Source organism: Streptomyces omiyaensis, assembly GCF_014650895.1.
GTDB classification, from domain to species: Bacteria; Actinomycetota; Actinomycetes; order Streptomycetales; family Streptomycetaceae; genus Streptomyces; species Streptomyces omiyaensis.
In genome coordinates, this window is the sequence record NZ_BMVV01000003.1 from 1 (window position 1) to 56,819 (window position 56,819).

At 74.7% G+C, this 56,819-nt stretch carries 50 protein-coding genes and 1 pseudogene (1 of these 51 running past the window's edge); 36 read left to right on the forward strand and 15 right to left on the reverse strand.

Annotated features, from left to right (window positions below; translation table 11 throughout):
- Nucleotides 1-18: 18 nt before the first annotated feature.
- The 4 genes from IE287_RS05610 to IE287_RS05625 all read right to left on the reverse strand — a co-directional run bounded on the left by IE287_RS05610 (nt 19) and on the right by IE287_RS05625 (nt 1,959).
- A complete protein-coding gene (locus tag IE287_RS05610; protein ID WP_189848215.1) occupies nt 19-294 on the reverse strand; it encodes a hypothetical protein in 276 nt (91 codons plus the stop codon).
- A 259-nt stretch (nt 295-553) separates the two neighbouring features.
- Nucleotides 554-781, reverse strand: coding sequence for a DUF3107 domain-containing protein (locus IE287_RS05615; protein ID WP_189847783.1), 228 nt, complete (start codon nt 779-781; stop codon nt 554-556).
- 136 nt (nt 782-917) lie between these two features.
- Nucleotides 918-1,577: a TetR/AcrR family transcriptional regulator gene (locus IE287_RS05620; RefSeq protein WP_189847784.1), complete on the reverse strand. Its 660-nt coding sequence runs from the start codon at nt 1,575-1,577 to the stop codon at nt 918-920.
- A 148-nt stretch (nt 1,578-1,725) separates the two neighbouring features.
- Nucleotides 1,726-1,959 (reverse strand): Rv3202a family protein, encoded by a 234-nt coding sequence (locus tag IE287_RS05625; RefSeq protein ID WP_189847785.1) that lies wholly within the window; start codon nt 1,957-1,959, stop codon nt 1,726-1,728.
- 187 nt (nt 1,960-2,146) lie between these two features.
- On the opposite strand from IE287_RS05625, the gene IE287_RS05630 reads away from it, so the two are divergent.
- The 12 genes from IE287_RS05630 to moeZ all read left to right on the forward strand — a co-directional run bounded on the left by IE287_RS05630 (nt 2,147) and on the right by moeZ (nt 16,962).
- Nucleotides 2,147-3,127, forward strand: coding sequence for an alpha/beta fold hydrolase (locus tag IE287_RS05630; RefSeq protein WP_189847786.1), 981 nt, complete (start codon nt 2,147-2,149; stop codon nt 3,125-3,127).
- Nucleotides 3,128-3,170: 43 nt separating this feature from the next.
- Nucleotides 3,171-4,568 carry a DUF3152 domain-containing protein gene (locus IE287_RS05635; protein WP_229883302.1) on the forward strand — a complete coding sequence of 466 codons (1,398 nt, stop codon included), beginning with the start codon at nt 3,171-3,173 and terminating at the stop codon, nt 4,566-4,568.
- Nucleotides 4,569-4,655: 87 nt separating this feature from the next.
- Complete coding sequence (locus IE287_RS39390) at nt 4,656-4,751, forward strand: Ms4533A family Cys-rich leader peptide (RefSeq protein ID WP_373307811.1); 96 nt, start codon at nt 4,656-4,658, stop codon at nt 4,749-4,751.
- 174 nt (nt 4,752-4,925) lie between these two features.
- A complete protein-coding gene (locus IE287_RS05640; protein WP_189847788.1) occupies nt 4,926-6,656 on the forward strand; it encodes an ABC transporter substrate-binding protein in 1,731 nt (576 codons plus the stop codon).
- A complete protein-coding gene (locus IE287_RS05645; RefSeq protein WP_189847789.1) occupies nt 6,653-7,630 on the forward strand; it encodes an ABC transporter permease in 978 nt (325 codons plus the stop codon). The genes IE287_RS05640 and IE287_RS05645 overlap by 4 nt, the downstream gene beginning before the upstream one ends.
- Nucleotides 7,627-8,616, forward strand: a complete 990-nt coding sequence (locus IE287_RS05650) for an ABC transporter permease (protein ID WP_189847790.1) — start codon at nt 7,627-7,629, stop codon at nt 8,614-8,616. The genes IE287_RS05645 and IE287_RS05650 overlap by 4 nt, the downstream gene beginning before the upstream one ends.
- On the forward strand, nt 8,613-10,295 hold the full coding sequence (locus tag IE287_RS05655; RefSeq protein ID WP_229883303.1) for a dipeptide ABC transporter ATP-binding protein: 1,683 nt from the start codon (nt 8,613-8,615) through the stop codon (nt 10,293-10,295). The genes IE287_RS05650 and IE287_RS05655 overlap by 4 nt, the downstream gene beginning before the upstream one ends.
- Before the next feature lie 232 nt (nt 10,296-10,527).
- Nucleotides 10,528-12,189, forward strand: a complete 1,662-nt coding sequence (locus tag IE287_RS05660; RefSeq protein ID WP_189848217.1) for a glycosyltransferase — start codon at nt 10,528-10,530, stop codon at nt 12,187-12,189.
- Between the two features lie 13 nt (nt 12,190-12,202).
- Entirely contained in the window at nt 12,203-13,882 is a 1,680-nt protein-coding gene (locus IE287_RS38325) for a hypothetical protein (protein ID WP_229883346.1), read from the forward strand.
- A 129-nt stretch (nt 13,883-14,011) separates the two neighbouring features.
- Entirely contained in the window at nt 14,012-14,983 is a 972-nt protein-coding gene (locus tag IE287_RS05670; protein WP_189847791.1) for an NAD-dependent epimerase/dehydratase family protein, read from the forward strand.
- Nucleotides 14,971-15,720, forward strand: a complete 750-nt coding sequence (locus tag IE287_RS05675; protein ID WP_189847792.1) for a spherulation-specific family 4 protein — start codon at nt 14,971-14,973, stop codon at nt 15,718-15,720. Before IE287_RS05670 ends, IE287_RS05675 begins: the two co-directional genes overlap by 13 nt.
- A gap of 63 nt (nt 15,721-15,783) precedes the next feature.
- Entirely contained in the window at nt 15,784-16,962 is a 1,179-nt protein-coding gene (moeZ, locus tag IE287_RS05680; RefSeq protein ID WP_189847793.1) for an adenylyltransferase/sulfurtransferase MoeZ, read from the forward strand.
- Nucleotides 16,963-17,033: 71 nt separating this feature from the next.
- Here moeZ and IE287_RS05685 read toward each other — a convergent pair whose 3' ends face one another.
- The 3 genes from IE287_RS05685 to IE287_RS05695 form a co-directional block, all read right to left on the reverse strand.
- The gene (locus tag IE287_RS05685) at nt 17,034-18,572 is read right to left on the reverse strand and encodes an alpha/beta hydrolase (protein WP_189847794.1); all 1,539 of its coding nucleotides are present in this window, start codon (nt 18,570-18,572) and stop codon (nt 17,034-17,036) included.
- A 199-nt stretch (nt 18,573-18,771) separates the two neighbouring features.
- Nucleotides 18,772-20,355, reverse strand: a complete 1,584-nt coding sequence (locus tag IE287_RS05690) for an alpha/beta hydrolase (RefSeq protein ID WP_189847795.1) — start codon at nt 20,353-20,355, stop codon at nt 18,772-18,774.
- A 236-nt stretch (nt 20,356-20,591) separates the two neighbouring features.
- Nucleotides 20,592-21,077, reverse strand: coding sequence for a MarR family transcriptional regulator (locus IE287_RS05695; protein WP_189847796.1), 486 nt, complete (start codon nt 21,075-21,077; stop codon nt 20,592-20,594).
- Between the two features lie 105 nt (nt 21,078-21,182).
- Here IE287_RS05695 and IE287_RS05700 point away from each other — a divergent pair, with 105 nt between their 5' ends.
- Complete coding sequence (locus IE287_RS05700) at nt 21,183-21,557, forward strand: HGxxPAAW family protein (RefSeq protein ID WP_189847797.1); 375 nt, start codon at nt 21,183-21,185, stop codon at nt 21,555-21,557.
- A gap of 316 nt (nt 21,558-21,873) precedes the next feature.
- On the opposite strand, the pseudogene IE287_RS38330 reads toward IE287_RS05700, so the two are convergent.
- Nucleotides 21,874-22,503 (reverse strand): annotated as a pseudogene (locus IE287_RS38330) (nitrate reductase subunit alpha); the annotation flags it as partial.
- A gap of 187 nt (nt 22,504-22,690) precedes the next feature.
- Here IE287_RS38330 and IE287_RS39060 point away from each other — a divergent pair.
- Together IE287_RS39060 and IE287_RS05710 are read left to right on the forward strand one after the other, a co-directional pair.
- On the forward strand, nt 22,691-22,972 hold the full coding sequence (locus tag IE287_RS39060) for a hypothetical protein (protein WP_268254968.1): 282 nt from the start codon (nt 22,691-22,693) through the stop codon (nt 22,970-22,972).
- Entirely contained in the window at nt 22,870-23,373 is a 504-nt protein-coding gene (locus IE287_RS05710; protein ID WP_268254969.1) for a YwiC-like family protein, read from the forward strand. The genes IE287_RS39060 and IE287_RS05710 overlap by 103 nt, the downstream gene beginning before the upstream one ends.
- Before the next feature lie 25 nt (nt 23,374-23,398).
- Here the strand turns inward: IE287_RS05710 and IE287_RS05715 are convergent, their stop codons facing one another.
- Nucleotides 23,399-26,044, reverse strand: coding sequence for a lysylphosphatidylglycerol synthase transmembrane domain-containing protein (locus IE287_RS05715; protein ID WP_189847799.1), 2,646 nt, complete (start codon nt 26,042-26,044; stop codon nt 23,399-23,401).
- A gap of 147 nt (nt 26,045-26,191) precedes the next feature.
- On the opposite strand from IE287_RS05715, the gene IE287_RS05720 reads away from it, so the two are divergent.
- From IE287_RS05720 to nudC, 7 genes are all read left to right on the forward strand, one after another.
- Nucleotides 26,192-26,614 (forward strand): MGMT family protein, encoded by a 423-nt coding sequence (locus IE287_RS05720; protein WP_373307812.1) that lies wholly within the window; start codon nt 26,192-26,194, stop codon nt 26,612-26,614.
- A 326-nt stretch (nt 26,615-26,940) separates the two neighbouring features.
- Nucleotides 26,941-30,492: an ATP-dependent helicase gene (locus IE287_RS05725; RefSeq protein WP_189847801.1), complete on the forward strand. Its 3,552-nt coding sequence runs from the start codon at nt 26,941-26,943 to the stop codon at nt 30,490-30,492.
- Between the two features lie 197 nt (nt 30,493-30,689).
- Nucleotides 30,690-31,454, forward strand: coding sequence for a LolA-like protein (locus IE287_RS05730; RefSeq protein ID WP_189847802.1), 765 nt, complete (start codon nt 30,690-30,692; stop codon nt 31,452-31,454).
- An 84-nt stretch (nt 31,455-31,538) separates the two neighbouring features.
- Complete coding sequence (locus tag IE287_RS05735) at nt 31,539-32,339, forward strand: hypothetical protein (protein WP_189847803.1); 801 nt, start codon at nt 31,539-31,541, stop codon at nt 32,337-32,339.
- Nucleotides 32,340-32,397: 58 nt separating this feature from the next.
- A complete protein-coding gene (locus IE287_RS05740) occupies nt 32,398-35,727 on the forward strand; it encodes an ATP-dependent helicase (protein ID WP_189847804.1) in 3,330 nt (1,109 codons plus the stop codon).
- Between the two features lie 10 nt (nt 35,728-35,737).
- Complete coding sequence (locus tag IE287_RS05745; protein WP_189847805.1) at nt 35,738-37,180, forward strand: dipeptidase; 1,443 nt, start codon at nt 35,738-35,740, stop codon at nt 37,178-37,180.
- A gap of 28 nt (nt 37,181-37,208) precedes the next feature.
- Nucleotides 37,209-38,156, forward strand: coding sequence for an NAD(+) diphosphatase (gene nudC / locus IE287_RS05750; protein ID WP_189847806.1), 948 nt, complete (start codon nt 37,209-37,211; stop codon nt 38,154-38,156).
- Nucleotides 38,157-38,224: 68 nt separating this feature from the next.
- Here the strand turns inward: nudC and IE287_RS05755 are convergent, their stop codons facing one another.
- Complete coding sequence (locus tag IE287_RS05755; RefSeq protein WP_189847807.1) at nt 38,225-38,467, reverse strand: mycoredoxin; 243 nt, start codon at nt 38,465-38,467, stop codon at nt 38,225-38,227.
- Between the two features lie 197 nt (nt 38,468-38,664).
- Between IE287_RS05755 and IE287_RS05760 the strand changes: the two genes are divergently transcribed.
- The 5 genes from IE287_RS05760 to IE287_RS05780 all read left to right on the forward strand — a co-directional run bounded on the left by IE287_RS05760 (nt 38,665) and on the right by IE287_RS05780 (nt 42,538).
- Entirely contained in the window at nt 38,665-40,869 is a 2,205-nt protein-coding gene (locus IE287_RS05760) for an ATP-dependent DNA helicase UvrD2 (protein WP_189847808.1), read from the forward strand.
- A 172-nt stretch (nt 40,870-41,041) separates the two neighbouring features.
- Nucleotides 41,042-41,362: a hypothetical protein gene (locus IE287_RS05765; RefSeq protein WP_229883304.1), complete on the forward strand. Its 321-nt coding sequence runs from the start codon at nt 41,042-41,044 to the stop codon at nt 41,360-41,362.
- A gap of 170 nt (nt 41,363-41,532) precedes the next feature.
- Nucleotides 41,533-41,901: a WhiB family transcriptional regulator gene (locus IE287_RS05770; RefSeq protein WP_189847809.1), complete on the forward strand. Its 369-nt coding sequence runs from the start codon at nt 41,533-41,535 to the stop codon at nt 41,899-41,901.
- Nucleotides 41,898-42,257: a putative WhiB-interacting protein gene (locus IE287_RS05775; RefSeq protein WP_189847810.1), complete on the forward strand. Its 360-nt coding sequence runs from the start codon at nt 41,898-41,900 to the stop codon at nt 42,255-42,257. Before IE287_RS05770 ends, IE287_RS05775 begins: the two co-directional genes overlap by 4 nt.
- A gap of 98 nt (nt 42,258-42,355) precedes the next feature.
- The gene (locus tag IE287_RS05780) at nt 42,356-42,538 is read left to right on the forward strand and encodes a hypothetical protein (protein WP_189847811.1); all 183 of its coding nucleotides are present in this window, start codon (nt 42,356-42,358) and stop codon (nt 42,536-42,538) included.
- 36 nt (nt 42,539-42,574) lie between these two features.
- Here the strand turns inward: IE287_RS05780 and IE287_RS05785 are convergent, their stop codons facing one another.
- Nucleotides 42,575-43,918 (reverse strand): ABC1 kinase family protein, encoded by a 1,344-nt coding sequence (locus IE287_RS05785; protein ID WP_189847812.1) that lies wholly within the window; start codon nt 43,916-43,918, stop codon nt 42,575-42,577.
- The gene (locus IE287_RS05790) at nt 43,911-45,119 is read right to left on the reverse strand and encodes a TOMM precursor leader peptide-binding protein (RefSeq protein WP_189847813.1); all 1,209 of its coding nucleotides are present in this window, start codon (nt 45,117-45,119) and stop codon (nt 43,911-43,913) included. The genes IE287_RS05785 and IE287_RS05790 overlap by 8 nt, the downstream gene beginning before the upstream one ends.
- 128 nt (nt 45,120-45,247) lie before the next feature.
- Between IE287_RS05790 and IE287_RS05795 the strand changes: the two genes are divergently transcribed.
- The 4 genes from IE287_RS05795 to IE287_RS05810 all read left to right on the forward strand — a co-directional run bounded on the left by IE287_RS05795 (nt 45,248) and on the right by IE287_RS05810 (nt 49,055).
- Nucleotides 45,248-45,823, forward strand: a complete 576-nt coding sequence (locus IE287_RS05795; RefSeq protein WP_189847814.1) for a M48 metallopeptidase family protein — start codon at nt 45,248-45,250, stop codon at nt 45,821-45,823.
- A gap of 112 nt (nt 45,824-45,935) precedes the next feature.
- Entirely contained in the window at nt 45,936-47,585 is a 1,650-nt protein-coding gene (locus IE287_RS05800) for a TerD family protein (protein ID WP_189847815.1), read from the forward strand.
- 14 nt (nt 47,586-47,599) lie between these two features.
- A complete protein-coding gene (locus IE287_RS05805) occupies nt 47,600-48,280 on the forward strand; it encodes an AIM24 family protein (RefSeq protein WP_189847816.1) in 681 nt (226 codons plus the stop codon).
- A gap of 19 nt (nt 48,281-48,299) precedes the next feature.
- A complete protein-coding gene (locus IE287_RS05810) occupies nt 48,300-49,055 on the forward strand; it encodes an AIM24 family protein (protein WP_189847817.1) in 756 nt (251 codons plus the stop codon).
- 78 nt (nt 49,056-49,133) lie between these two features.
- On the opposite strand, the gene IE287_RS05815 is transcribed toward IE287_RS05810, so the two are convergent.
- Entirely contained in the window at nt 49,134-49,655 is a 522-nt protein-coding gene (locus IE287_RS05815) for an NUDIX hydrolase (protein WP_189847818.1), read from the reverse strand.
- The gene (locus IE287_RS05820; RefSeq protein ID WP_189847819.1) at nt 49,652-51,106 is read right to left on the reverse strand and encodes a zinc-dependent metalloprotease; all 1,455 of its coding nucleotides are present in this window, start codon (nt 51,104-51,106) and stop codon (nt 49,652-49,654) included. The genes IE287_RS05815 and IE287_RS05820 overlap by 4 nt, the downstream gene beginning before the upstream one ends.
- Before the next feature lie 190 nt (nt 51,107-51,296).
- Here IE287_RS05820 and IE287_RS05825 point away from each other — a divergent pair, with 190 nt between their 5' ends.
- From IE287_RS05825 to IE287_RS05840, 4 genes are all read left to right on the forward strand, one after another.
- Nucleotides 51,297-52,406 carry an SDR family oxidoreductase gene (locus IE287_RS05825; protein ID WP_189847820.1) on the forward strand — a complete coding sequence of 370 codons (1,110 nt, stop codon included), beginning with the start codon at nt 51,297-51,299 and terminating at the stop codon, nt 52,404-52,406.
- Between the two features lie 80 nt (nt 52,407-52,486).
- Complete coding sequence (locus IE287_RS05830; RefSeq protein WP_189847821.1) at nt 52,487-52,948, forward strand: molybdenum cofactor biosynthesis protein MoaE; 462 nt, start codon at nt 52,487-52,489, stop codon at nt 52,946-52,948.
- Nucleotides 52,949-53,256: 308 nt separating this feature from the next.
- Nucleotides 53,257-53,472: a hypothetical protein gene (locus IE287_RS05835; protein ID WP_189847822.1), complete on the forward strand. Its 216-nt coding sequence runs from the start codon at nt 53,257-53,259 to the stop codon at nt 53,470-53,472.
- 84 nt (nt 53,473-53,556) lie between these two features.
- The gene (locus IE287_RS05840; protein ID WP_189847823.1) at nt 53,557-54,645 is read left to right on the forward strand and encodes a YlbL family protein; all 1,089 of its coding nucleotides are present in this window, start codon (nt 53,557-53,559) and stop codon (nt 54,643-54,645) included.
- 34 nt (nt 54,646-54,679) lie between these two features.
- On the opposite strand, the gene IE287_RS05845 is transcribed toward IE287_RS05840, so the two are convergent.
- Nucleotides 54,680-55,219, reverse strand: coding sequence for a PPA1309 family protein (locus IE287_RS05845; protein ID WP_189847824.1), 540 nt, complete (start codon nt 55,217-55,219; stop codon nt 54,680-54,682).
- A 135-nt stretch (nt 55,220-55,354) separates the two neighbouring features.
- On the opposite strand from IE287_RS05845, the gene IE287_RS05850 reads away from it, so the two are divergent.
- Nucleotides 55,355-56,819: the 5' portion of a UPF0182 family membrane protein gene (locus IE287_RS05850; RefSeq protein ID WP_189847825.1), read on the forward strand. Its footprint extends 1,442 nt past the window's final position; 1,465 of the gene's 2,907 nt are visible here — the first part of the coding sequence; the start codon lies at nt 55,355-55,357; its stop codon lies off the right edge, out of view.

Sequence of the window (56,819 nt, forward strand, 5' to 3'; positions counted from 1 at the left end):
CCGCGTGCGGTGCGGCGGTCAGTACGCCGCGGGGGACGACCGGCGCAGCCGCCGGGCGGCCGGCCGGACGAGCAGCGAGAGCAGCACCGCCGCCACCGCGACGGCCCCGACGAGGGTGGCGAGGAAGTGGCCGGGGCCGAGCGCCCCGTGGGTGACGAGCGCCCCGAAGACCGCGCCGAGCGCGCCGGTGACGAGCACGGTCGTCCGGGCGGGCAGACGGGCGGGCATGCGGAGGGAGGCGGCCCAGGCCAGGGCGAGTCCGAGCAGGGCGGAGCCGAGGACTTCCAGGAACACGGTGGTCACCTCGCGAGGGGTGCGGGGCGGGTGGTGCGGTCAAGCCCCCTCTACCCCGGGCCGCCGGAACGCAATCCTCCCCGCGCTCCCGCGCGTTGCCCCCTCCACGCGGTCCGCGCGGCCGGAGGGCGCGCCGCCGGAGCCCCGCCGCCGGCCCCGCGAGGACACCCGGACGGCGGAACGCGCGGACGGGCCCGGACGCGGGAGGAGGCCCGGAGGGACGGGTGTCCCTCCGGGCCTCCTCCACGGGAACCGGGGCTCAGAGCGTGCCGAAGCCCACCCGGCGCACGGCGGTCTCGCCGAGCTCCACGTACGCGATCTTGTCCGACGGGATCAGGACCCGGCGGCCCTTCTCGTCCTCGAGGCTGAGCAGCGGTGCCTTGCCGGACAGCGCGTCGGCGACGGCGCGCTCCACGTCCTCGGCGGACTGCCCGCTCTCCAGAACGATCTCCCGGGGTGCGTACTGCACGCCGATCTTGACCTCCACGGCTATGTCCCTCCGAACGGTCAGCCATGCGCGATGAACCCGCGCCGTACGCTGCACACATTAGCCCGGTGAGGGGACCCGCACCGGTCAGCCGCCGCACGCCAGGAGCGAACAGGAACCGGGAACAGGGCGCCGGTCAGTGCCCTTCGGCGCTCAGCTGGCCCTCCACCGCGTGCAGCGGGAAGCCGGCGATGCCGCGCCAGGCGAGCGAGGTGAGCAGCGAGACGGCCGTGTCGCGGGGGATCGGGGACTCGCTGGAGAGCCAGTAGCGGGCGACGACCTGCGAGACGCCGCCGAGGCCCACCGCGAGGAGCATCGACTCGTCCGTGGACAGCCCGGTGTCCTCGGCGATGACCTCGGAGATCGCCTCGGCGCACTGGAGGCTCACCCGGTCGACCCGCTCGCGCACGGCCGGCTCGTTGGTGAGGTCGGACTCGAAGACGAGCCGGAAGGCGCCGCCCTCGTCCTCGACGTACGCGAAGTAGGCGTCCATGGTGGCCGCCACGCGGAGCTTGTTGTCGGAGGTGGAGGCCAGTGCCGTACGCACCGCGTGCAGCAGCGACTCGCAGTGCTGGTCGAGCAGGGCCAGGTAGAGCTCCAGCTTGCCGGGGAAGTGCTGGTAGAGCACCGGCTTGCTGACGCCGGCCCGCTCGGCGATGTCGTCCATGGCCGCGGAGTGGTACCCCTGGGCGACGAAGACCTCCTGGGCCGCGCCGAGCAGCTGGTTCCGCCGGGCACGGCGCGGCAGCCGCGTACCGCGAGGGCGTGCTGCCTCTGTCTGCTCGATGGCGCTCACGCGGCCTCCCAAGAATTCGATCCATGTGCGCTGTCAGCGCCGCGCCGCCATCGTACTTTTGGGTAACCCGGCTGTGCGCGGTGCGGACGCAGAATTTCACGGACCGGACGCCGAGGTCGACAGGCGATTCAAGATTAAACCGAACAAATCAGCGGTAGTCGTCTTCGTCGAGCGTGACGACACGCGCCTGTTCGGAGGCATCGCCCTCGTCGGCCGCCTCGTGGTCGATATCGCCGATCGGCTCGTCCTCACTCGGCCGCAGTTCCGTGTGCTGCTCGGCCGCGTCGGCCTCCGGGACTTCCTCGTCGAGCACCGCGTTCCTCTCCTCGGGCTCCCCGGCTTCCTCGGGGAACGTGTCCGGCTCGGACGGATCGACAGTCATGCGCTTCCTTCCCGTCCTGCCCCGCGCGTGGGCGGGAGCCCGCGTGGATGGCCCTCCCTTCGAGCGTAGGAGCACCCGGGTCCCCCCGCACCCGAGCCGCCCCCCGGGCGGGGCCGGGCCGGGCGCCACGCGGCCTGTGACCGCACCCACACGCGAGCCCGCGTGATCGTCTCGTAATATTGCGGCCATGTCCTCGACCGAGCTGCCGGAAACCCGGACCGCCGACACCGCTCCGCCGGCGCCCGGTCCGCGCACCGTCCGGGTCGCCGACGGCGAGGAGCTCCGCTCCGTCGCCCTGCCCGGACTCTCCCTCACCGTGCGCTCCCGGCCCGGCGGCCGCCCCGGCCTGCCGCCCGCGCTGTACGTGCACGGCCTCGGCGGTTCCTCGCAGAACTGGTCCGCCCTGATGCCGCTCCTCGCCGACCTCGTCGACGGCGAGGCCGTCGACCTGCCCGGCTTCGGCGACTCCCCGCCGCCCGACGACGGCAACTACTCGGTCACCGGGCACGCCCGGGCCGTCATCCGGCTGCTCGACGCCTCGGGGCGCGGCCCGGTCCACCTCTTCGGCAACTCGCTGGGCGGCGCCGTCGCCACCCGGGTCGCCGCGGTCCGGCCCGACCTGGTCCGCACGCTGACCCTCGTCTCGCCGGCCCTGCCCGAGCTGCGCGCCCAGCGCACCGCCCTGCCGACCGCGCTGCTCGCCGTGCCCGGCGTCGCCGGGCTCTTCGCCCGCCTCTCCCGGGACTGGACCGCCGAACAGCGCGTCCGGGGCGTCCTCTCGCTCTGTTACGGGGATCCCGGACTGGTCACCGACGAGGGCCTCCGGCACGCGGTCGAGGAGATGGAGCGCCGACTGGAACTCCCTTATTTCTGGGACGCCATGGCACGCTCCTCGCGCGGCATCGTCGACGCCTATACGCTCGGCGGTCAGCACGGCCTGTGGCGGCAGGCGGAGCGGGTGCTCGCGCCGACCCTGCTCGTCTACGGGGGCCGCGACAAGCTCGTCTCGTACCGGATGGCCCGCAGGGCCGCCGCCGCCTTCCGGGGCTCGCGGCTGCTGAGCCTGCCCGACGCCGGCCACGTGGCGATGATGGAGTACCCCGAGACGATCGCCGCGGCCGCGCGGGAACTGATCGCGGAACACGACGCGCGGCACGACGGGAGCTGAACCCGGGGTGGGACGACATAGTCGCAAGGGGCCGACGCCCGCGGTGGGCGACACCGGGCGCCCCCCGGTGGCGGACGGCGCGCGCGCGGCCGCGGCCGACACCGGGCGCACGCCCGTCGTGGACGCCGGCGCGGGCACCGGCCGCCGCCGTCGCACCCCCGACGCCTCCGGCGGGCGGGGCGCCCCGTACGGCGCCCCCCGCGGTCCCGGCGCCTTCCCGGGCCGGGGCGCCCCGGCGCAGGGGGCTCCCGGGTACGGGGCCCCGGCCGCCCAGGGGGCCCCGGCCCACGGCGGTCCGGCGCACGGATCCCAGGGGTACGGGTCCCAGGGGCGCGGACCCCAGGAGTACGGCACGCCCGCGCACGGCGTCCCCGGTCACGGCGGCGGGGCGTTCGACACGCCCGCGCACGGCGTGCCGCACACGCCGGCCCACGGGATCCCGGTGCGCGGGGGCCATCCCGCGCACGAGGAGGGCGGACGCCCGGCGCCGGAGCGGTACGGCGCCGCCACCGGGGGCGCGAGGACGGTCCCCGGGCCCCGGCGGACCGCCGCCGCGCCGCCCGCCGGGCCCGACGCGCCGACGGCCGGCGCCGGCGGCGAGGACGCCGTCCCGGGCCGGGGCGGCAAGGGCAAGGCGCTGACCGGCGTCGCGGCCGCCGCCGTCACCACCTGTCTCGCGATCGTCGTCGCCGGCCAGGTCGCCGACCGCGGGGACGGGGCCCCGGCCGCCCGCGCCGCCCAGGAACCCGCCGAGCGCGTCACGGAGGACTCCGCCTCGCGGTCCGACGAGCGGGCCGCCCCCTCGCGCCCTTCCGCCGTACCGACCCGTCAGGCGGCGCCCACGTACGAGCAGTTGATGACCCATCAGTTCCCGATCGACCCGAAGCTCGCCGGCTCCGGCGAGTTCGAGGCGGTGGCCGGGCTCGACAAGGCGCCCGGCGCGGGGCGGAAGTACCGCTACCGGGTGGACGTCGAGAAGGGACTCGGCCTCGACGCCCGACTCTTCGCGCGGGCCGTCCAGCAGACCCTCAACGACAAGCGCAGCTGGGCCGGTCGGGGGGCGATGACCTTCGAGCGGATCTCCAGCGGGGAGCCCGACTTCGTCATCACCCTCGCGAGTCCGGTCACCACCGGCAAGTGGTGCGCCAAGTCGGGGCTGGACACCACCATCGACAACGTCTCCTGCGACTCGGCCTCCACCGAGCGGGTGATGATCAACGCCTTCCGCTGGGCGCAGGGTTCGGAGACCTTCGGCCCGAAGGCCATGCACGCCTACCGGCAGATGCTCATCAACCACGAGGTCGGACACCGGCTCGGCCACAATCACGTGTCCTGCCGCACCCCCGGCGCGCTGGCGCCGGTGATGCAGCAGCAGACGAAGTCCCTGGAGATCGACGGGATCGCCTGCCGCCCCAACCCCTGGGTCCATCCGGGGAGTTGAGCCCGACTGTCCGCATCCCGAGACGGGCGTCTCGGGAATTCGTTCGGTACGTTGACATCGTTCAGGCGTTCGTAGATATTTCTCGGCATGTCGCACCGTCACGCCGCCTCCGATCGCGCCGCCCTTGAGCTGGCGCTCTTCGGCGTGACCGGACACACCGTCGCCGACATTCTCTGTCGCTGACGCCTCCCGGCGCATTCCTGCCCGGGATCCGTCATCCGGGCATGCGTCGGCGACCTTTTCCCCTTTTCCCGGCCGTGCCCGCATTCCCGCAGGCGCGCGCCCTTCCCGTGCATTCCTCGCGTCTGCGGAATTCCCTTTTCCCTTACCGCAGTCCACGCGAGAGGTCCCTTTCCCATGCGTCCTTCGTCCGCTCTTTCGCGCCGCCTGGCCGTGGCCGCCACCGGTCTCGTCCTGACCACGGGCGTCGCCGCCTGCGCCGGACCCCAGGGGGCGGGGGACGAGGCCGGCTCCGGCACCGGCGCCGACGCGGCGCCCCGGAAGGGCGGCACCCTCACCGTCCTCAACTCCGAGGCCCAGAGCGACTTCGACCCCGCCCGCCTCTACACCTCCGGCGGCGGCAACGTCCCCTCCCTCGTCTTCCGGACCCTCACCACCCGCAACCGCGAGGCCGGCGCCGCCGGCACCGAGGTCGTCCCCGACCTCGCCACCGACACCGGGCGCCCCAACAAGGACGCCACCGAGTGGACGTACACCCTCAAGGACGGGCTGAAGTTCGAGGACGGCACCCCGATCACCAGCGCCGACGTCAAGTACGGCATCGAGCGCTCCTTCGCCGCCGAGCTCTCCGGCGGCGCCCCCTACCTGCGCGACTGGCTCATCGGCGGCGACACCTACCAGGGCCCCTACAAGGACCCGAAGGGCCTCGCCTCGATCGTCACCCCCGACCCGAAGACCATCGTCTTCAAGCTGAGGAAGCCCGAGGGCGAGTTCCCCTTCGTCGCCACCCAGACGCAGTTCGCCCCCGTCCCCAAGGCCAAGGACGCCGGCGCCGCGTACGAGGAGCACCCGGTCTCCTCGGGGCCGTACAAGGTCGTCGAGAACGAGAACGACGGCGAGCGGCTGGTCCTGGAGCGCAACGAGCACTGGGACCCGAAGACCGACGACGAGCGCAAGGCCTACCCCGACCGGATCGACGTCCGCTCCGGCCTCGACGAGGCCGTCGTCAACCAGCGGCTCGCCACCTCCGCCGGCGCCGACTCCGCCGCCGTCACCACCGACACCAACCTCGGCCCCGCCGAACTCGCCCAGATCGGCTCCGACAAGGAGCTCGCCGCCCGCGTCGGCACCGGACGCTTCGGCTTCACCAACTACATCGCCTTCAACCCGAAGGTGAAGCCCTTCGACAACCCGAAGGTCCGCCAGGCGATCTCCCACGCCGTCAACCGCACCAGCGTCGTCAACGCCGCCGGCGGCTCCGCCCTCGCCGAAGCCGCCACCACCTTCCTCCCCGAGAAGGAGGCCTTCGGCCACCAGCCCTACGACCACTTCCCGGCCGGGAAGACCGGCGACCCGGAGAAGGCGAAGCAGCTCCTGAAGGAGGCCGGCTTCCCGGACGGCCTCAAGGTCACCCTGCTCCACTCCACCGCCCAGAACCGCGCCACCAGCCCCGAGATCGCCACCGCCGTCCAGGAGGCCCTCGCCAAGGCCGGCATCACCGTCGAGCTCGACGGCCAGGAGCCCAACTCCTTCAACGAGAAGCGCTGGAGCGTCAAGGACGCCCCCGGCTTCTTCCTCTCCCGCTGGGGCGCCGACTGGCCCGCCGGCAGCGCCTTCCTCGCCCCGATCTTCGACGGGCGCCAGATCGTCGCCAACGGCTCCAACTACAACCACGCGCAGCTGGACGACCCGGCGGTCAACCGGGAGATCGACGAGATCAACAAGCTGACCGACCTCAAGGCCGCCGCGCCCCGCTGGGGCGCCCTCGACCGGAAGATCGGCGAGCAGGCCCTCGACGTCCCCCTCTTCCACCCCGTCTACAAGCGGCTCGTCGGCAAGGACGTCAAGAACGTCGTCATCAGCGACTGGACCGGCGTCCTCGACATCTCCCAGGTCGCCGTCAGGTGACCGCGGTGACCGACGCGCCGGCGCCCGTGGCGGGCACCCCCGCCACGGGCGCCGCCCGGCAGGTGTGGCGACGGCTCCGCACCCGCCCGGCCGCCCTCGTCTCCGCCGCCGTCCTGCTCCTCCTGATCGTCCTCGCCGCCGCCGCGCCGCTCCTCGCCGCGCTGACGGGCCAGGACCCGTACGCGTACCACGACGAGCTCGTCGACTCCGCCCGCGGCGGCGTCCCCCACGGCGCCTTCGGCGGCGCGAGCGCCGACCACTGGCTCGGCGTCGAACCCGGCACCGGCCGCGACCTCTTCGTCCGCCTCCTGTACGGCGCCCGGATCTCGCTCCTCGTCGCCGTCGGCGCCACCGCCCTCCAGATCCTCATCGGCCTCGTCGTCGGCCTCGCCGCCGGCCTCGGCAACCGCTGGGTCGACGGGCTCCTCGGCCGCGTCACCGACGTCCTCGTCGCCCTGCCGATGCTCGTCCTCGCCGTCGCGCTGACCGCCGTCGTCCCCCGCGACTTCCCCCGCCCCCTGCTGCTGATCCTCGTCATCGGCCTGCTCGGCTGGGCCGGCACCTCCCGGATCGTCCGCGCCCAGACCCTCGTCCTGAAGAACCTCGACCACGTCTCCGCCGCCCGGCTCGCCGGCTCCGGCCGCCGGCGCACCGCCCGCCGCGAACTCCTCCCCGCGCTCGCCGCCCCCGTCCTCACCTACGCGGCGATCCTCGTCCCCACCAACATCGTCGTCGAGGCCTCCCTCTCCTTCCTCGGCGTGGGCGTCACCCCGCCCACCCCCTCCTGGGGGCAGATGCTCTCCACCGCCCAGACCTGGTTCCGCGCCGACCCCGCCTACGTCCTGCTGCCCGCCGGCTCCCTCTTCGTCACCGTGCTCGCCTCCACCGTCCTCGGCGACGCGGTCCGCACCGCCCTCGACCCGCGCGAGGCGAGCCGGCTGCGCGTCGGCACCGCCAAGGAGACCGCCCGATGACCCGCTACCTGCTGCGCCGCCTCGCCGGCGCCGCACTCGTCCTCCTCGCGCTCTCCGTCCTCGTGTACGCGCTCTTCTACGTCGTCCCCGGCGACCCCGCGCGGCTCGCCTGCGGCGAACGCTGCAACCCGGCGCAGATCGCCCAGGTCCGCGCCCGGCTCGGCCTGGAGGACGGCGTCCTCACCCAGTACCTGCACTTCCTCCAGGGCGTCGTCGCCGGCCGCTCCCACTCCACCGGCACCGCGCTCGTCCCCTGCGACGCGCCCTGCCTCGGGCTCTCGTACCAGACCGGCCAGCAGGTCACGGCGCTCATCCTGGAGCGGCTCCCGGCCACCGCCTCCCTCGCCCTCGGCGCCCTCGTGGTCTGGCTCCTCGTCGGCGTCGGCACCGGCCTCCTCTCCGCGCTCCGCCGCGGCGGACCCACCGAGCGGATCCTCACCGTCCTCACCCTCGCCGGCACCGGCACCCCCGTCTTCGTCCTCGGCCTGCTCCTCCTCATGGCCGTCTGCGCCCACCTCCAGTGGCTGCCCTTCCCCACCTACGTGCCGCTCGGCGAGGACCCCGAGCAGTGGGCCTGGAACATGCTGCTGCCCTGGCTCACCCTCGGCCTCTTCGAGTCCGCCAAGTACGCGCGGCTCACCCGCAGTTCCGTGCTGGAGACGCTCGCCGACGACCACATCCGCACCTTCCGCGCCTACGGCGCCGCCGAGCGGACCCTGGTCACCCGGCACGCCCTGCGCGGCGCCGTCCCGCCGGTCGTCGCGGTCAGCGCCGTCGACCTCGGCTCCATGTTCGGCGGCGCCGTCCTCACCGAGTCCCTCTTCGGCATCCCCGGCCTCGGCCGCACCCTCATCGACGGCGTCCGCCAGGTCGACCTGCCCGTGGTCGTCGGCGTCACCCTCGTCATGGGCGCCTTCGTCGTGCTCGCCGGAGTCCTCGCCGACCTGCTGCACGCCGCCGCCGACCGAAGGGTGGTCCTGACGTGACCCCGACCGCCGACCCGCGGACCACCGGCCACGCCCCCGCCGGCCGGCCGCTCGTGGAAGTCCGCGACCTCACCGTCGAGTTCGACACCGCCGACGGGACCGTACGCGCCGTCGACCGGCTCTCCCTCACCCTGGACGCCGGCCGTGCCCTCGCCCTCGTCGGCGAGTCCGGCAGCGGCAAGTCCACCGTCGCCGCCGCCCTCCTCGGCCTCCACCGCGGCACCGGCGCCCGCGTCACCGGCACCGTCCTCGTCGACGGCACCGACCCCGCCGCCGCCCCGCCCGCCGTCCTCCGAAGGCTCCGCGGCGGCCTCGCCGCCATGGTCTTCCAGGACCCCCTCTCCGCCCTCGACCCCTACCTCGCCATCGGCGACCAGATCGCCGAGGTCCACCGGCTCCACCACCCGGTCTCCCGCCGGGCCGCCCGCGCCCGCGCCGTCGAGGTCCTCGACCGCGTCGGCATCCCCGACGCCGCCCGCCGCGCACGCTCCCGCCCGCACGAGTTCAGCGGCGGCATGCGCCAGCGGGCCCTGCTCGCCATGGCCCTCGCCTGCGACCCCCGGGTCGTCGTCGCCGACGAACCCACCACCGCCCTCGACGTCACCGTCCAGGCCCAGATCCTCGACCTCCTCCACGAGCTCCGCCACGAGACCGGCACCGCCCTCCTCCTCGTCACCCACGACGTCGGCGTCGCCGCCGAGAGCGCCGACGAGGTCCTCGTCATGCGCGGCGGACGCGAGGTCGAACGCGGCCCCGTCGGGCGGGTGCTCGCCGCCCCCGCCGCCCCCTACACCCGGCGGCTCCTCGACGCGGTGCCCCGGCTCGACGGACCGGTGCGGCCCCCCGCCCCGCCGGAGGGCGAGCCGCTCCTCGAAGCCGTCGGCCTGCGAAAGGAGTTCGGGCGCGGCCGGAGCGCCGTGACCGCCGTGACCGACGCCTCCCTCACCCTCCGCGCCGGAGAGACCCTCGGGCTCGTCGGCGAGTCCGGCAGCGGCAAGACCACCCTCGGCCGGATGCTCGTCCGCCTCCTCGACCCCACCGGCGGCGAACTCCGCTACCGGGGAGAGGAGATAGGCCGACTGGACGAACGCCGGCTCCGCCCCTTCCGGCGCGAGCTCCAGCTCGTCTTCCAGGACCCGGCCTCCTCCCTCAACCCCCGCCGCACCATCGGGGACTCCATCGCCGAGTTCGTCCCCCGGGGGACCGGCGGGGCCGGGACCCGCGCCCGCGTCCGCGACCTCCTCGACCGGGTCGGACTCGACCCCGACCGGCTCGACGCCTACCCGCACGAGTTCAGCGGCGGCCAGCGCCAGCGCGTCGGCATCGCCCGCGCGCTCGCCGCCGAACCCCGCGTCATCGTCTGCGACGAGCCCGTCTCCGCCCTCGACGTCACCACCCAGGCCCAGGTCACCGCCCTGCTCTGCGACCTCCAGGCCGAACTCGGCCTCGGCCTCGTCTTCATCGCCCACGACCTCGCCGTCGTCCGCCGGGTCAGCGACCGCGTCGCCGTCATGCGCGCCGGCCGGATCGTCGAGCAGGGCACCGTGGCCGAGGTCTACGACACCCCCGCCGACCCCTACACGCGCAGCCTCCTCGCCGCCGTCCCCGCACTCGACCCGGTCCTCGCCGCGGAGCGCCGGGCCCGCCGCGCGCGCCACCCCGAACTCGCCGGAATCTGACCCTCCGTGACGTCCGGGGCGCGTATCGCCACCGAACGCGACCGGACGGGGAAAGTTACGTGCATTCACCCCTTCCGGTGGTGCGACGGACAACCGTCCGTCGCGCCACCGCTCCCTGCGCTTACGTTCTACCCGCTGCGGAATTCCCGCTCGGGGACGCCCGTCGAGGGGCGGCAGCGCGCGCCACCGGCGGGACCGGTGGGCGCCGTCAAGGGACCGGGGGTGTGTGCTCGTGCGGATCGGACTGCTCACCGAGGGTGGCACCCCGTGCGCCGTCGGTGACACCGGGGCCTGGTGGCAGCGGCTCGTCCGCGGCCTCGCCTCCCACGACTTCGACCTGTACGCCGTCGGCGGCCCCCTCCCCACCGCCCCGCTGCCCCCCAACACCCGGCCCGTCCCCGCCGCCGGCGAGGGCGCCCCGCCCGCCGGACCCCCCGAGCGGACCCGCCGCCGCGCCTACGGGCGCCGCGACCGCCGCCGCTTCGCCGAGGCCTTCCACGCCCTCGCCACCGGCCTCACCGCCGAGGACGCCCCCGGCCCCGGGCAGGACGACCCGGCACACGCCTTCGCCACCGGCCTCGGTGCCCTCGCCGACCTCGCCCGCGACAGCGGCGGACTCCCCGGCGCGCTCCGCTCCGACGACGCCGTCCGCCTCCTGGAGGCCGCCTCCCGCGCCCCCGGCGCCCGCCGCGCCGCCGCCGCGGCCGCCCTCCGCGACCACCTCGCCTTCGCCGACCGCCTGGAGCGGGCCCTGCGCCCCCTCTCCCTCGACTGGTACGACGAGGGCGCCCTCGGCTCCGCCGACCTCTGCCACGCCACCGCGGGCGGGCCCGTCGCCCTCCCCGGCCTCCTGGCCAAACGCTTCTTCGGCACCCCCCTCCTCGTCACCGAGTACGGCGTCGGCCTCCGCGCCCACTACCTCGACCGGCCCGCCGCGGACGCCGCCGGGCACTCCACCGCCCTGCGCACCCTGCTCGCCGCCCTCCACGGACGCCTCGCCGGAGAGACGTACCGCCAGGCCGCCCTCCTCACCCCGGGCAACGCCCACGCCCGCCGCTGGCAGGAGAGGCTCGGCGCCGACCGGGACCGGGTCCGCACCGTCCACCCCGGCATGCCCGCCGAGCGCTTCGCCGAGGTCGGCGAGGACGAGGAGGGCGGAGAGCCCGGCACCCTCGTCTGGATCGGACGCGTCGAACCCGCCAAGGACCTGGTCGCCCTCCTCCACGCCTTCGCCGACCTCCGCGCCCGCCGTCCCGACACCCGGCTCCGGATCGTCTCCGTCCCGGCCGACGGCGCCGGGCCCGAACGGGGCGCCGACCACTGCGCCTACCTCGCCCAGTGCGCCGCGCTCGCCGCCCAGCTCTTCCCCGACGAGGCCCCGGGGGCCCACGCCGTCGGCGAGAACCCCGTCTCCTTCGAGGAGCTCGGCGGCCCCGAGGCCCCCACCCTGGAGGACGTCTACGCCTCGGCCGCCGTCGTCGTCCTCTCCAGCACCGTCGAGGGCTTCCCCGCCAGCCTCGTCGAGGCCATGTTCTGCGCCCGCGCCACCGTCTCCACCGACGTCGGCGCGGTCGTCGAGATCATCGGCGGCACCGGGCTCGTCGTGCCGCCGCGCAACCCCCGGGCGCTCGCCGACGCCTGCCTCGCCCTGCTGCGCGACCCCGGGCGCCGGCACCGGCTCGGCGCCGCGGCCCGCGCCCGCGCGCTCGAACTCTTCACCGTCGACCAGAACCTCGCCGCGTTCCGCGGCATCTACCTGGAACTCCTCTCCCACGCGCCCGCACGCCACCGGGCCGGGTCCGACGTGCCCTTCGCCCACCCCGCCGAGGCGCACCTCCCCGGCAGCTGGGCGCCGAAGGCCGTCGCCGCGGGCACAGGAGCCCCCGATGCCTGAAGGAGGCACCCCCATGCGCGGCCCCGCCGCCCCGACGAGCCCCGGAGCCTGGGACGCCCGCTCCGAAGCCCTCCTCGGCGCCCCCGCGGTGGACGCGGAGCCCACGCCCCCCGCCATAGCCCCGGGGCCCGCCGGTGCGCTTCCCGCCCTCGGCCTCCCCGCGGACCCCGGCACCGCCACCCCCGTCCCCGGCGCGTCCGCCCTGGACGACCTCCTCTCCGCCTTCGGCCCGCCGCGCCACCCCGCCGCGGACCCCGGGCCCCCGCACGCCCCCGAGCCGGAGTCCGCCCACCCGGACGACCCGGACGACCAGGAGGACCAGGAGCCCCGCGCCGACGAGCCCGAGGCCGGACCCGCGGTCGAGGCCGTGTCCGAGGCCGGGTCCGTGTCCGGGTCCGAGGCCGAACTCGCGGGCGCGGTCGAGGCCGCGCCCGTCCCCGACACCTCCGGATCCCGCCCCGGTACGCCCCCGGACGCGTCCGGCGCCGAGGAGCCCGTCACCCCCGGCGCACCGGCCGCCGGCGGCGAGCCCGCGCGGGAAGCCGCGCCCGTCCCCGTCGCCCCGCCGGCGCCCCCGTCCCTCCCCGGCGGTGCCGTCGCGCCCGGACCCGGGGCCGCGTGGGGCGAGGCGCCCGGCGGGGGAGGGGCGGCGGACGCCGGACGGCCGGCGCGGCGCGGCGGGGACCCCGTCAAGGTGCTCATGCACCGGCACCGGGAGCTGTGCGCCCGGGCCGTCGACCCCCTGGAGATCGCCGCCGGGCTCGAAGCGCAGGGGTTCACCGACCGGACCGCCGCCCGCTACCGGCACCGGGACGTCTTCTCGCTCGCCGAGGAGCTGTACGCGCGCGTGCCCCGCGGCCACCTGGAACCCGCGCCGGCCGAGGACGCCCCCGCGCCCCGCGCCCCGTGGGCGCTCGCCTCGCTCGCCCCCGGCGCCGCCGCCGCCCTCCTGGTGCCCGCCCTGCTCCACCTCGACGGCACCGCCCGGCTCGCCGCCGGGACCGCCGGGGCGCTCGCGCTGGCCGGGGCGCTCGTCCTCGCCGTCCGGCGCGGGCCGCTGCGCGCCCCCGCCCCCGCGCCCGCCGCCCGGCTCTGGACCCTGTGGCTCCTCGCCTACGCCGTCGCCGGCGACGGACTCCTGGAGCAGGTGCTCGCCGGCGGACCCGACGGCGCCTGGACGCTGGACCCCGCCCCCCTCCTCGGGCTCGCGCTCGCCGTCGCGCCCGCCGCCTGGTGCGCCCACCTCTTCGCCGGCCGGGCCCGCCGCCGCATCGCCGCCGGCCGCGGCCTCGCCGACTTCGCGGCCGCCACGCGCGCGTGGCTCCTCGCCGCCGTCCTCCTCCACCTCGCCGCCCTCGCCGCGCTGCTCGCGCTCACCGGCCTCACCGCCGGCGCGCTCGCCCTCGGCGCCCTGCTCCTCCTCGCCCGGCTGCTCACCGTCCACGGACATCCCGAGACGGCCGCCGCCGCCCTCGCCGCCGCCTGCGCCGCCGAAGCCCTCGGCCTCGCCGGCGTGCTGGCCGCCCGGCTCCCGCTCCCCGGCTTCGACGCGCTCGCCGTCCCCGTACGGACCGCCGTCGACGCCTGGGGCCCCGGCGCCCTCCCCGCGCTCGTCTGCGGCGCCGCCGCGCTCGGCCTGCTGGCCCACGCGACCGGTTCCCTCGCCCGGGCCTCGGCCCACAGCGCCCCCTGACCCGGGGACTCCCGCGGAGCCGACGCCGCGGGCGCCCCGCCCACGACCCTCATCACCACCCCCAAGGAGAACGAAGACCATGACCCCTCACTCCCCAGCACCGGCCGGTCGGCACGAAGGGGCCGCACGATGAGGGTGCTACTGCTCGGAGCCAACGGCTTCATCGGCCGCTTCGTCGCCGACCGGCTGCTCGCCGACCCGGCGGTCCACCTCACCGCCCTCGGCCGCGGCGACGACGCCGACGTCCGCTTCGACCTCGCCACCGGCAGCCCGGGCGCGCTCACCCGCTTCCTGGACGCCGTCCACCCCGGCGTGGTCGTCAACTGCGCGGGCGCCACCCGCGGCGGCGCCCGCGACCTGACCCGGCACAACACCGTCGCCGTCGCCACCGTCTGCGAGGCCCTGCGCCGCAGCGGCTGCGGCGCCCGGCTCGTCCAGGTCGGCTGCGCCTCCGAGTACGGCCCCAGCCAGCCCGGCTCCTCCACCGCGGAGGACGCCGTGCCGCGCCCGGGAGGCCCGTACGGCGTCTCCAAGCTCGCCGCCACCGAACTCGTCCTCGGCTCCGGCCTCGACGCGGTCGTCCTGCGGGTCTTCTCCCCGGTCGGCCCCGGCACCCCCGCCGGCTCCCCGCTCGGCCGGCTCGCCGAGGCGATGCGCCGGGCCATGCAGGCCGGGGACGGCGAGCTCAAGCTCAGCGGCCTCGGCGTGCAGCGGGACTTCGTGGACGTCCGGGACGTGGCCCGGGCCGTGCACGCCGCCTCCCTCTCCGCCGCCCAGGGCGTCGTCAACATCGGTACGGGACGGGCCGTCCGGCTCCGGGACGCCGCCGCCGTCCTCGCCCGGGTCGCCGGCTACGCGGGCAACCTCCACGAGGTCGACGGCCCGCACGGCGTCCCGCAGCGGCCCGTCATCGGCGCCCCGCGCTCCGAGGCGACCATCGCCGAACAGCTGGCCTCCGCCCCCTTCCCGTACCCCGACGGCTGCGGTCCCTGGCAGCAGGCCGACGTCCGCACCGCCCGCGACCGGCTCGGCTGGCGCCCCCGGATCAACCTGGAGGAGTCGCTCGCCGACATCTGGATGGAGGCGGCGTGTCGCATCTGACCGCCACCGGGGCGGTGCGGGCGCTCGGGGTGGGCGCCCCCGGCTACGCCCACCCGCTGCTCGCCCCGGTCGAGTGGGCCGAGCTGACCCGCCCCGGGACGCCCGTGCACTGGGCGGTGCTCAACGTCTCCGACGGCCCCGGCAGCCGCCCCGACCCGCACTGCCTGGAGACCGCGGGCCGGCTGCGGCACGCCGGCGTGCGGGTGCTCGGACACCTGGACCTGGCGCACGGCTCGCGCCCCTTCGGCGAGCTGGTCTCGCAGGCGCAGCGGTACCTCGACTGGTACCGGGTCGGCGGCTTCTACCTGGACCGCTGCCCCGCCGACCGGGCGGACCTGCCCGCCGTGAGGAGGGTCACCACCACCCTGTCGGCGCTCCTCGGCGGCGACGCCCACCTCGTCCTGGGCCAGGGCCGCCACCCGTACCCCGGCTACGCGGAGGCCGCGGACCAGCTGGTGACCTTCTCCGGCGCCTGGGTGGACTACCGCTGGTCGCAGGTGGCCGAGTGGACGGCGGAGTACCCGGAGGGGAAGTTCGCCCACCTCGTGCACGGGGTGCCGCGCACCCACCTGGACGAGGCGCTGCGGATCGCCCGGTGGCAGGGCGCGGGCACGATCTTCTTCACGGACCGCACCGGAGGGACCGGCGGAGCCCCGGGACAGAACGCGCCATTTCACTCGCTGCCCGGCTACTGGGACGAAATCGTCTCGCGTATCGGACCGGGTGTCTCGGAATGAGGAGGGGCGTGGCAGTGTTACGGGGAGAACAACCGTACTGACATACCGACAACCGGAGTCCCCGTGTCGCTGCCACCCCTGGTCGAGCCGGCCGCCGAGCTCACCGTAGACGAGGTCCGCAGGTACTCCCGCCACCTGATCATCCCGGACGTCGGGATGGACGGGCAGAAGCGGCTGAAGAACGCCAAGGTGCTGGCCGTCGGCGCCGGTGGCCTCGGCTCGCCGGCGCTGATGTACCTGGCCGCCGCCGGCGTGGGCACGCTCGGCATCGTGGAGTTCGACGAGGTCGACGAGTCGAACCTCCAGCGCCAGATCATCCACAGCCAGGCCGACATCGGCCGCTCCAAGGCCGAGTCGGCGCGCGACAGCGTGCTCGGCATCAACCCGTACGTGAACGTGATCCTTCACGAGGAGCGGCTGGAAGCCGACAACGTGATGGAGATCTTCGGCCAGTACGACCTGATCGTCGACGGCACCGACAACTTCGCCACCCGCTACCTGGTGAACGACGCCTGCGTGCTGCTGAACAAGCCGTACGTCTGGGGTTCGATCTACCGCTTCGACGGCCAGGCGTCGGTCTTCTGGTCCGAGCACGGCCCCTGCTACCGCTGCCTCTACCCGGAGCCCCCGCCGCCGGGCATGGTCCCCTCCTGCGCCGAGGGCGGCGTCCTGGGCGTGCTCTGCGCCTCCATCGGCTCCATCCAGGTCACCGAGGCCATCAAGGTCCTCGCCGGCGTCGGCGAGCCCCTCGTCGGCCGTCTGATGATCTACGACGCCCTGGAGATGCAGTACCGCCAGGTCAAGGTCCGCAAGGACCCGAACTGCGCGGTCTGCGGCGAGAACCCGACCGTCACCGAGCTCATCGACTACGAGGCCTTCTGCGGCGTCGTGTCCGAGGAGGCCCAGGAGGCGGCGCTCGGCTCCACGATCACTCCGAAGCAGCTCAAGGAGTGGATCGACGAGGGCGAGAACATCGACATCATCGACGTCCGCGAGCCGAACGAGTACGAGATCGTCTCCATCCCCGGCGCCCGCCTGATCCCGAAGAACGAGTTCCTGATGGGCACCGCCCTCCAGGACCTCCCGCAGGACAAGCGGATCGTCCTGCACTGCAAGACGGGTGTCCGCAGTGCGGAAGTCCTCGCCGTGCTCAAGTCCGCGGGCTTCGCGGACGCGGTGCACGTCGGCGGCGGCGTGATCGGCTGGGTCCACCAGATCGAGCCCGAGAAGCCGGTGTACTAGTCCCCCGCGCCGGACGGTGCGTGCCGAAGGCCCCGGACCGGGTGACGGTCCGGGGCCTTCGCGCGTCCCCGCTACCCGCAGGTCGTGCCGTACGCGGGCACCTTCCCGTCCAGCAGGTAGGCGTCGACCGTCCGCGTCACGCACGCCGAGGTGCCGTACGCGCCGTGCCCCTCGCCCTTGTTGGTGACCAGGATCCCGACCCCCTCGCCGAGCTCCCGCGCCATCCGCTCCGCGCCCTCGTACGGGGTCGCCGGGTCGCCCGTCGTGCCCACGACCAGCACCGGGGCCGCGCCCGGGGCGGCCGCCGCCGGGGTCTTCGCCTCGCCCTCCACCGGCCAGCCGGCGCACCAGCCGGCCGTGTCCCAGGCGAGGAAGGCGCCGAAGACGGGGGAGAGGCGGCGGAACTCCGGCACCAGCGCCCTGGCCTGCGCGGCGGTCGGGCGCTCGCTGGAGTCGGCGCAGGAGATCGCCCGCTGGGAGTGCGACTGGGTGGCGTAGTGGCCCTGCTCGTCCCGGTCGTTGTAGGAGTCCGCGAGCCGCAGCAGCGGGCCGCCGTCGCCGGCCCCGGCCGCCTCCAGGGCCTCGGTGAGCAGCGGCCAGCTCGACTCCGAGTAGAGCGTCACCGCGATGCCGGTGATCGCCAGGCCCTCGGTGAGGCGCCGGTCGCCGACCTCCAGCGGCCGCCGGTCCAGCGCGGCGAGGAGCGTGGTGATCCGGGCGGTGCCGGCCGCCGGGGTCCGTCCGGTGCTCCTCGTGTAGTTGTCCAGGGCCCGCTGGAAGCCGACCGTCTGGTGCCGGGCGTGGCCGGCGGTGCCCGAGGTCGGGTCGACGACCGCGTCCAGGACGAGCCGGCCGACGTTCCGGGGGAAGAGGTGGGCGTAGGTGCCGCCGAGCTGGGTGCCGTACGAGATGCCGAAGTAGTGCAGCTTCTCGTCGCCGAGCACCTGCCGGATCAGGTCCAGGTCGCGGGCGGTGGCCGAGGTGGTGGTGTGGGGGATCACCGCGCCGGACCGGCGGGCGCAGCCGGCGCCGAACTCCGCCGCGTCCTTCAGGTAGGCGGCCTCCTCGGCGGGCGTGTCGGGGGTGGAGTCGACGCGGGCCTCGGCGGCGGCCTGCTCGGCGTCGGTGCGGCAGACCACCCCGGAGCTGCGGCCCACCCCGCGCGGGTCGAAGCCGACCAGGTCGTACCGCTCGCCCAGCGACCCGTACTCCCCGGAGAGCCGGGGCAGGATGTCGACCCCGGAGGCGCCCGGTCCGCCGAAGTTGAAGAGCAGCGAGCCGATCCGTCCCTTCCGGGCGGTCGCCTCCTTGCGGATCAGCGCGACGGGCAGGGTGGCGCCCGAGGGCTCCGCGTGGTCCAGCGGCACCTTCACGGTGGCGCAGCGCCACTCGTCGCCGATCCCGTCCCCCTCGCAGCGCTTCCAGTCGGGCCGCTGCCCGGTGAGGGCGGCGGGGAGCCCGGCGGCGGGGGAGGGCTCGGCGCCGGGGGCGGGCGTGGCCGGGGAGGACGGGCCGGGGGCGGGGGAGGCGGCCGGGGAGCCCGTCTCCGTACAGCCGGTGACCAGCAGTCCGCCGACGGCGAGGGCCGTCAGGTGCCGGCGTATGCGCATGGGAAACCCCCCGGGATCGAGACCGGCTCGTCATCCTAGGGGGCCCGGTCGCGGGGCCCGTCACGGCCCGGTCGGGGTGCCCGCCGAGGCCCGGTCGGCTACCCGTCGAGGGCCCTGGCCGCGGTGTCCGTCGAGGCCCGGTCGCGGGGTCCACCGAGGGCCGGTCGGCGTGCCCGTCGAGGCCCGGCCGCGGGGTCCGTCAGCCGTCCTTGCAGACGGTGCCGGAGGCCGGCACCCTGCCGTCGAGGAGGTAGCCGTCGACCGCCTTCTTCACGCAGGCGCTGCCGCTGTTGTAGGCGCCGTGGCCCTCTCCCTCGTACGTCAGCTCCACGCCGACGCCCTTGCCGAGGGCCTGCACCATCGCGCGGGCGCCCTCGTAGGGGGTCGCCGGGTCGCCGGTGTTGCCGACCACCAGGATCGGCGCCGAGCCCGGCGCGGAGACGTCCGGGTGGTCCCAGGTGCCCGGCACCGGCCACTGCGAGCAGCTCGACAGCGCCCAGCCCATGAAGTCGCCGAAGACCGGGGAGGCCTCGCGGAACTGCGGCAGCCGCTCCTTGGCCTGCCCGAGGGTGTAGCGCTCCTTGAAGTCGACGCAGTTGATGGCGGCGTTGGCGGCCTGGATGTTGCTGTAGCTGCCGTTCTCGTTGCGTCCGTTCATCGAGTCGGAGAGGGCGAGGAGGAGGGCGCCGTCGCCGCCGTCGGCGGCCTCCAGGCCCTGCTCCAGGTAAGGCCAGAACTCCTTCGAGTACAGGGCCTGGGCGATGCCGTTGGTGGCCTGGGTCTGCGTCAGCTTCCGGCTGCCGATGCCGGCGATCGGCTTCTCGTCGAGGGAGTCGAGGAGGTCGGTGACGCCCTGCTCGACCTCGGCGACCGTCGCGCCGGGCAGCGTGCACTCGTCGCCCCGGTCCACGCAGTCCTGCGCGAAGTTGTCCAGCGCCAGCTGGAAGCCCTTCGCCTGGCCCAGCGCGCCCTCCTCGACGCCCGCGTCCGGGTCGACGACCGCGTCGAAGACGGCCCGTCCCACCCGCTCGGGGAAGAGGTGGGCGTAGACGCCGCCGAGCTCGGTGCCGTACGAGATGCCGAAGTAGTGCAGCTCGTCGTCGCCGAGGACCTGGCGCAGCAGGTCCATGTCCCGGGCCGCGTTCTCCGTGCCGACGTGCGGCAGGACCGGGCCGGCGTCCCGCTCGCAGCCCGCCGCGTACTTCTTCTGCGCGTCGGACAGCGTCCGCTCCTCCGCCAGGTCGTCCGGGGTGAAGTCCAGCGCGTAGTAGGCGTCCAGCTCCTCGTCCGTGGCGCACTCGACCGGCTCGCTGCGGCCGACGCCGCGCGGGTCGAAGGAGACCAGGTCGTAGCGGGAGCGGAGGCTCTCGTAGTCGGCGGCGAACCCCGGCAGGGCGGTGACTCCGGAGCCGCCCGGGCCGCCGAAGTTGAAGACGAGGGAGCCGATGCGGCGGGCGCCGTCCTCGGCCCGTGCCCGGATCAGCGCCAGTTCGATGGTCTCGCCCTCCGGCTGCGACCAGTCCAGCGGGGTCCGGAGGAAGGCGCACTCCCACGCGGTGCCGCCCGGCAGCGGCGTGGGGGCCGATCCGCCGCCCTCGGCGGCGGACGGGGGCGGGCAGGTGTCCCAGGCGAGCCGCTGCTCCGTCAGCGCCGAGAGACCGCCGGTGCCGCTGGGGCGGGCGGTCGCGGAGTCCCCGCCGGAGTCGTCCGAGCAGCCGGCCAGGCACAGGACGGCGGAGGCGGTGAGCAGAGCGGCGGCACGCTGAGCGGCGGAGATCGGCATACCCCCATGCTCGGCCCCACCCCCCGCACCCGCCCGCGACGCACCCCCAAGCGGGTGTCCGGGACCGTCCGGCGGTACGCGTCCGCCCGGGACCGTCCGGCGGTACGCGTCCGCCCGGGACCGTTCGGCGGTACGCGTCCGCCCGGGACCGTTCGGCGGTACGCGTCCGCCCGGGACCGTCCGGCGGTACGCGTCCGCCCGGGGCGGGGCGGCCGGCCGCCCCGCCCGGTCCCCGTCTAGGGGGTGTCGGTGCGGGCGCGCAGGGCGTCGAGGTGGGCGCGGGCCGCTTCGGCGGCGTGGGTGAACCAGTCCGCGATCACGGCGGTCTCCTCGGGGGTGTAGCGGGCGAAGAGCTCCCCGAGGCGGTCGTAGAAGGGCTGGTACAGCTCCGTCAGGCGGACGGCCGCGGCCGGGTCGGCGACCACGCGGACCCGGCGGCGGTCGCCGGGGTCGGGGACGCGGCGGGCGTACCCGGCCCGCTCCAGGCGGTTGAGCACGCCCGTCACCGCGCCGGTGGTGAGGTCGGCCCGCTCGGCGAGGTCGCCCGCGGAGAGCGGTTCCGCGCCGGCTCCGAGCACATGGCCCAGGCAGGTCAGGTCGGTCACGTTCAGGCCGAGGGCCTGGGCCACCTCCTGCTGCCCGATCAGGCCGAGCGCCACGTAGGTGTCCATGCGCGAGATCGCCTCGGCGGCGGTGGCCGGCGGCCGGCTCTTGCCCTGCACCCGGATACTCCTTAGCATCTAAGATACTTAGCTCGTGAGGTAAAAGATCTCGTGCGAGCCTCCTCGTCCTCATCCTGCCTGCCTCCACACCCCCAGGGAGCGTCCATGAGTGTCCACGGCGACGTCGACCTCGGCCACACGGTGGCCGGCTGGACCGGAACCGCACTCGCCGCCCTCGGCTGCACCGCCCTCGGCGCCGCCGTCTGCCTCGTCTCGGCACCGCTCGCGGGGCTCGGGGCCGCCCTCCTCGCCGCCGCCGCCCTCGCCACCTGGCTGCTGCACCTCGCCGGCTGGGGCAAGCCGAGCGGCCCCCGCCCCGCCGCCGCGCGCGACTGGCGGGTCCGCGACGCGGCCGCGGCCGCCGGTCACCCCGACTGCCTCGGCTGCCGCCTGGCGGGCCGCGGGACCCCGGCCGCACCTCCGTCCCCCGCCCGCACGGCGGACGGCGCCCCGAAGGGCCCCGTGCCCGCCCGCGCCTGACGCGACGGAGCCTCCCGTGACCGGCCCCCCCCGGGTCCGGGGAGCCTCCGTCCCGTCCTCGGGCCCCGTCCTCGGGCCCCGTCCTCGGGCCCGGCCCTCAGGCCCCGCCCGCCGGGAGGAGCCCGGTGCCGCCGGCCGCGCCGCGCACCACCGCGCGCGCCGGACGCGCGGGCCCGCTCCCGCAGCGTCGCGAGCAGCGAGCCGCCGCGCCCGGCGAGCGCGGCCACCGGCCCCAGCGCGGAGCGCGGCGAGAGCCGGTCGACCTCGCCCGCGTACACCCCGCCGAGGAGCGGCTCGACGAGCCGGTCGACGGCCTCCCGGCCGCGTGCGGGGCCATCGGCATCGCCGGGATCGGGGAGAGACCGGCGACCCGGTCGGGGCCGTGCTCCTCGATGGTGTGGACGTGCGCGGCGGCGGCGATCCCCATCGCCTCCTCCCGACTCGCCCGCACCAGGCCGCCCTTGCCCCGGGCCTGCTGGTGGGCGCGGCGGCGCGCCGGATCGCGCTGGATGTCCGCCCGGGCGGGCACCGGGTCCTTCGGACGCCTCTTCGCCCCCCGGTACATCGCGAGGGGGGTGCCCCGGACCAGGGGGTGGCGGACCCGCGTGGGGGAGTGGCTGTACCAGGAGAAGGAGGCGCCCCGGGGGCAGCCGAGCGGCTCGTACCCGGGCCGGTCGGGGCCGACGGAGGGATGGTCGGTGGCCTGGGTCTCCCAGGTGGTGACCCCGTCCTTGGCGTAGACCTTCCACCGGCAGGAGCCGGTGCAGTTCACGCCGTGGGTGGAGTGCACGACCTTGTCGTGGCTCCAGCGGTCCCGGTAGGACGACTCGCCCTCGCGACCGCCGGTGCGGTGCGCCGTCCGCAGGTCCTCGGAGACCTCGGAACGGGAGAAGAACCTTCCCGCTCGGAGGAGAACCTCGGCGGCGTCCGGCTGCTCCCGCTGCACGTCAGGCTCCTTCGCGCCGATGCGTTCGGCAGCCTGAGCCCAGGACGGGCGAAGCGGGCGAAAGGGAGGGGCATTGGTCCCACGAGGGGGTGACCAAATCCCGCATTCGTCCCGGGGGCCGGTGTGTGACGCCGACCGGGTGAGCACTCTCCGACGGTGGATCCCGAACCAGCACGGGGCCTGGGCCATGCTCGCCGTGCCCTCTCTCGCGGGGGTCCTCGTCGGCTCCCCGTCCTGGCTCCCCACTCCCCCTCTTCCTCGCGCGGTCGCTCGGCCACTGCGCCGTCTTCCCCACGGAGCAGCGGATACGGCTCCGGCACGCCTCCCGCACCCCCCCGGGCCGCCGCGCGCCACCGGCGCCCCGCGCTGGTCTTCACCGCCGCCGCGCTCACCCTCGGCCCGCCCCTCCTGCTCGCCGCCCCGTGGCCGGCGCTCGCCGCCGCGGCGGCGGCGCCATTCCTCGCGGTGAACGTCCTCCACGCCCGCCGCAACCGGGAACGGGCCCTGGCCAACGGGCTGGTGGCCGTCGTCCCGGCCCGCGGGATGCTGCTCGTCGCCCCGCGCGCGCCCGCCGGGGGCCTCGCCCCCGCGCTCGCCTGCCTGCTCTCCTCCGCCGGCACCGTCCCGTACGTGAAGACCATGATCCGCGAGCGGAACTCGGAGGCGTACCGCCGGGGTTCGGTCGCCTACCGCGCCGCGGCGCTGGCGGCGGCGGCCCTCCTGGACCCGTGGCTCGCCGCCCCCTTCGCCCTCCGCCTCGCCCGCGCGGCCGTGCTGCCCGGGCGCGGGCTGAGGGTCCCGGTCGTCGGCGCGGTCGAGGTCGGCTGCTCCCTGCCGCTGCTCGGCTTCCTGACGGGCGTGTACGGCTGAGGGCGGCCACCCGTGCGGGGCCGGACTACAGCGCCTCCCGCCGGGTGAGCCAGTTGAAGCAGATCCAGCCCGGCAGGACCGGCAGCCACAGGGTCATCAGCCGGTAGAGGAGGACCGCCGGGGTGGCGACCTCGATCGGCAGGCCCACCGCGAGGAGGCCGCCGATGAGCGCGCCCTCGACCGCGCCGACGCCACCGGGCGTGGGGGCCGCCGAGCCGAGCGCGTTGCCCGCGAGGAAGACCACGGCCACGCTCGCGTAGCTGATCGTCGCCTCGCCGTGCGCGAAGGCGCGGATCGAGGCGTCCAGGCAGAGGACGAACGCCCCCGTCAGCAGCAGCATGCCGCCGATGCCGGTCACCAGCTTCATCGGCCGCTGGAGCACGTCCAGCATGCGCGGCACCACCCCCGCGAAGAGGGAGCGCAGCCGGGTGGCGACGAACTTCCGCATGAACGGGATCGCCGTCATCACCAGGACCAGCACCGCCACCGTCAGCAGGCCCGCGATGACCGTCCTCGACGGCGTGAAGGACTGCGACTTCTCGGTGCCCGTCAGATAGCCGAAGGAGAGCAGCAGCAGGATGTGCGCCCCGAGACCGAAGAGCTGCGAGGCGCCGACGCTCGCCACCGCGAGTCCCGGCCGCACTCCCGCCCGCTGGAGGAAGCGGGTGTTCAGGGCCACGCCGCCGACCGCCGCCGGGGCGACGATCTTCACGAACGACCCGGCGACCTGCGCCACCACCGTCCGCCAGAAGCCGACCCGCTCCGGCACGAAGCCGAGCAGGCTCATCGCCGCCGCCAGATAGCTCAGCGCGGAGAAGAAGACCGCCGCCGCCACCCACCGCCAGTCCGCCTCCGCGACCGTGGACAGCGGGGTCCGCGCGATCTGCGAGAGCAGGAAGTACGCGGCGACCGCGCCCGCGATCAGCGAGAGCAGCGTCTTCGGCTTGATCCGCTCCAGCCGCACCGGCTCCACCGGCGCCTGCGGACGGATTAGCAGCACCTGCCGGCGGATCTGGGCCAGCAGGTCCTCCTCGCGGGCCTCGTCCAGGGCCTCGTCGAGCGCCCGCTTCTCCGCCTTCTTGTCCGCCCGCTTCTCGGCCTTCTCGGCCCGGGGGTCGGCGCCGGGCGCCGGCAGCCCCGCGTGCGCGGCCGCCTTGGCCCGCTCGCGCTCCCGCTTCGCCTCCTCGGAGGCCGCGAGGACCGCCTCCCGCTCCCGCTGCGAGCGCTCGCGCGCCAGCTTCCGCAGGGTGGCGCGGGTCGAGCGGCTCAGCGCGATCGGCTGGAGCAGCGGCAGACAGTCGGCCACCGCGTCCGGCCCCAGCACGTCCACGGCCGCCGCCACCGTCCGCTCCGCCCCGACCCGCAGGCCGAGCGTGGTCAGGAACTGGGCGATGTCCATCCGGAGCACCAGGTCGCCGGCCGCGATCTCGCCGCCGCGCAGATCGGTCAGGAAGACCCTGCCGGAACGATCCACCAGGATCGCGTCCCCCGACAGCCTGCGGTGCGCGATCCGGCGCGACTGGAGCGCCTTCACCTGCCGCCACGCGCCGCGCACCAGCTCGTCGGTGATCTCGGAGTCGTCCAGCGTGTCCAGGCTCCGCCCGCCGATGTGCTCGTAGACGAGCATCACCGCGTCGGGTCCCAGCTCCGAGGTCGCGATCAGCTTCGGCGCGTTCGCCCCGGCCGCGATCGCCGCGTAGGCGAGCAGGGCCTCCTGCTCCAGCGCCTGCCGGAGCGAGACGATCGACCGGCGGGTGGTCACCGTCCGCAGGGTGATGCGCCGCCACAGCCGGTAGAAGAAGCCGTGCGCCTGCTGTTCCCGGTCGACGACGGTGACGTCCAGCGGGGGCCCGGACTCCAGGGTCACCAGGTACCGGCGGCCCCGGTCGCCGCTCTCCGCGGTCTCCGGCACCTCCTCCGCGCGCAGCGCCGTCACCGGCCGGAAGCCGACCCGGCGCAGTCCGGCGAGGAGGGTCTGGCCGGTCGGCCGCACGTTCGGGGAGCCGACGGCGTAGAGCGTGCCGTACGCCACCGTCCAGCCGATCAGCACGGTCAGGATGATCGAGAAGGCGGTGGTGTAGCCGGCCACCAGCATGGTGAAGGCGTCGAGCAGCAGCACCGTCCAGAGCGAGAACCGCCAGCGCGGTCTTCGCGCCATGCCGACGGCCGTCATGTACGCGATCACCGGCGCGAGGTAGTTGTGCACCGGGTCGGTCAGCCCGCCGCCGCTCGCCGGCTGGGTCAGCGCGTCCTGGATGGTGTCCGGGGCCGCCTTCGCCACCCACAGGTCGATCGCCAGGGTGACGCCGTGCGCGAGCACGGCCGCCAGCACGCCGTCGGCGATCCGCAGGCCGTCCCGCTTCACCAGCCGTTCGATCGCGAAGGCGACCGGCAGGACCAGGATCGCGATCGACGAGACCAGCCCGGCGATCTTGACGAAGACGTCGGGGGCGCCGACGGCCCCCTTGTTGATGTCGTCCTCCAGGCCCGAGGTGGTGCCGTGGGCGACGGCGGCGATGGCGAGGACGACGGCGATGGCCAGCACGCCGGCCAGGAGACGCATCAGGTCGGAGGGCCGGTGCACGCGGGCGGCGAGCAGCGGTTCGTCGCCGGAGACCCGTTCGGGCATGTCGGGCCGAGCCTCACCTGGAGGCTGTGTGTCCTGACCCATCACCCTGTCCGTCCCTGCGTGTTCCGCCGCTTGCGTCTGCCGCTGTCGATCTCGTATCACCAGTCACCGCCCGCACGATGGTGGCACGAAGAACCGCCGGGCGGAGGCATCAGGGCCATGTCGGTGGGGTGAGGCAGGATGAGTCGGATGAGCCTGGAGGGACCTGTGGGACAGACCGGAGCGAGCGGAGCGGAAGACTCCGCCACGGCGGGCGAGCTGCCGCCGTACGCGGAGGCGGTCCTCGACGTCGCCGACCGCATCCCCCCGGGCCGGGTGATGACCTACGGCGACGTCGCCGAATGGCTCGGCGAGGGCGGCCCCCGCCAGGTCGGCCGGGCGATGGCGCTCTACGGCGGATCCGCCCCGTGGTGGCGGGTCGTCCGCTCGGACGGCACCCTGCTCCCCGGGCACGAGCTGCGCGCCCTCGGCCACTACCGGGACGAGGGCACCCCGCTGCGCGAGCGCGGCCCGGCCGCCGAGGGGCACGTGCCGAGGATCGACATGCGCCGGGCCCGCTGGGACGGCGTGGACCCCGGGGACGCCGGCGGCCGGGGCGACGCGCCGGAATGAGCCGCCCGCCGGGCGGCCGGTGCCGGGCGTGCGGGATCTCACACGCGGCCCCGGCCGGGCCGTTGCCGCCCCGGCCGGGGCCGCGGGCGCGTCCGTCCGGTCCGGGAGACCGGGGCCCGCGGCCGCCCGGTTTCGCGTAACGTCGGCGGGCGTGCCGCGCACGGCGCCGGACGGGGCCGGGGCGCGGACGGCGGTACGGACACGGGCATGCGCGCGGGCACGCGCGCGTGCCGGGACCCGTGCCCCGCTCCGCGCGCGCGTCACCCCGCCACCCCTGTCGTCACCAGCACGGGCACCACATCACGACCGACCAGGACGCCAACCACGTGAGCTCCTCCTCCACCACCCGGCCGACGCCGCCGCACCAGGGACAGCCGTACCCGGGCGCGGGACGGCAGCGGACCCCCGGCGCGTACCGGCTGGTGCGCACGGCTCCGGCCCCGGTGGATCCCCCTCAGCTGGACGCAGCCCAGCGGGCGGTGGTTGAGCACGACCGGGGACCGCTCCTCGTCCTCGCCGGACCCGGCACCGGCAAGACGACGACGCTGGTGGAGGCGGTCGCCGCCCGCATGGAGCGCGGCACCGACCCCGAGCGGATCCTCGTCCTCACCTTCAGCCGCAAGGCCGCCGTCGAGCTCCGCGACCGGATGGCGACCCGGCTCGGCGGACGCCGCCCGCCCCAGGCCACCACCTTCCACTCGTACTGCTACGCCCTGATCCGGGCCCACCAGGACGCCGAACTCTTCGCCGAACCGCTCCGGCTGCTCTCCGGGCCCGAGCAGGACCTCGCCGTCCGCGAACTCCTCGCCGGCCAGATCGACCTCGAACGGACCGGGATCGGCGGCGTCCGCTGGCCCGACGAGCTCCGCGCCTGCCTCACCACCCGAGGCTTCGCCGACGAGGTCCGCGCCGTCCTCGCCCGCTCCCGCGAACTCGGCCTCGGCCCCGACGCGCTCCGCCGGTTCGCCGAGCGGGTCGGCCGCCCCGACTGGAAGGCCGCCGCCGGCTTCCTCGCCGAGTACCTCGACGTCCTCGACCTCCAGGGCGTCCTCGACTACACGGAGCTGGTCCACCGGGCCGTCCTCCTCGCCGAGCGGGTCGCCCTCCCCGCGTACGACGTCGTCTACGTCGACGAGTACCAGGACACCGACCCCGCCCAGGTCCGGCTGCTCACCGCGCTCACCGGCGGCGGCCGGAACACCGTCGTGGCCTTCGGCGACCCCGACCAGTCGATCTACGCCTTCCGCGGCGCCGACGTGAACGGCATCCTCGACTTCCCCGACGCCTTCGGCGGCGCCCCCGTCCGCGTCCTCGGCACCTCCCGCCGGTCCGGCGCCGACCTCCTCGCGGCCACCCGGCAGCTCACCCGGCGCATGCCGATGACGCGGCTCCCCGCCGCCGCCGTCCGCGCCCACCGCGAGCTGACACCGGTGCGCGACGGGGGCCGGGCCGAGGCGTACACCTACCCGACCGCCTCCGCCGAGGCCGAGAACATCGCCGACCTGCTGCGCCGCGCCCACCTGGAGGACGGCGTCCCCTGGCACGCGATGGCCGTCCTCTCCCGCGCCGCCGCCCCGCTCCCCGCCCTCCGGCGCGCCCTCACCTCCGCCGGCGTCCCCGTGGAGACGGACGCGGCCGACACCCCGCTGCGGCACGAACCCGCCGTGGCCCCGCTGCTGCTGGCCCTGCGGGCGGTCGCCACCCAGGCCGCGCCCGCCCGCCCCTCCGCCGGGGACACCGCGTCCGTACCGGCGTCCGCGTCGGTACCGGTCTCCGCGTCGGTACCGGCGTCCGCGTCCGTACCGGTTTCCGCGTCCGAGCCGGAGTCGGAGTCCGGCTCCGCGCCGGAGTCCGCGTCCGCGCCGGAGTCCGGGTCCGAGCCGGAGTCCGGGTCCGAGCCGGAGTCGGAGTCCGGCCCCGCGCCGGAGTCCCCGCCCGCATCCGCACCGGAAGGCGCCGCGCAGGACGCTTCCGCGACCGGAGGCGCCGCGCAGGACGCGCCCGCCTGGCTCCCGGTCGAGACCGCCCTCGAACTCCTGGCCTCCCCCCTCGCCGGCGTCGACCCCGCGGACCTCCGCCGGCTCGGCCGCGCCCTGCGCGAGGAGCACCGCGCCGCCGGCGACAAGGTCCCGCCGCCCTCCGACGTCCTGCTCGCCCGCGCCCTCGCCGAGCCCGAGCGGCTCGCCGCGCACGACCCGGCGTACGCCCGCGGCGCCCAGCGCCTCGGCCGGCTCCTCGGCGAGGCCCGCGCGCTCCTCGCCGCGGGCGGCACCGCGGAGGAGGCGCTGTGGGTGCTGTGGAACGGCACGCCCTGGCCCGGCCGTCTGGAGCGCGCCGCCCTGCGCGGGGGCCCCGCCGGGCGGAACGCCGACCGCGACCTGGACGCCGTCTGCGCCCTCTTCGAGACCGCCGCCCGCGCCGAGGAGCGGCTCGGCGGACGCGGCGTGCTCAACTTCCTGGAGGAGCTCGACGCCCAGGACATCGCCGCCGACACCCTCACCCGCCGGCACACCCGCCCGGACGCCGTCCGCCTGATGACCGCCCACCGCTCCAAGGGCCTGGAGTGGAGCCTCGTCGTCGTCGCCGGCGTCCAGGAGGGCCTCTGGCCGGACCTGCGCCGCCGCGGCTCCCTCCTCGAAGCCGACCGCATCGGCCGCGACGGCCTCGCCGAACCCCTCACCGCGGGCGCCCTCCTCGCCGAGGAGCGCCGCCTCTTCTACGTGGCCGCGACCCGCGCCCGCGACCGGCTGGTCGTCACCGCCGTGAAGGCCCCGGCCGAGGACGGCGACCAGCCCTCCCGCTTCCTCGCCGAACTCGGAGTCGAGCCGAAGGAGGTGCCGGGCCGCCCCCGCCGCCCGCTCGCCGTCTCCGCGCTCGTCGCCGAACTGCGCGCCACCACCGTCGACCCGGACGCCTCGCCCGCGCTGCGGGACGCCGCCGCCCGCCGGCTCGCCCGGCTGGCCGCCCTCGCCGACGAGGACGGGCAGCCGATGGTCCCGGCCGCCCACCCGGACCGCTGGTGGGGCCTGCACGAGCCGACCCGCTCCACCGTGCCGCTGCGCGAGCGCGACCGGCCCGTCGCGCTCTCCCCGAGCGCCCTGGAGAACCTCGCCGCCACCTGCTCCCTCCAGTGGTTCCTCGGCCGCGAGGTCAAGGCCGCCGAACCGGCCTCCGCCGCCCAGGGCTTCGGCAACGTCGTGCACGTGCTCGCCGACGAGGTCGCCTCCGGCCGCACCCCCGCCGACCTGGACGTCCTCATGGCCCGGCTCGACACCGTGTGGGACGCGCTCGCCTTCGACGCCCCCTGGAAGTCGGAGCAGGAGAAGGGCCACGCGCGCGTGGCCCTGGAACGCTTCCTCAGCTGGCACGTCATGGACCGGGGCGGCCGCACCCCCGCCGCCTCCGAGCACGGCTTCGACGTCACCCTGGACGCGGGGGAGTACCAGGTCCGCATCCGCGGCTCCATGGACCGCGTCGAGACCGACGCGGAGGGCCGCGCCTACGTCGTCGACTTCAAGACCGGCAAGTCGGCCCCCACCCGGGACGAGGTCGCCCACCACCCCCAGCTCGCCGTCTACCAGCTCGCCGTCCGCGAGGGGGCCCTCGACGAGGTCCTCGGCGGGCGCCGCCCCGAACCCGGCGGCGCCGAGCTCGTCCAGCTGCGCCAGGCCGCGCCCGCGAAGGAGGGCGGCGAGGCCCTGCCCAAGGTGCAGGCCCAGCGGCCGCCGGAGGGGGAGTGGGTCGGGGACCTGCTCGCCACCGCCGCCGGCCGGGTCCTCGACGAGCGCTTCACGCCGACGACCGGGCAGCACTGCGCGACCTGCTCCTTCCGCGCCGCGTGCAGCGCCCGGCCCGAGGGCCGCCAGGTCGTCGACTGACCGGACGCCCGCCGGACATGCGGACGGGCGTCGGGCATCCGGTCGAGTGACGGGCATCACGTTCCCGCTTGCGCATCCTTTGGCACCCCTCGCCGGTCTCTGTTCGCGCGGCACCGCATAAGGTCGCCGTGAAGAAAACCTGTGAATATTCGCTTTCGAACACGTCGAAGCGCATCGAACACGCTGAGGAGTCGCGCATGAGGGCCAACCGGAAGCTCTGGGCCACCGCGACGGTCTGTCTGGCCGTCGTCATGGGTGTCACGGGCTGTGGCAAGGGCGACGACAAGCCCGCCGACCCCTTCGCGGGCCTCTCCGCCGACGCCATCGCCAAGAAGGCCCTCGAGACGACCAAGGGCGCCACCTCCGTCCACATGACGGGCTCGGGCACCGAGGACGGCAAGGAGACCTCGGTCGACGTCACCGTCGACGGCAAGGGCTCCTGCAAGGGCAGCATGGCCACCACCGGCGAGGGCAAGGCCGAGATGGTCGGCACCGGCGGCGACCTCTACATCAAGGGCGACGACGCCTTCTGGACGGAGTCCACCGGCGGCGACGCCTCCGCCGAGGGCCCCGACTTCGGCAAGCTGCTCCAGGGCCGCTGGATGAAGTCCCCCGCCGAGGCCGCCGGGTCCGAGGACTCCGACAACTTCTGCGACCTGAAGACGATCTTCGCCGACATGGAGAAGGAGACCAAGACCACCGGTCTCACCCGCGGCGACGACGCCGACGTCGACGGCACCGCGGCCGTCGTCCTCACCGGCAAGGAGGGCGCCGAGTCCACCACGCTCTACGTGGCCCGCGACTCCGCCAAGCCGTACGTCCTCCGCGTGGTCACCACCGGCGGCGACGAGCCCGGCACGGTCACGCTCAAGGACTACGACAAGCCGGTCACCGTCGAGGCTCCCCCGGCCGACCAGGTCATGGACATGGAGCAGCTCATGAAGGAAGCCCTCAAGGGCTGATTTCCGGCGCCCCGGCGCCGAGTAGCGACCACGCGCGCGCGGGGCGACCCTGGTTCCAGGGTCCGGGGGGACGAGGAGGCTCGCATGCGGTCCCAGCCCAGCCACCGCAAGCTCCGCGCCGCGGCCGTCGTCTGCGCCGCCGTCGCCGTCGCGGGCCCCGCCCCGGCGGCGGCCTGGGCGGCGCCCGCGCCGGCCCCCGCCGCCCCCTCGCCGGACCCCTTCGACGGCCTCACTCCCAGTCAGATCGCCGACCGGTCCGTCGACGCCACCCGCTCCGCCGACTCCCTGCGCATGACCGGGAAGGTCGTCACCGAGGGACAGGAGCTCGACGTCGACTTCGCCGTCGACGACCGGGGCGCCTGCGAGGGGCGCATCGGCGTCGACGACGGCTCCGCCGAACTCCGCAGGCTCGACGACGTCACCTACATGAAGGGCGACGAGGCCTTCTGGCGGACCTCCATGACCTCCCAGGGGGTGCCGGAGAACCAGATCGCGCCCGTCATCGAGCTCGTCAAGGGCCGCTGGCTCAAGATCGCCCCCGGGCAGGCCGGCAGCGCCGACCTCGGCGAGGTCTGCGACCTCGACTCCCTCCTCGACGGCCTCGGCGGCGACCGGGAGGACCGCGAGGGCCTCACCCGGGGACCCGACCGCGAGGTCGACGGCACCCCCGTGGCCACCCTCGTGAAGGAGGAGACCGACGAGACCACCACCACCGTCTCCGTCGCCCAGGAGGGCAAGCCGTACATCCGCCAGGTCGTCAGGACCGGCGGCGACGAACCCGGCACGATGACCCTCTCGGACTTCGACCGCCCGGTGGAGGTCACCGCCCCGCCGGCCGACGAGACCGTCGACCTCTCCCGCCTCGACCCCGGCGCCCCCGCCTGAGCCCGCGGGGCGGCCGTCCCGGAGGGGAATGTCCGCGCGTCCGGATAGCCTCTCCAGGGTGACCGCACGCCTCACCGATCCGGAGCAGCTCAAGGAGCTCCTCGGCATCCCCTTCACGCCGGAGCAGACGGCCTGCATCACCGCGCCGCCCGCCCCGCAGGTCATCGTGGCCGGAGCCGGCTCCGGCAAGACCACGGTGATGGCGGCCCGGGTCGTGTGGCTGGTCGGCACCGGGCAGGTCGCCCCCGAGCAGGTCCTCGGCCTCACCTTCACCAACAAGGCCGCCGGCGAGCTCGCCGAGCGCGTCCGCACCGCCCTCGTCCGCGCCGGCGTCACCGACCCCGACCCCGTCGACCCGGAGGACCCCCCCGGCGAGCCCCGCATCTCGACCTACCACGCCTTCGCCGGGCAGCTCCTCACCGACCACGGCCTGCGCATCGGCCTCGAACCGACCGCCCGGCTCCTCGCCGACGCCACCCGCTTCCAGCTCGCCGCCCGCGTGCTGCGCGAGGCCCCCGGCCCGTACCCGGCGCTCACCAAGTCCTTCCCGGCCCTCGTCGAGAACCTGCTCGCGCTCGACGCCGAGCTGGCCGAGCACCTCGTCGAGCCCGCCGAACTCCTCGCGTACGACGACGGGCTCCTCACCGAGCTCGCCTCCGCCCGGCTCACCAACGAGGACCTGCGCAAACTCCCCGACACCTCCGCCGCCCGCCGCGAGCTCACCGGCCTCGTCACCCGCTACCGGGCCGCCAAGCGCTCGCGCGACCTGCTCGACTTCGGCGACCAGATCGCCCTCTCCGCGCGGCTCGCCACCACCCGCCCCGAGGTCGGCGCGATCCTCCGCGACGAGTTCCGGGTCGTCCTCCTCGACGAGTACCAGGACACCTCCGTCGCCCAGCGGCTCCTCCTCTCCGGCCTCTTCGGCCAGGGCACCGGCCACCCCGTGACCGCCGTCGGCGACCCCTGCCAGGCCATCTACGGCTGGCGCGGCGCCTCCGTGGCCAACCTCGACGACTTCCCCGACCACTTCCCGCACGCCGACGGCACCCCCGCGAGCCGCCACTCCCTCTCCGAGAACCGGCGCAGCGGCGGCCGCCTCCTCGACCTCGCCAACGGCCTCGCCGCCCCGCTGCGCGCGATGCACGCGGGCGTGGAGGCGCTCCGTCCCGCCCCCGGCGCCGAGGCCGACGGCACCCTCAGGATCGCCCTCCTCCCCACCCACACGGAGGAGATCGACTGGCTCGCCGACTCCCTCGCCCACCTCGTCCGCACCGGCCGCGAGCCCGGCTCCATGGCCGTCCTGTGCCGCACCGCCGGCGACTTCCCCGCCCTCCAGGCCGCCCTGGTCGCCCGCGGCGTCCCGGTCGAGGTCGTCGGACTCTCCGGCCTCCTGCACCTCCCCGAGGTCGCCGACCTCGTCGCCGTCTGCGAGGTCCTCCAGGACCCCGGGGCCAACGCCGCCCTGGTCCGCCTCCTCACCGGCCCCCGCTGGCGCATCGGCCCCCGCGACCTCGCACTCCTCGGCCGCCGCGCCCGCCTCCTCGTCCACCGGGCCGGAGCCGGCACCGACCCCGCGCAGAAGCTCGCCGCCGCCGTCGAGGGCGTCGACCCCGCCGAGGTGGTCTCGCTCGCCGACGCCCTCGACACCTTCCTCGACTCCGCAGGCCACCCCGACGACGGCCTGCCCTTCTCCGCCGAGGCCCGGGTCCGCTTCGCCCGCCTCGCCGCCGAGCTCCGCTCCCTGCGCGCCGCGCTCGCCGACCCCCTCATGGACGTCCTCCACCGGGTCCTCGCCGTCACCGGCCTGGAGGTCGAGCTGTCGGCCTCCCCGCACGCCCTCGCCGCCCGCCGCCGCGAGACCCTCGGCAACTTCCTCGACGTCGCCGCGGGCTTCGCCTCCCTGGACGGCGAGGCCAGCCTCCTCGCCTTCCTCGGCTTCCTGCGCACCGCCGTCCAGTTCGAGAAGGGACTCGACAACACCCTCCCGGGCGGCGAGAACACCGTGAAGGTCCTCACCGCCCACAAGTCCAAGGGCCTGGAGTGGGACGTCGTCGCCGTCCCCGGCCTGGTCGCCGGCCAGTTCCCCTCCGCCCGCGCCCGCGAGTCCTGGACCTCCCAGCCCCAGGTCCTCCCGCACGCCCTGCGCGGCGACGCGGCGACCCTCCCCGGCCTCGACGCCTGGAACGCCAAGGCGCTGTCGGCCTTCAAGGCCGCCATGAAGGACCACCAGCACACCGAGGAGCTCCGCCTCGGCTACGTCACCTTCACCCGCCCCCGCACCCTCCTCCTGGCCTCCGCCCACTGGTGGGGCCCCGCCCAGAAGAAGCCCCGCGGTCCCTCCGACTTCATGACCGCCCTGTACGAGCACTGCGCGAAGGGCCACGGCGAGGTCGAGGCCTGGGCGGACGAACCGGAGAAGGACGCCGGGAACCCCCTCCTCGCCGAGGCGGCCGGCGACCTGCCCTGGCCGCTGCCGCTGGACGAGGAGGCGCTGCGGCGCCGCAGGAGGGCCGCCGAGCTGGTCCACCAGCACCTGTGGTCCGCCGACGCGCGCGAGCCCGCCGCCGGGCCCGCCCCCCTGGACCCGCACCCGGAGGACCTCTGGCTGCCGGGCGAGGCCGGGGAGCCGGTCCACGATCCCCGGGAGACGATCCCGCACCCCCGGGAGCACGAGCTCACCCCGGAGGAGGCCCGGACCATCGCCTCCTGGGACCGCGACCTGACCGCCCTCACCGACGAGCTCCGCCGCTCCCGCGCCACCACCCGGGACGTCGTCCTGCCCGCGTACCTCTCCGCCTCCCAGGTGCTCCGCCTCGCCGAGGACCCGGACGGCTTCGCCCGGGACCTGGCCCGCCCGATGCCCGCGCCCCCGCAGCCCGCGGCCCGCCGCGGCACCCGCTTCCACGCGTGGGTGGAGTCCCGCTTCGACGAGCTCCCGCTGCCCTTCCTCGGCCCCGACGAGCTCCCCGGCGGCGAGGACTTCGCCGGCGAGCCCGAGATCGTCGACGAGCGGGACCTGGAGGCGCTCAAGGAGGCCTTCGCCCGCACCCCGTACGCCCACCGCACCCCGTACCGCGTCGAGGTCCCCGTCCACCTCACCCTCGCGGGGCGGGTGGTCCGGGGCCGGATCGACGCCGTCTACCGGGACCCGGACTCGGGCGCGTACGAGATCGTCGACTGGAAGACCAGCCACCACCGGACCGCCGACCCCCTCCAGCTCGCGCTCTACCGGCTCGCCTGGGCCGAGCAGCACGGCCTGGAGCCCGAGGAGGTCGCCGCCGCCTTCGTCTACGTGCGGACGGGCGAGGTGGCCCGGCCCGCCCGGCTGCCCGGACGGGCCGAGCTGGAGGCCCTCCTGCTGGGCGGGGCACCCCCCGGCGCCGGATAGGCTCGGGAGCATGAGCGAGACCCCGGACAGCGTCGTCCATCCCGTACGCGCGTACGTCGAGCAGCACCGCGCCGCCTTCCTCGACGACCTCGCCGCCTGGCTGCGCATCCCGTCCGTGTCGGCGCAGCCGGAGCGGGCCGGGGACGTGCGGCGCAGCGCCGACTGGCTCGCCGCCGCCCTGAAGGACACCGGCTTCACCACGGTCGAGGTCTGGGAGACCGACGGGGCCCCCGCGGTCTTCGCCGAGTGGCCCTCGGACGACCCGGACGCCCCGACGGTCCTCGTCTACGGCCACCACGACGTGCAGCCGGCGGCCCGTGAGGACGGCTGGCACACCGACCCCTTCGAGCCGGTCGTCACCGACGGGCGGATGTACGCGCGGGGGGCGGCCGACGACAAGGGCCAGGTGTTCTTCCACACCCTCGGGGTCCGCGCCCACATTGCCGCGACCGGCCGCACGGCGCCCGCCGTCCACCTCAAGCTGCTGGTGGAGGGCGAGGAGGAGTCCGGCTCGCCGCACTTCCGCGCCCTCGTCGAGGAGCGCGCGCGGCGGCTCGCCACCGACGTGGTGATCGTCTCCGACACCGGCATGTGGTCCGAGACGACCCCGACGGTCTGCACCGGCATGCGCGGCGTCGCCGACTGCGAGATCGACCTGTACGGCCCCGACCAGGACATCCACTCCGGTTCCTTCGGCGGCGCCGTGCCCAACCCGGCCACCGTCGCCGGCCGGATCGTCGGGGCCCTGCACGACGCCGGCGAGCGGGTCGCGATCCCCGGCTTCTACGACGGGGTGACCGAGCTCACCGAGGAGGAGCGGCGGCTCGTCGCCGAACTCCCCTTCGACGAGGCGGCCTGGCTGCGCACCGCCAAGTCCCACGGCACCCTGGGCGAGGCCGGCCACTCGACCCTGGAGCGCGTCTGGGCCCGCCCGACCGCCGAGGTCAACGGCATCGGCGGCGGCTACCAGGGTCCCGGCGGCAAGACGATCGTGCCCGCCTCCGCCCACCTCAAGCTGTCGTTCCGGCTGGTCTCGGGGCAGGACCCGGACCGGATCGAGACGCTGGTGCGGGAGTGGCTGGCCGGGCTCGTGCCCGCCGGGATCCGGTACGGCGTCGTCTTCGGCGCCCCGACCCGCCCCTGCCTCACCCCGCTCGGCCACCCGGCCCTCACGGCGGTGGCCGGGGCGATGAGCCGGGCCTTCGACGGGGCCGCCGTCCGCTACACGCGCGAGGGCGGCTCGGGACCGGCCGCCGACCTCCAGGACGTCCTGGACGCGCCGGTGCTCTTCCTGGGCATCTCGGTCCCGTCCGACGGCTGGCACGCGCCGAACGAGAAGATCGAGCTCGACCTGCTCATGAAGGGCGTCGAGACGACCGCCCACCTGTGGGGCGACCTGCCGGACGCCCTGCGGGCCGCCGACGCCGGGCGGGACGAACGACGTGACCACTGACACCGATCCGGGGGAGCTGGAAGCACCTGTGAGCACCTTGAACAACGCGTTCGCGGACCGCCCGATCTCGCTCACCGCCCCGAGCGGGATCGACCGCGCTGCCCACCACCGCCTCGACGAGGCCTGGCTCGCGGCCGCCTGGAGCCACCCGAGCACCCGCGTCTTCGTGGTCTCGGGCGGTCAGGTGCTGATCGACGACCGCCCGGACGGCACCACCGAGCTCGTCATGACCCCGGCGTTCGAGGCGCCGATGACCGAGACGCACCGCTACTTCCTTGGCACCGACACCGACGGGGTGTCGTACTTCGCGCTCCAGAAGGACTCGCTGCCCGGCCGCATGGACCAGTCGGCGCGCCCGGCGGGCCTGCGCGAGGCCGGTCTGCTCCTCTCGCCGCGCGACGCGGGCCTGATGACCCACGCGGTCGCCCTGGAGAACTGGCAGCGCCTGCACCGCTTCTGCTCGCGCTGCGGCGAGCGCACGGTGATCGCGGCCGCCGGGCACATCCGCCGCTGCCCGGTCTGCGGCGCCGAGCACTACCCGCGCACCGACCCGGCGGTGATCATGCTGGTCACCGACGACCAGGACCGCGCGCTGCTCGGCCGTCAGGTGCACTGGCCGGAGGGCCGCTTCTCGACGCTGGCCGGGTTCGTGGAGCCGGGCGAGTCGATCGAGCAGGCGGTGGTCCGGGAGGTCTTCGAGGAGGCCGGCGTCACCGTCGGCGAGGTCGGCTACGTGGCCAGCCAGCCGTGGCCCTTCCCGTCCAGCCTGATGCTCGGGTTCTTCGCGCGGGCCACCTCCCCGGAGATCGAGGTCGACGGCGAGGAGATCCACGAGGCCCGCTGGTTCTCCCGCGAGGACCTGGAGGCCGGCTTCGCCTCCGGCGAGATCCTGCCGCCGTACGGGATCTCGATCGCCTCCCGGCTCATCGAGCTCTGGTACGGCAAGCCCCTGCCGAAGCCCGGCGACGTGGTCTGAGCCCGGGCCCCGCACGGCGAGGAGCCCCCGCCGGACCGTTCCGGCGGGGGCTCCTCGCGGGGCGCGGGTCAGGCGCCGAGCTTCTGCTTGACCTGGGCGAGCGACGGGTTCGTCAGCGTCGAGCCGTCCGGGAAGAGGACGGTCGGGACGGTCTGGTTGCCGCCGTTGGCCTTCTCGACGAAGGCGGCCGACGCGGGGTCCAGCTCGATGTTGATCTCGGTGTAGGCGATGCCCTCGCGGTCCATCTGGCCCTTGAGCCGGCGGCAGTAGCCGCACCACTCGGTGCTGTACATCGTCACGGTGCCCTGCATGGCCAGGCGCTCCTCTTGGTTCGGGGGTCGGTGCCGAAGGGAGAACGTACGCCACCGGGCCGCCCATTCCCGCACGCCGGGTGAGCTGCGCCGCTTCCGGCCCCGGCCGTCCCGGACGATCATGCGACGGTACGACCGCGCCCCCGGTCTGTGGACGACGGGCCGCACCGCCCCGCGCGACCTGGCAGCATGGCGGAGTGACAGCAGCAACGCACTCCCCTCTCTTCCCTCGGGTCCCGGAGACCGCCGACGCGGTGCTCGACGGGCTCGACCCGGAGCAGCGCGAGGTCGCCACGGCCCTGCACGGCCCGGTGTGCGTCCTCGCGGGCGCCGGCACGGGCAAGACGCGGGCGATCACCCACCGGATCGCCTACGGGGTGCGGGCGGGCGTGCTGCCGCCCGCGAGCGTGCTCGCCGTCACCTTCACCAACCGCGCCGCGGGCGAGATGCGCGGCCGGCTCCGCCAGCTCGGCGCCGGCGGCGTCCAGGCCCGCACCTTCCACTCGGCGGCCCTCCGCCAGCTCCAGTTCTTCTGGCCGAAAGCGATCGGTGGCCCGCTGCCCCGGCTGGTGGAGCGCAAGGTGCAGCTCGTCGCCGAGGCCGCGGCCCGCTGCCGGGTCCGGCTCGACCGGAACGAGCTGCGGGACGTCACCTCCGAGATCGAATGGGCCAAGGTCACCCAGACCGTGCCCGCCGACTACCCGGCCGCCGTCGCCCGCTCCCGGCGCGACGCCCCGAGGGACCCGGCCGAGATCGGCCAGCTCTACGCGATGTACGAGCAGCTCAAGGGCGAGCGCTCGGTGATCGACTTCGAGGACGTGCTGCTCCTCACCGTCGGCATCCTCCAGGACCGGCTCGACATCGCCGAGCAGATCCGCCGCCAGTACCAGCACTTCGTCGTCGACGAGTACCAGGACGTCTCCCCGCTCCAGCAGCGCCTCCTGGAGCTGTGGCTGGGGGAGCGGGACAGCCTCTGCGTGGTCGGCGACGCCAGCCAGACGATCTACTCCTTCACCGGCGCCACCCCCGACCACCTGCTGGACTTCCGCACCCGCCACCCGCACGCGACCGTCGTCAAGCTGGTCCGCGACTACCGCTCCACCCCGCAGGTCGTCCACCTCGCCAACGGCCTGCTCGACCAGGCCGCCGGCCGGGCCGCCGACCACCGCCTGGAGCTGGTCTCGCAGCGCGAGCGCGGCCCCGAGCCGGTCTACACCGAGTACGGGGACGAGCCCGCCGAGGCCGAGGGCACCGCCCGCCGGGTCCGCGACCTGATCGCCGCCGGAGTCCCGGCCGGCGAGATCGCCGTCCTCTACCGGATCAACGCCCAGTCGGAGGTCTACGAGCAGGCGCTCGCCGACGCCGGCGTCCCCTACCAGCTGCGCGGCGCCGAGCGCTTCTTCGAGCGCCAGGAGGTCAGGGAGGCGGGAGCGGCCCTGCGCGGCGCGGCCCGCTTCGGGGCGAACGACTCGCTCCTCGACGGCGCCGAGGACCTGCCGGCCCAGGTGCGTGCGGTGCTTTCCGGCCACGGCTGGAGCAGTCGGCCGCCGGCCGGGTCCGGCGCCGTCCGGGACCGCTGGGAGTCGCTCGCCGCGCTCGCCCGGCTCGCCGACGACTTCGCCGCCGCCCACCCCGGCGCCACCCTCTCCGACCTGGTCGCCGAGCTGGACGAGCGGGCCGCCGCCCAGCACGCCCCCACCGTCCAGGGCGTCACCCTCGCCTCGCTGCACGCCGCCAAGGGCCTGGAGTGGGACGCGGTCTTCCTGGTCGGCCTCACCGACGGCATGCTGCCGATCACCTACGCCAAGACCGACGAGCAGGTCGAGGAGGAGCGCCGGCTGCTCTACGTCGGCGTCACCCGGGCCCGGGTCCACCTCGCCCTCTCCTGGTCGCTCTCCCGGTCCCCGGGGGGCCGCGCCCACCGCGTCCCCAGCCGTTTCCTCAAGGGCCTCCGCCCCGGCTCCGGCGGCCCGGCCGCCGGAGCCGGGGCGTCCGGCGGCTCCGTCGAGCGGGGCGGCTCCGGCCGGGCGGGGGAGGGCGCCCGCCGCCGCCCGCGCGGCCCCGTCCGCTGCCGGGTCTGCGGCACCACCCTCACCGAGGCGGGGGCGATGAAACTGCTCCGCTGCGAGGACTGCCCATCCGACATGGACGAGGGCCTGTACGAGCGGCTGCGGGACTGGCGCGCCGGCCGGGCCCGCCTGCTCGGCCAGCCGGCCTATTGCGTGTTCACCGACAAGACGCTCATGGCGATCGCCGAGCGGGTTCCCGCCTCCGGCGGCGAGCTGGTCGTGATCGCCGGGGTCGGCGCCCGGAAGCTGGACCGTTTCGGAGCCGACGTCCTGGCCATCTGCGCAGGTGAGGACCCGGATGGCGAGGGTGCCGCGACCGCGGAGGACGTCTGATCGAAACTCGTGGGAAAAATAGTTTGCGCCCGCCCCGTCAAGCCCCATAGGTTCTTAACCACGCAACAGCGGCTTCTTATGAAGCCCTGTCTCGTGCTGTACTTGTCCAAATAAACATCGAGAGCCCGGCTCGCACCCGAGCTCTCCGAGACGCCGAGAGGAGGCGATTCCAGTGATCAGCAACATCAACGTCATCAGCAGCAATGTCAGCACCGCCAAAATGACCGATCGCTCGGTCGTCTCCGCCTGCTCGCTCGGCCTCTCCGCCTTTGCGCTCCTTGGCAGCGGTCTGCCCGTCACCGGTCTGTCCGGTCGTGGCATGTCCGTCATCGAGCGCGATGAGCGACCGACCAAGGCACGGGTGGCTGAAGAGGGCAAGGCCGGAATCACGGCCTATGGCTTCGCGGCGGCCGGTGCCGGCAAGCAGCAGACGACGCAGCACCACACGATGTGGGCCTTCCGTGGGCTCGAACCCTGGAGTGATCCAGCCTGATCCGATCAGGCCGGCGCCTTCAGGGCCGCGGAACCCCACCCGGGATCCGCGGCCCTTCTGTTTGTCCCCGAACGGGGACGGCGGAGCGAAGGGGCCTCGGGACGACAGAACCCGGTACCAGCCGAAGACCCGGCCGACCGGCCGGAACGACCAGACGAGGAAAGACACCCGTGCAACTCGAAGCGCACGCCCCGTCCGTACCGCCTTCCGAAACGATCTCCCCGTCCGGCCTCACGGAGGACCACGCCTTGACCCCCCTGACATCGCTCACCGCGCTCGACGACGCCATCGAGAACCTCGGCGTCCCCGTCCCCTGCCGCGCCTACGACCCGGAGGTCTTCTTCGCCGAGTCCCCGGCCGACGTCGAGTACGCGAAGTCCCTCTGCAAGACCTGCCCGCTGGTCGCGGCCTGTCTCGCCGGTGCCAAGGAGCGCCGTGAGCCCTGGGGCGTCTGGGGCGGCGAGCTCTTCGTCCAGGGCGTGGTCGTCGCCCGCAAGCGGCCCCGTGGCCGTCCGCGCAAGAACCCGGTCGCGGCATGACCGCCGTCACCTGGGAGGCACCCCACAAGGCCCCCAGGCGCACCGGAACGATCGACCATCCCCTCACGCACGATCCCCAGAAGCAGGCCCCGATGACCACGCCCGCCACCGAGCCCCTCCGCTCCGCTACCCCCGACTTCTCCATCGCCGGCGCCCCCGCGCTGCGTCAGAACAGGACCCGTGACATGCAACTCATCCCAGAAGCCCTGGCCCGTGCCCATATGCGCGAGCGACAGCGTGAGGCCGACGCGGAACGTCAGGCCGTGCGCCTGATCGCCGCCCGGCGCATGCAGCGCCGCGCCGAGCGCGTCTCGCTGCGCGCCCGCCGTGCCCTCGCCATGGCCGTCATGCACTGAGCGCCCCGCCGGGCGTCCCCGCAGGGGCCGGTCCGAACGGACCGGCCCCCGCGGTGCGTTGCCCCGCCGCGGCCGCCCCGCCGGGCTATCGTCACGAGATGAACGAGCCCCGCGCCGCGGAGGAGCCCGTGGTCTGCGCACGCTGCGGCAGGACCGCCGAGACCCTCCCGATCACCTGGACCTGCTCCGTCGAGAACGGCCGCCGCGCGTACTTCTGCGAGGAGTGCGCCCGCACCAACATCCGGGCGATCGAGGGCCGCCTCGACTCCTCCTGGTGGTGACGACCGCCGCACCCGTCCGACGGCGGGGACCCGGGCCTACCCCTCCGGGTCGAAGCCCGGCAGCCAGGCGGTCAGCTCCTCCCGCAGCCGCACCGTCGCGTTCAGCTGGCACAGCACCCCGATGGTGGAGAGCGTCACCCGGTGGATCAGCAGGTACGACGGCGGCAGGTTCAGCTGCCGCCCCAGCTGGTGGGCGGGGGAGCGGGGGTCGGCGATGCGGGCCGCCTGGGTCCGCATCCAGCCCCGGGTGAAGACGAAGGACTCCGCCTCCGCCGGCTCGATGATCGGCAGCAGGTACTCCAGGACCTCGTCCGGGTCGAGCGCCACCGACTCCTTCACGAAGCCCTCCGACCGCAGCAGCGCGTACACCGGATCGGCCTCGCCGGCCAGGGCCATCCGCAGACAGGTGCCGATCATCTCCGGAAGCCCGCCCGGCAGCCGGTCCACCGTGCCGAAGTCGAGGACCCCGAGCCGCCACCCCGCCGGATCGTCCGACCCGTCCCCGGCGGGCAGCAGCCGGAAGTTCCCCGGATGGGGGTCGGCGTGCAGCAGCCCCGTCCGCGCCGGACCCGAGAAGAGGAAGCGGGCCAGCAGCTGTCCGGCCCGGTCCCGCTCCTCCGGACTGCCGTCCGCGATCACCTCCGCGAGCGGGATGCCGTCCATCCACCCGGTCACCAGCACCTGCTCCGCCTGGTGCACCACCTCGGGCACCACCACGTCCGGATCGTCCGCGAAGACCTCGGCGTGCTCCCGCTGGGCCCGCGCCTCCAGGGCGTAGTCCAGCTCCTCCGCGACCCGCTCGCGCAGCTCCGCGATGAGCGGCTTCACCTCGATCCCCGGCAGCAGCGGCCCCAGCAGCCGGGCGAACCGGCCCAGCTGCGCCAGATCCGACAGCAGCGCCTCCCCGGCGCCGGGGTACTGCACCTTCACGGCGACCTCGCGCCCGTCGTGCCAGACCGCCCGGTGCACCTGCCCGATCGACGCGGCCGCCGCCGGCTTGTCCTCGAACTCCAGGAACAGCTCCCGCCATTCCACCCCGAGCCGCTCCTCCAGCACCCCGTGCACCGTGCGCACCGGCATCGGCGGCGCCGCCTCCTGAAGCTTCGTCAGGGCGGCCCGGTAGGGACCGGCGACCTCCTCCGGCAGCGCCGACTCGAAGACCGACAGGGCCTGGCCGAACTTCATGGCCCCGCCCTTGAGTTCGCCGAGCACCTTGAACAACTGCTCCGCCGTCCGCTCCTGGAGCTCCCGGGCGACGAACTCGGCCGATTTCCCGCCGATCCGCTTGCCCAGGCCCCAGGTCGCGCGCCCCGCGAAGCCCAGCGGCAACGCGGCCAACCTGGCGGTCCGGGTGACCGCCTTCCGGGGAAGATCAGACATGCGCCCCTCCAATTCCCAGACTGCCGTGCCGCGCGGGACCGCGCCCCGCCATTGTGGACCGCGCCCCGTCCGCGGCCGGGGCGCCCACCCCCACCCTGCCGCGCGCGGCCCCGCAGGGACAGGCCGGGTGCGGCACCAGCCGCTCGGACCGCCACCCCAGCGACGGGGCCACCGCCTCCCAGCGGGTCCCCGTGCTCGCCGGAAGCTCCCCGTCCAGGAAGGCCAGCGCGTGCGCCGAGGCGAGCCCGGCCACCGCCGCCGCCAGCGCCACCTCGCAGGCGGGCAGCGGATGCGGCGCCCCCGAGCGCCACTGCGCCAGCAGCCGGGGCCACGCCGGGTCCCGGTCCGTCGCCTCCTCCTGGAGGCACCGGGCGCACGCCGTCCCGCCCGGCAGCACCAGCGGGCCCACCAGCCCGGTCGCCTCCAGCACCCCCGCGTACAGGTGGGGGATCCCCGCCGCCATCCAGGCCTCCGCCGCCACCGGGTCCGGCACCAGCGCCCCCAGCCCGTCCCGGTCCGTCACCACCACGAGCGACAACGGAACACCGGCGTCCGCGTCACCCGCCCGGGACCGCGGCCCGGTCCGCCGGGCACCCACCGGGCCCCGCGACCAGCGCCCCACCAGCCGCCGCGCCGCCGCCACCCGCCGCTCGCCGACCGCCTCCGCCGGCAGGCCGCCCGGCGCCGTCTCCCACGGCTCGACCCGGCCCCCGTCCACCACCTCGACCGTGCCGACCCCGGCCGCCGCGAGCAGCGCCGCCACCATCGCGCCCACCCGCCCGGCGCCCCGCACCCGCACCCGCCGCTCCCGCCGGGCCGTCAGCGTCCCCAGCGCCCGGTCCGGTTCCGGGCACACCACGGACAGGGCGGCCAGGTCGGCCCGCAGCGGATCCAGCGCCGTGTCCACCGCCCCCGCCGCCGGCCCCTCCCGCCCCGGCCGGCCCGCCCCGGCCTCGACCAGGAGTCCCGCCGAGGCGAGCCGCGCGAGCAGCGCGTCCAGCCGCCCCTCGGGCAGACCCAGCTCGGTCGCCTCCCGCCGCAGCAGCGCCGTCCCGCGGGTCCCGTCCATCAGCCCGAGCAGCCGGTCCGTCGCCCCGTCCACCGGATCCAGCACCACCGCGTGCGCCGGAGCCACCCCGTACTGCGCGCACGTCAGACTCCGCCACGCCCGCCGCAGCGCCGGCTTCACCATCGGATGCATACCCGCCCCCGTCCCGCTCCGTCCGCCTCCGGTCACGGACACCAGGCTGCCCGCGGGCGCGGAACGGCGCGGAAAGTTGTCCACAGGCGCCTGCGTAAGTCGTACGGTCCGAATGTCGTGCACGTCATATGAGGGGGATTCCGCCGGGCGCGCCGGGTACCTTCGAGGGCGTGCCAGTCGAGATCCGCAGGAGCGCCCGCCGCACCCGTTCCGTCTCCGCCTACCGCGAGGGGGACCGCACCGTCGTCCTCATCCCGGCCCGGATGTCGGAGGCCGAGGAGCGCCGCTGGGTCGGGGTGATGCTGGAGAAGCTCGCCGCGAAGGAGCGGGACAAGGAGCGCCGCGCCACCCGCGGCGACGCCGAGCTCGCCGAGCGCGCCGCCCGCCTCTCCGACCGCTGGCTCGACGGGAGGGCCCGCCCCGATTCTGTGCGTTGGGTCACCAACCAGAACAGCCGCTGGGGCTCCTGCACCCCCGCCGAGGGCTCCATCCGCCTCTCCCACCGCCTCCAGCGGATGCCCGAGTACGTCGTCGACTACGTCCTCCTGCACGAGCTCGCCCACCTCCTCGTCCCCGGCCACGGCCCCGGTTTCTGGCGGCTCCTGGAGGCCTATCCGCGCACCGAGCGGGCCCGCGGCTACCTCGAAGGAGTGGATGCCGCCACCCGCCTGCCGGACCCTCCGGACGACGGGCCCACGGCCTGACGTCCGATTTCCCGATTCGGTACCGGAACCGTCCCGCCCTGTCTCAATGTCGTTCGCAGCGGTTAGCCTGACGCGAGTCATTCGCCATCGGGATGGGGGACGGTCGTTACGCATGGCCAGGGAATTCCAACGCGGCCACAAGGCCAAGATCAGTGATCTGACCGCGGGCACCGATCTGTACGTGGGCGTGCAGATCGCCGCCCCGGGGCTCACCTTCGACATCAGCTGCTTCGGGCTCGACGCCGACGAGCGCCTGTCGGACGACCGGTACTTCGTCTTCTTCAACCAGCCGAAGTCGCCGGAGGAGTCCATCCAGCTGCTCGGGGCGCAGTCCGGGGACACCGAGTCCTTCCGCGTCACCCTCGACCGGATCCCCCCGCAGATCCACAAGCTCTCCTTCACCGCCACCATCGACGGCGACGGCCAGATGTCGCAGGTCGGCCCCGGCTGGATCCGGATCGTCGCCGGCGGCGAGGAGGTCGCCCGGTACGCCTTCACCGGAGCGGAGTTCTCCACCGAGCGCGCGGTCATGCTCGGCGACTTCTACCTGAAGGACGTGTGGCGCTTCGCCGCCGTCGGCCAGGGCTTCGACGGCGGCCTGGAAGCGCTGCTGCGGAACTTCGGCGGAGAGGTCCTGGAGGAGGAGCCGGCCGCGCCCGCCGCCCCCCAGCAGGCCGCCCCCGCCTTCGGCGCGCCCGCCCAGGCTGCGGCGCCCCCGGCCTTCGGAGCCCCCGCCGCCCCGGCCCCCGCGCCCGCCTTCGGCGCCCCGCAGCCCGGCTACGGCGCCCAGCCGCCCACGCCGCCGCCCGCCCCGCAGCCGGTGCACACCCAGCCCACCATGGTCGCGCCGCTCGCCCCCTCCCCGGTGCCGCCGCCGGCTCCCGCCCCGGCCGCCCCCGGCCCGTACGGACAGCCCCCGCAGGCCCCCTACGGTCAGGTCCCGGGCCAGACCCCGCCGCACGGCGCCCCCTACGGGCAGCCGCCGCAGGCCCCGTACGGCCAGCAGCCCGGCTACGGCCAGCCGGCCCCCTACGGGCAGCAGCCCGGGACGCCCCCGGGCGTGCCGCCGCAGGGAGTGCCGCAGGGCGCGCCCGCGGCCGGCGCCGGACTCGCCGCCGCCCTCGCCCCGTTCAAGGAGACCGCCACCGGCGCCCGCTGGACCCCGCAGAACCAGCAGCTCATGCGGGTCGACCTGGCCATGGGCGGCACCCCCGTCCTCGCCCGCCAGGGCTCCATGGTCATGTACCAGGGCAAGGTCGACTTCTCCTACAAGGGCGCCGGCTTCGCCGGCCGGATCGTCGGCAACGCCACCGGCCAGGAGATGCAGCTCATGCGCTGCACCGGCCGCGGCCAGGTCTTCCTCGCCGAGAACGGCGCGCATCTGCACCCGATCGAGCTCCAGGGCGACGCCATCTGCGTCTCCGCGGAGAACGTCCTCGCCTTCGACGAGTCCCTCCAGTACGAGGTGCGCCGCATCGAGGGCCACGGCATCCCCGGCGGCGCCCTGTTCACCATGCAGTTCCAGGGCACCGGCACCGTGATCGTCAAGACGCACGGCGTCCCCGTGGTCCTCCCCGTCACGCCGACCACCTTCGCCGACTGCAACGCCGTCGTCGCCTGGTCCGCCGCCTCGCAGGTCATCCTCTCCAGCCAGGTCCGGCTCCGGCGCAACGCCTACCCCGGCCACAGCGGGGAGACAGTGAACCTCCAGTTCCGGGGCGCCCCCGGCAACTTCATCGTCGTCCAGCCGTACGAGGTCTGAGGGAGCCCGACACCATGAACCAGCAGCTCGCGGGCTATGCCCCCACCCCCATCGCGGCCCGCATGGAGAACCACGGCCGCACCATGCTCAAGGTGGCCATGGCCTCCGGCCAGGACCTCTACGCCCGGACCGGCTCGATGGTCGCCTACGAGGGCTTCATCAGCTACGAGCCCAACCCGCCCGCCGTCCGCCAGGTCGCCAAGGAGTGGGCCACCGGCGAGGGCGCGCCGATCATGAAGTGCGCCGGCGACGGCCTGCTCTACCTCGCGGACTACGGTGCCGACGTCGTCGTGATCAACCTCCAGAACGACGCGATCTCCGTCAACGGCAGCAACCTCCTCGCCTTCGACGCACACCTCCAGTGGGGCGTCGAGCGGGTCAAGGGCCTCGCCAAGTTCGCCGGCCAGGGCCTGTTCAACGTGGGGATCGCCGGCACCGGCTGGGTCGCGCTCACCTCGCGCGGCACCCCGATCGTCGTCGACTGCGGCCGCGGCGAGGACGAGACCTACGTCGACCCCGACGCGCTCGTCGCCTGGTCGCCGGCGCTCAAGGTCAAGGGCAAGCGCAGCTTCAAGGCGTCCTCCCTCATCGGGCGGGGCAGCGGCGAGGCATACCAGATGGCCTTCTCGGGCCAGGGCATCGTCGTCGTACAGCCCAGCGAGGACAGCAGCGACCGCCTGCGGGTCCGGGGCTGAGGGGGAGCGAGAACACATCATGCAGAGCCCGCTTTTCAACCACGCCGAGCAGCAGAGCCAGGAGCGGTACGTCGTCCAGAACCCGCAGCTCCTGCGGGTCAGCCTCACCGGCCACGACGACGTCCTGGCCCGCAAGGGCGCCATGGTCGCCTACCAGGGCCTCGTCGACTTCGACGGCGAGTACCAGAGCAGCAGCCAGCGGCAGGCCCGCGCCCGCACAGGCGAAGGCCTCGACCTGATGCGCTGCTCCGGCCAGGGCACGGTCTACTTCGCCAACCTCGCCCAGTACATCCACGTCATCGAGGTCGAGCAGGAGGGCCTCACCGTGGACAGCTCCTACGTCCTCGCCCTCGACACGAGCCTCCACACCGAGGTCATCGCCGTCGACAGCCAGTACGGGGTCTCCGGCACCGGCAAGTACCAGCTCAACATCACCGGCCGCGGCAAGGTCGCCCTCATGACCTCCGGCCAGCCGCTGATGCTCCAGGTCACGCCGGAGAAGTACGTCAGCGCCGACGCGGACGCGATCGTCGCCTGGTCCACCTCGCTGAGGGTCCAGATGCAGGCGCAGACGCACAGCGCCAGCGTCCGCAGCCGCCGGGGCTCCACCGGCGAGGGCTGGGAGCTCAGCTTCCTCGGGCAGGGCTTCGCCCTCGTCCAGCCCAGCGAGGTCATGCCCCCGCAGAACGCGGCGATCGGCCAGGGCGCCGCCGCCCAGTTCGGCGTCGGCCAGCACGGCGCCCACGCCCAGAACCAGAACAACGCCTGGAACTGAGCCCGCGGCACCCCGCGCGCAGGGCGGCCCGCCCCGGTCCTCACCGGGGCGGGCCGCCCTCCGTCGTACGCCGTCACCTCACAGGCGGGCCAGCGTGCCCTCCAGGAGGCGCACCACCGAGGTGTCCGCGACCGCGGCCACCTCGTCGTACGCGAACCACTTCAGGTCCAGCGACTCCTCGCTGATCCGCTCCACCCCGTCCGCCGGGGCGAGCGCCGCGTACTGCACGTCCAGGTGCCAGTGGCACGGCGCCGGGATCGGATGCCGGTCGAGCCGCACCGGGCCGCCGGGCAGCAGCGTCAGGCCCGCCATGCCGGACTCCTCGCCCGCCTCGCGCAGCGCCGCCGCCTCGACCGTCGCGTCGCCCTCCTCGCAGTGGCCGCCCATCTGGAGCCACATGCCGAGCTTCCTGTGGAGGGTGAGCAGCACCCGCCCGCGCGCGGGGTCGATCACCAGCGCGCTGCTGGTGAGGTGGCCGGCCCCGCACGGCTTGTACATGCCGTCCGGGTGCGCCGCGAGGTGCTCCAGGTACAGGTCGCGGAGCTCCGGCTGGTCCTCGTACCCCTTGAGGACGAGGACCGCGTCGTCGTGCAGGCTCACTTCCGGTCGTCCCCGTCCCCGTCCTCGGGGGCGTCGCCCCGGGCGGCCTCGCCGAGCATCTTGTCGAGCTCGGAGAAGTCCGGCTGCTCGTGGTGGACGAAGCCGTCCGGGTCGTCGAGGTCGGTCGCCGTCGGCAGCATGTCCGGGTGCTCCCACAGGCCGTCGCGTCCGTCGACGCCCCGGGCGTCGGTGAGCGAGGCCCACAGCCGGGAGGCGTCCCGCAGCCGGCGCGGGCGCAGCTCCAGGCCGATCAGGGTGGCGAAGGTCTGCTCGGCGGGGCCGCCGGTGGCACGGCGCCGGCGCAGCGTCTCGCGCAGCGCGTCCGCCGAGGTCAGACGGGTCCTGGCGGCCTCGTGGACCACCGCGTCCACCCAGCCCTCGACCAGTGCGAGCGCCGTTTCGAGCCGGGCCAGGGCCGCCTTCTGCTCGGGCGTGTCCTGCGGCTGGAACATGCCGGACTGGAGCGCCTCCTGGAGCTGCTCCGGATGGGTCGGGTCGAGCTGGGAGACGGCCTCCTCCAGCTTCGAGGTGTCGACCTTGATCCCGCGCGCGTAGCTCTCGACGGCGCCGAAGAGGTGCGCCCGCAGCCACGGCACGTGGGCGAAGAGCCGCTGGTGGGCGGCCTCGCGCAGGGCCAGGTAGAGCCGCACCTCGTCGAAGGGCACGCTCAGGTCCTTGCCGAAGGCCTTCACGTTCAGCGGGAGCAGCGCGGCCCGCCCGGCCGGGCCGAGCGGCAGGCCGACGTCGGTGGAGCCGACGACCTCGCCCGCGAGCGCGCCGATGGCCTGCCCGATCTGCTGGCCGAACATGGCGCCGCCCATCGACCGCATCATGCCGATCAGCGGGCCGGCCATGGCCTGCATCTCCTGCGGCAGCACGTCGCCCATGGCGTTGCCGACCCGCTCGGCGACCGGGTCCACCAGCTCCTTCCACGCCGGGAGGGTCGCCTCGACCCACTCCGCGCGGCTCCACGCCACGGCCGTGTTCGCCCCGGAGGGCAGCGAGGTGACCTGGTCGAGCCAGAGGTCGGCGAGGCGGACCGCCTCCTCGACCGCGGACTTCTCGGCCGGGCCCACGCTGGCGTCCTTGACGCCGTCGGCGGTGCCCTGCGCGACCACCTGGCGGGCGATCTGCTTGGCCATGTCCCAGTTCACGGGACCGCCCTCGTAGCTGAGCATCTGCCCGAGCTGCTGGAAGGCCGCGCCCAGGTCCGTCGGGTTCATCGACCCGAACATCGCGGCGAAGGGGTTGTCCGCGCCGCCCTGGCCGCCCATGCCGCCCTGGCCGCCCATGCCGGGCAGACCGCCGAAGCCGAAGGGGTTCGCCCCGAAGGGGTTGCCGCCCTGGCCGCCGGACCCCTGGCCACCTCCGGCGGGGTCCTTCTTCTTGCCTTCGTCGCCGTCCTCCGGCTCCTCCGGCGGAAGGCCGAATCCGAATGGGGTGTCACTCACAGGTTTCCTCGGCTCCTAGGGCCACCGGCTCCTGCCGGTGGCGACTGCCCGCTGCACAACACCAGCGTAGACATCCGGGTCGGATATGGGCTCAAGTCTCCGCCGGGCCGTGCCCTGCGGCAGGATGGACGCCACCTGGTACGTACGCGTCATCCGCGTACGTACTGAAGACAACCACTGGAGTCGGTCGGTGAGTTCCCCAGATCCGCAGGTTCGCGGAGCGCGAAACCACTCAACCCGGGCCGCCGCGCGCGGTCCCGTCATCGCGGTCACCGGCGCCGCCACCGGCGTCGGAGCCCTCCTGACCAGGCGTCTCGCCGATTCGGACGAGGTCCGGCGGGTCGTCGGCATCGACGAGCGGCGGGGCGAGGTGGCGGAGGCGACCTGGCATGTCCTCGACGTGCGGGATCCGGCCATCGCGGAGAAGCTGCGCGGCGCCGACGTCGTCGTGCACCTCGCCGTCGACCTCGACCTGGAGACCGACCCGGCGGCCCGGACGGCCTACAACGTGCGCGGCACGCAGACCGTCCTCACCGCGGCGGCCGCGGCCGGCGTCCACCGGGTCGTCCTGTGCACCTCGACCATGGTCTACGGCGCCCTGCCGGACAACGACATCCCGCTCTCCGAGGACGCCGAGCTGCGGGCCACCGCCGAGGCGACCGGCGTCGGGGACCTCCTGGAGATCGAGCGGCTCGGCCGCCGCGGCTCCCGAGCCCACCCCGGCCTCAACGTGACCGTGGTCCGCCCGGCGGTCCTCGTCGGCGGTACGGACACCGCGCTGACCCGCTACTTCGAGTCGCCCCGGCTCCTCGTCGTCGCCGGATCCCGCCCCACCTGGCAGTTCTGCCACGTCGACGACCTGGTCAGCGCCCTGGAGTACGCGGCCCTGGAGAAGGTCGACGGCGAGTTCGCGGTCGGCTGCGAGGGCTGGCTGGAGCAGGAGGAGGTCGAGGAGCTGTCGGGGATCCGCCGCATGGAGCTGCCGTCCGCGGTCGCCCTCGGGGCCGCCGCCCGGCTGCACCGGATCGGCCTCACCCCCTCCCCGGCCGGGGACCTCGCCTACACCATGCACCCCTGGGTGGTGAGCGTCGGCCGGCTGCACGACGCGGGCTGGCGCCCGAAGTGGACCAACGAGGAGGTCCTCGCGGCGCTCCTGGAGGAGGTCCAGGGCCGGCACACGGTCGCGGGCCGCCGGCTGGGCCGCAAGGACGCCACGGCGGCGGGCGCGGCGGGCGCCACGGTGGCCCTGCTGGGCACGGCGGCCCTGGTGCGCCAGATGCGCCGGCGGCGCGGCCTGTAGGACCCTCCTACGGAGGGTCCCGGTCCACCGGTCGAAAGCGCTATTCCGGGATGTCGGCGGCGTGCGGCACCATGGACGGCATGACCACGACGCACGACCACCCGGGTGAGCTGGCAGCGGACGACCCGATCAAGCTGCTCGCGATCCGCGACACCCCGCTCTCGGTCGACGAGGTCTTCCGGGCCGTCGGCGACGCCGCCGCGGGCGGGACGACCCTCTTCGTCGGCACCGTGCGCAACCACGACGGCGGGGCCGACGTCGACGCGCTGGGGTACTCCTGCCACCCGAGCGCCGAGGCCGAGCTGCGCCGGGTCGCCGAGAAGGTCGTGGCGAACCACCCGGTCCGCGCCCTGGCCGCCGTCCACCGCGTCGGCGACCTCGCGGTGGGCGACATCGCGGTCGTCGTGGCCGTCTCCTGCCCGCACCGCGGCGACGCCTTCGCGGCCTGCCGCAAGCTGATCGACGACCTCAAGCACGAGGTCCCCATCTGGAAGCACCAGACCTTCTCGGACGGCACCGAGGAGTGGGTGGGAGCCTGCTGAGCGGTCACCCCGGGGCTGGGGGTCCCCCCGGACGGAGTCCGGGGGAGGGTGGGAGCCTGCTGAGCGGTCACCCCGGGACTGGGGGTCCCCCCGGACGGAGTCCGGGGGAGGGTGGGGCCTGCTGAGCGGTGCCCGGGCGGAGTCCGGGAGCGGGCGGAGCCCCGTCGAGGAGGCGTCCCGGGGACGCAAGGCGACGCGCCGACGCGGCGTAGCCGAACGCCCGATTTGCGTAACCGGCCCCCAGGCCCGAGCGTTGTTGGCACAGATGAATAATCTGCTGATCAACTCACTGGGGATGGGAGGTCGGGATGGCAGCGCTGGCCTGGTTGCTGATTCCGCTTTTCGCAGTCGTCGGAGCGGCGATATGGGGAAGCTGGGTCCAGAGGAACAAGACCATAGGTGACGTGGCCGAGCTCGCCGGCTACGCCCGTTTCCGGGACGCCATGGAGCGTTCCCACCCGACCGCAGAGGCCGGGCCCGCCCCGCTCCGCCCGGTGCACGAACCGGCCCCCGCGGAGTCCTGACCGCCTTCCGGCCGGCCCCCGGCCCGTGTCCCGTACGGACCGCCCCAGGGGTGCGCGCACAGGCGAGTCCCGTACTGTCGTTCCATGCCACGCCGCACCGCGACGATGCTCGCCTCCACCCTGGTCCTGATCTGCCTGCTGATCGCCGGCGTCCTGATCCCGGTGCCGTACTCGGAGATGAGCCCCGGTCCCACGGTCAACACGCTCGGGGAGGCGCGCGGCGAGCCGGTCCTCCAGATCTCCGGCCGCAAGACCTACCCGACCGACGGGCACCTCAACATGACCACGGTCAGGGTCACCAGCGCGGACTACAAGATGAACGCCGTCGAGGCGGTCTACGGCTGGCTGACGCACGACAACGTGGTCGTGCCGCACGACACCCTCTACCCGGACGGGAAGACGGAGGAGGAGTCGAGCCAGGAGAACGCGGAGGAGTTCAGCCAGTCGCAGGAGAGCGCCAAGGTGGCGGCCCTCGACGAGCTCGGCATCCCCTTCACCACCCGGGTCGTCGTCGCCTCCGTGGTGAAGGACTCCCCGGCGGAGGGCACCCTCCACGCCGGTGACGTGATCAAGGCGGTCGACGGGGTCGCGGTCGTCAGGCCGGCCGACGTCGCCGCGCAGGTGACGAAGCGCAAGCCGGGCGACAAGGTCGAGTTCACCATCGTCCCGGCCAAGGAGGCGGCGGCCGCCGAGAAGGCGCACAAGGAGGCCACCGTCACCCGGAAGGTGGCCATCACCACCGTGAAGTCCGAGGAGGGCGACCGGGCGATCGTCGGCATCCAGGCCGGCACCGACCACGTCTTCCCGTTCACCATCGACATCAAGCTGGCCGACGTCGGCGGCCCCAGCGCCGGTCTGATGTTCGCCCTCGGCATCGTCGACAAGCTGACCCCGGAGAGCCTGACCGGCGGCAAGTTCGTCGCCGGCACCGGCACCATCGACGACGACGGCAAGGTCGGCCCGATCGGCGGCATCCAGATGAAGCTGGTCGGCGCGCGGAACGCGGGCGCCGAGTACTTCCTCACCCCCGCCGACAACTGCGCCACCGCCGCCGGCGACACCCCCGACGGGCTCACCCTGATCAAGGTCGACACCATCGACGACGCGACGAAGTCGCTGGAGAAGCTCCGCGCGGGCGACACCGCGGGCCTGCCGGGCTGCTCGAAGGGCTGAGCCGGTACGCGACCGGCCCAGCGCCCCGTACGGCTCAGGCCTCGAAGGTCGCCGCCAGCGCCTCGGCGAGCCCCGGCACCAGGTCGGGGCCGGTCAGCACCTCGGTCGCCGAGTCCTTCTCGCGCAGCCGGATCGCGGCCTCCCGGGCCCCGGTCCGCAGCACCGCCACCGTCATCCGGACCTCCTGGCGGTCCGGGTGCGCGGCCACCCACCTGTTCAGCTTGGCGCCGCTCAGGTCCTTGGGGACCTGGGCCTCCGCCGACGGCGGCAGCATCAGCCGCTCCACGGTCAGGGCGCAGCCGGCGACCCCGTCCGGCCAGGCGATCGTGCCGAGGAACTCGTCCAGCGGCTTGCCCTTGGGGATCTCCTCCTGCTCGATGGGGGTGTAGGCGGTCGCGTCCTCGCCGAGCTTCAGCGAGGGCGCCTGGGCCCGCAGCCGAGCGGTGTCGACCAGGGCGAAGAGGCGGGCGGGGCGGTCCCAGCCGAGACCGGAGGCGTACTCGTCGATCTCGAGCACCGCGCGGGTGAGGGGACTGGAGGCCATCGGCGGGCCCGAGGGGGAAAGGTTGGACATGACCAATATCCTGCCTCCTCTTCCCGCCGAGACGGGAACTAGGTAAAGCGTCAGTAAGTTGCATCTGTGGGCTCTGCGATCGCGGGACCCGCTTTCCGACGCATCAACACCGAGGGGCGCACGTTGGCTTTCCAGATGCCTGACCGTGGCGGAGGCCCGTCCGGGCCAAGGATCAGAGTCGGCCGGCCGTCCCGGCGGGCCCGCACCCTGCTGATGACACTGGGCGTGCTGGCCGTCCTGGCCATGGCGTTCGTGATGTTCGCCGGGTTCTGGACGGACTGGCTCTGGTACCGCTCGGTCGACTACTCGTCCGTGTTCACCACCACCCTGTGGACCAAGATCGGCCTGTTCGCGGTCTTCGGCCTCCTCATGGGCCTCGCCGTCGGCCTCAACATCTGGCTGGCGTACCGGCTGCGGCCGCCGCTGAGCGCGATGTCGCTGGAGCAGCAGAGCCTCGACCGGTACCGGATGGGCGTGGCCCCCTTCAAGAAGTGGGTGCTGCTCGCGGTCACCGCCCTGGTGGGCCTGATCGCCGGCGCCTCCGCCTCCGGCCAGTGGCGCACCTGGCTCATGTGGGTCAACGGCGTGCAGTTCGGCGAGAAGGACTCCCAGTTCGGCAAGGACGTCTCCTTCTACGCCTTCGACCTGCCCTGGTACCGCTTCCTGCTGGCCTTCGGCTTCGCCGCCGTGGTGCTCTCCCTGATCGCCGCGGCGATCACGCACTACCTGTACGGCGGACTGCGGGTCACCAGCCCCGGCGCCCGCGCGACCGCCGCCGCGACCGGCCACCTCTCGGTGCTGCTCGGCGTCTTCGTGGCCCTCAAGGCCGTGGCGTACTGGCTCGACCGGTACGGCCTGGCGGTGAAGTCCAGCGACTTCAAGGCCACCGGCAACTGGACGGGCCTGCGGTACGTCGACGCCAACGCCTACCTGCCCGCGAAGACGATCCTCTTCTGCATCGCCGTCATCTGCGCCGTGCTCTTCTTCGCCACCCTGTGGCGGCGCACCTGGCAGCTGCCCGTCATCGGCTTCGGCCTGATGGTGCTCTCCGCGGTGCTGATCGGCGGCCTGTACCCGGCGATCGTGCAGAAGTTCCAGGTCCAGCCGAACGAGCAGGCCAAGGAAGCCCCGTACATCCAGCAGAACATCGACGCGACCCGCAAGGCGTACGCGATCGACTCGACCAAGCTGGAGAACTACTCGGGCAAGTCGACGGTCAAGGACAAGGAGAAGCTGCGGACGGACGCCGACTCGGCGGCCGCCTACCGCGTCCTCGACCCGAACATCGTCTCGCCGACCTTCCAGCAGCTGGAGCAGAAGCGGAAGTACTACCAGTTCCCGACGACGCTCGACGTGGACCGCTACAAGGGCCAGGACGTCGTCATCGGCCTGCGCGAGCTGAACATCCGCGGCATCCCGAAGCGGAACTGGATCAACGACCACTTCACCTACACCCACGGCTACGGCGCCATCATGGCCCGCGGCACCCAGACCGACGCCAACGGCTCCCCGGTCTTCACCGAGTCGGGCCTCCCGACCACCGGTGAGCTCGGGAAGTACGAGCAGCGGATCTACTACGGCGAGAAGACCGACCAGTACT

What these genes read in the sequence shown, in the direction of transcription:
- IE287_RS05730 (WP_189847802.1), top strand. Translation starts at nt 30,690, where the DNA reads ATGAGGGCCAACCGGAAGCTCTGGGCCACCGCGACGGTCTGTCTGGCC.
- IE287_RS05735 (WP_189847803.1), top strand. Translation starts at nt 31,539, where the DNA reads ATGCGGTCCCAGCCCAGCCACCGCAAGCTCCGCGCCGCGGCCGTCGTC.
- IE287_RS05745 (WP_189847805.1), top strand. Translation starts at nt 35,738, where the DNA reads ATGAGCGAGACCCCGGACAGCGTCGTCCATCCCGTACGCGCGTACGTC.
- IE287_RS05780 (WP_189847811.1), top strand. Translation starts at nt 42,356, where the DNA reads ATGAACGAGCCCCGCGCCGCGGAGGAGCCCGTGGTCTGCGCACGCTGC.
- IE287_RS05775 (WP_189847810.1), top strand. Translation starts at nt 41,898, where the DNA reads ATGACCGCCGTCACCTGGGAGGCACCCCACAAGGCCCCCAGGCGCACC.
- IE287_RS05790 (WP_189847813.1), bottom strand. Translation starts at nt 45,119, where the DNA reads ATGCATCCGATGGTGAAGCCGGCGCTGCGGCGGGCGTGGCGGAGTCTG.
- IE287_RS05755 (WP_189847807.1), bottom strand. Translation starts at nt 38,467, where the DNA reads ATGCAGGGCACCGTGACGATGTACAGCACCGAGTGGTGCGGCTACTGC.
- IE287_RS05715 (WP_189847799.1), bottom strand. Translation starts at nt 26,044, where the DNA reads ATGGGTCAGGACACACAGCCTCCAGGTGAGGCTCGGCCCGACATGCCC.
- IE287_RS05670 (WP_189847791.1), top strand. Translation starts at nt 14,012, where the DNA reads ATGAGGGTGCTACTGCTCGGAGCCAACGGCTTCATCGGCCGCTTCGTC.
- IE287_RS05625 (WP_189847785.1), bottom strand. Translation starts at nt 1,959, where the DNA reads ATGACTGTCGATCCGTCCGAGCCGGACACGTTCCCCGAGGAAGCCGGG.
- IE287_RS05840 (WP_189847823.1), top strand. Translation starts at nt 53,557, where the DNA reads ATGCCACGCCGCACCGCGACGATGCTCGCCTCCACCCTGGTCCTGATC.
- IE287_RS39060 (WP_268254968.1), top strand. Translation starts at nt 22,691, where the DNA reads ATGCTCGCCGTGCCCTCTCTCGCGGGGGTCCTCGTCGGCTCCCCGTCC.
- IE287_RS05630 (WP_189847786.1), top strand. Translation starts at nt 2,147, where the DNA reads ATGTCCTCGACCGAGCTGCCGGAAACCCGGACCGCCGACACCGCTCCG.
- IE287_RS05650 (WP_189847790.1), top strand. Translation starts at nt 7,627, where the DNA reads ATGACCCGCTACCTGCTGCGCCGCCTCGCCGGCGCCGCACTCGTCCTC.
- IE287_RS05640 (WP_189847788.1), top strand. Translation starts at nt 4,926, where the DNA reads ATGCGTCCTTCGTCCGCTCTTTCGCGCCGCCTGGCCGTGGCCGCCACC.
- IE287_RS05700 (WP_189847797.1), top strand. Translation starts at nt 21,183, where the DNA reads ATGAGTGTCCACGGCGACGTCGACCTCGGCCACACGGTGGCCGGCTGG.
- IE287_RS05690 (WP_189847795.1), bottom strand. Translation starts at nt 20,355, where the DNA reads ATGCCGATCTCCGCCGCTCAGCGTGCCGCCGCTCTGCTCACCGCCTCC.
- IE287_RS05795 (WP_189847814.1), top strand. Translation starts at nt 45,248, where the DNA reads ATGAGGGGGATTCCGCCGGGCGCGCCGGGTACCTTCGAGGGCGTGCCA.
- IE287_RS05785 (WP_189847812.1), bottom strand. Translation starts at nt 43,918, where the DNA reads ATGTCTGATCTTCCCCGGAAGGCGGTCACCCGGACCGCCAGGTTGGCC.
- IE287_RS05835 (WP_189847822.1), top strand. Translation starts at nt 53,257, where the DNA reads ATGGCAGCGCTGGCCTGGTTGCTGATTCCGCTTTTCGCAGTCGTCGGA.
- IE287_RS05720 (WP_373307812.1), top strand. Translation starts at nt 26,192, where the DNA reads ATGAGCCTGGAGGGACCTGTGGGACAGACCGGAGCGAGCGGAGCGGAA.
- IE287_RS05805 (WP_189847816.1), top strand. Translation starts at nt 47,600, where the DNA reads ATGAACCAGCAGCTCGCGGGCTATGCCCCCACCCCCATCGCGGCCCGC.
- IE287_RS05845 (WP_189847824.1), bottom strand. Translation starts at nt 55,219, where the DNA reads ATGTCCAACCTTTCCCCCTCGGGCCCGCCGATGGCCTCCAGTCCCCTC.
- IE287_RS05800 (WP_189847815.1), top strand. Translation starts at nt 45,936, where the DNA reads ATGGCCAGGGAATTCCAACGCGGCCACAAGGCCAAGATCAGTGATCTG.
- IE287_RS05685 (WP_189847794.1), bottom strand. Translation starts at nt 18,572, where the DNA reads ATGCGCATACGCCGGCACCTGACGGCCCTCGCCGTCGGCGGACTGCTG.
- IE287_RS39390 (WP_373307811.1), top strand. Translation starts at nt 4,656, where the DNA reads ATGTCGCACCGTCACGCCGCCTCCGATCGCGCCGCCCTTGAGCTGGCG.
- IE287_RS05830 (WP_189847821.1), top strand. Translation starts at nt 52,487, where the DNA reads ATGACCACGACGCACGACCACCCGGGTGAGCTGGCAGCGGACGACCCG.
- IE287_RS05810 (WP_189847817.1), top strand. Translation starts at nt 48,300, where the DNA reads ATGCAGAGCCCGCTTTTCAACCACGCCGAGCAGCAGAGCCAGGAGCGG.
- IE287_RS38325 (WP_229883346.1), top strand. Translation starts at nt 12,203, where the DNA reads ATGCGCGGCCCCGCCGCCCCGACGAGCCCCGGAGCCTGGGACGCCCGC.